Below are 57671 nucleotides of genomic sequence, written 5' to 3'. Positions count from 1 at the left end.
CCGCTTGAAGAGCGCCTCGTTCTGCGTGATTTCGTCCGAAAATGCCGCGAGCTTCGGCGCCATTTCTCGCTCGACCGCCTGAAATTCCGGGCCATTCATCGTCGACGCCCAAATGCCGTACAGCACCATGACCCGATCGAACGTTCGGCCCATGTCTTCCATGGCCGCAATCGTGTTGTCGAACGTGGGCGATGCCGGATTTTTCGCAAGCGCGTCGATCTCTCGACGTTGTTCGTCCATCGCCGCAAGGATCGCAGGTTGGAACAACTCGACCTTGACCTTGGCAAACGGCGGAACACCGCCAAACGGCCCGGTCCATTTCTCGAGCAAAGGATTGGTCGTTTCAGGTGCAGGAGCCGAGGTCATTGCAGTGGTCGTCGCGGTGGCGGATACAACGGGAAGTGCATTCGCAGAGGGCGCAGGTTCAGGGGCCGACGCGCACGCGGACGCGCCGGCAAGGGCAGTGGCTCCGAAAAACAAAACATGGTTACGCATCGGCGAAGACTCCTCTCGTGTGACTCGAACGTGCCATACCGCAATTGGACGACGCGCGCCACCTGTTGTGACGAACTTGGACGTCAGGCATATCGGGAATTAGCCGCCAAGCCTGTCGGCAAGGGTCGAGGCTAAACGCATGCCCTCGCGCCAAGCCTGTCGGCAAGGGTCGAGGCTAAACGCATCCCCTCGCGCGATGCCTGTCGGCAAGGTCGAGGCTATCTTGATGCCCTCGCCCGAGGCCTCGTTCTAGCCTCGGGGCTATGCACACCCCCTCGCGCGATGCCTGTCGGCAAGGGTCGAGGCTAAACGCATCCCCTCGCGCAATGCCTTGCGGGTAGGGTCGAGGCTAAACGCATGCCCTCGCCCGATGCCTCGTTTTAGGGTTGGCTTACGAAAAACTGGGCTCGTCGACTGCGATCCTAGCGTACGTTTGTTATCTCATACACTTTGGTTCCCTGCGGCGTGCTCACTTCCGCGTCGTCCCCTTCCGATAAACCCATCAATGCTTTTCCCAGGGGGCTCGTCGGAGTGACCACCTGCACGTCCGTTTCACCCGCGCGAATGCGTTGCCCGCCGGCAACGGGCAAAATGAAGCAAACGAGCTTCGATGTGCCTTGTGATAACTCCACGAGCGCCGTGGCAGCGATCTTGTCGCCCGAGGAAAACGTTCGAACCGGAATGGAGCTGAGCAACGCAAGGGATCGTTCGAGCTCCCGAGCTCGTTCGGCTTGCCCTCGAGCGAGGTAGGACGCCTCCGTCGAACGCATGTCCTTGTCGTTTTCGGGCTTGTTGTCTTCGTGCGTCACCGCGGCAGCCGCTTCGAGCGCAATCCGCGCCATCGCAGCTCGTTCTTCTTCGAGACGTGAGCGGAGTGCATCGAGGAGAGCTCGTTTGTCCATGGTGCTTTCGTCATCGTGGCAAATTGCGGATCGAACGCAAGCGGCTGAAATCAGACGGGCAAGCTGTGCATCGAGCCGACGTCATCCGTGATTGCGGTATGAACGACGGCGCACGAGTATTATGCCAATGCCAGCGGCCAAGAGTGCAAGCATGTTTGCATCGGGCGCGTGATCGATTGCGTGAATGCTGCACATGCCGCTCCCGCGACGATTGTCGGGTGTTGGGCCCACTGGAGGCGGCGTAGGTGTTGCAGATACGGCGGGAATCGCAGATGCGGCGGTCGAGGAGGGGGTCGGCTCGGGTGATGTCGCCGAAGGTGCTGCGGACGAAGGCGGCGCAGCGCTCGAATTCGATGGAGCAGGTCCTTTGCACCAAACGGCGACGTAGCTACCCGCGCCGCCTTCCTCGCAGCGCCGAGTGTACCCGTCTTTTTGCAGAGCTTCTTGACAGGGGTCCGGATTCTGGTAGCCCCGGCATTGTTTGCAGAGCGCGCCGCTTTTCTGTTCTTTTTCAATCGAACATGACGGCTCCCAGCCCGGAGGACGCGGAAGATCCGCGCGCGCCAAGCTCGGCGCTCCGAGCTGCGACAATGCAATCAACGTGATCGAGATGAAGCGGGTAATGAAGGTGGATTGGAGTTGGGTCATGGCGGTTTGCGAGCTCGATGGGTGCGAGAGCGACTCGCATGCTCATCCTCCACGCCTGTCGGCAAAAGTCAATGTCTAGCTGCACGAATGCACGCGGCTGAGGTTCGGTGCTCGCGTACGCTCTTGTCGCTTGACACGGCACGCTCGAGGCGCGCATCATCGCTTGTATGAAATCATCGAACGTAATGCGCGGACCCGTTTGTCTTTTAGGCTTTGCGGCGCTGATCACGGCTTTGCCATTGGCATGTTCGCCCGACGCCAGCACCACGGTAGGTTCGAGCGCATCGAGCTCGAGCGGCAGCGGCCAAGGTGGTGCGGGACAAGGCGGCGCCAATCAAGGAGGCGGGGAAGTCGGTGGCATGGGACAAGGTGGCGATGGGGGCGTCATTTTCCCCGCGGGCGTAGGCGGAGCGGGCGGGGGCGGAGGCGGCCCGAATTGCAATACGATTCTCAAGGCAATCGTGCGCGACTTTGCCGTGAGCCATCCTGATTTCGAGTACGTGGTCGGCAATGATTTGGGCATCGTGCAATCGATGCTCGGTCCGGATGCGAAACCCGTTTATGCCGGCAATCCGACGACGCCGACGACGACCGGCAAAGAAAACTTCGATCAATGGTACAACGACGTTCCAGGCGTCAACATCGCGATACCGATCGAAATTCCGCTGATGGATGCCGGCAATGGGACATACACGTTCGCCAGCAATGCGTTTTTCCCGATTGATGACCAAGGCTTTGGCAACGAGGGGAACATTCACAATTATCACTTCACGCTCGAGATGCGTACGCAATTCGAGTACAAAGGCGGTGAGGTGTTCACGTTCACGGGAGACGACGATCTGTTTACGTACATCAATGGCAGGCTCGCCATCAACCTCGGTGGCGTGCACGGCGCTCAGAGCAGCTCCGTGGACCTCGACGCCCGCGCTGCAGAACTAGGGATCGTGCCCGGCAACAAGTATTCGCTCGACTTCTTCTTCGCCGAGCGGCACACGAGCGAATCGAACTTCCGCATCGATACGACGATCGGCTGCTTTTCAGAGCCGCCCGTGCCGAATTGAAGCTCCTTCTTGACGACCGTCGGGGGCGGCCGTCAAGCTCCCCGCGCTTTTCGTGCCCCACATTGCGCTCGAGCGGGATCTGTCCTGATCGCGAGCGGTGCGACACCCCACCAAAATCAACGCCGACGTTGGATCACTCAAAAGCTGGGAACCTTGGGTCCTTGTTGCTGTCTTGGGCTCGCATGGAAACGACCTCTCCGAAATGCCGCGAAGATGGGCACTTCGGTCGAGGTTTTGGCGAGGGCGAATACGCTTTCGCCGATCGATTCGAAAAATTTTGGACAACGAGCCCTTCGACATGTTCGCGGGGCATTTCCCCGCGTTGACGCGGGACGGCACGAGAAAGGCTGGCGGACCATGCAAGGCAAGCAAAAAGTCGCATTGACGTTTGCGCTTTATCAGAATGACGCATTGGTGCGTCGAGAAACCGTAACCCAGGATATCGTCAAGGTTGGAAAAGATCCGAAGAGCCATTTGCGCGTCGACGACGAGCTTGCGTCGCGTATGCATGCGGTCATCGAAGTTGCTTCGCTCGAGGACATTACGCTGATTGATTTGGGCAACGAGCCTGGGACGCTGGTCAATGGCGCGCGGGTGAACAAGGTCAAGATTCACGTGAATGACCAGGTTCAGATTGGCGGGACGAAGCTGGTGCTGGAAAAGGCCGAGCCGGTTGCCGTGGCTGCAGGTGCCGCTCCTGCTGCGGGAAATCCGTTTGCCGCTCCCGCTGCGGGCAATCCGTTCGGCGCGCCGGCCAATCCGTTTGCCGGAGCCAATCCGTTTGGCGCGGCGAGCGCTACGCCTGCGTTCGGTGCCGATCCGTTTGGCGGGAACAACCCGTTTGCTCAGCCGAAGGCGCCTGCGCACGACGAGGTTCCGCACGACGCACCGGAAGGTTCGTACACGTACCAGCTCGTCAAGAGCGGCCCGGACGTCCCGAATGAAGAGGTCGAGACGTCGACGGCGTCGGTGGAAGTGATGATTCTTTGGGATCAAACGATCCTGCACGTCGCGCACTTGACTCCGCCGCGTTCGTATTACGTGGGCGAAGAGAAGAGCAAGACGTCGCAATGCGACTATTACGTGCCGCAAGAAAAATTGGCGCAGCGCGGGTTCCCGTGGTGCTCGCGGATCGTGGTGGTTCGATTTCCGTCGTCCTTTTGCCTCGAGCAAAAGGTTCGATCGAGCTTGCTGGGCAGCCGAAGATGACCGTGCAGCAAGCGATCGATAGTGGGAAAACGCAACCTTGCGCCGAGCTTTCGGGCGCGATGCAAATTGCATTGCCCGCAGGTTCCAAGGCGAAGATCGACATCGATGGTTTGATTTTTCAGGTGTCGACGGTCAATGCTGGTCGTGCGGTCGCGGGTCGCTTCAACGTCGACGCGCAAGGGTTCATGTACCATGGTTTGTCGGCGGCCGTGCACCTTGGACTTTTGGCGGCAATGGCGTTTTTCATGCCGCCGCTCGGAGCCACGGGTGAAGATGGCATTTCGGACGACCAGAAATTCATGATTCAGCAATACCTCAATGCGGCAGCCGAAAAGGAGCAAGAGGAGAAGCCGCCGGAGGAGACTGCGGAAAACAACGCGGACAACAAAGAAGGCGGCACGGGCACACGCGCCAAGGGTGAAGAGGGTTCCATGGGGAATCCCAATACCAAGGCGAGCGGAAATAAGTTTGGCGTGCAGGGTCCCAAGGACAATACCGACCCGCACATTGCTCGCCAAGCTGCTCTTCGTGACGCCGCTGAATTCGGCATGATCGGTCTGCTCAATGCGGGCGCCGGTGGTGATCCGAATGCTCCGACCGCTCCGTGGGGCCGCGACGATTCGCTCGGCAACGATCCATTGAGCGCTCGCGGCAACATGTGGGGCGACAACATCGGTGATTCGTTTGGCGCTGGTGGCCTTGGTTTGTCCGGTATTGGCGAAGGTGGCGGCGGTCGCGGTGAAGGCATCGGCCTCGGTTCGATCGGTACGATTGGTCATGGCGCAGGCACGGGCACTGGCCAAGGGTTTGGCTCGGGACATGGACGTTTGTCCGGGTCGCACAGGACCAAGCCCCCGCAGGTGCGCATGGGCGCAACGAGCGTGAGCGGTCGTTTGCCCCCCGAGGTCATTCAGCGTATCGTTCGGCAAAACTTCGGTCGGTTCCGATTGTGCTACGAAAACGGATTGCGAAACAATCCGAACTTGCAGGGTCGCGTTTCGGTGCGTTTCGTCATCGGTCGTGACGGAGCCGTGTCGAACGTGGGTAATGGTGGATCGGACATGCCGGACGGCGGCGTCGTTTCGTGCGTCGTGCGAGCCTTCTATGGTTTGTCGTTCCCGCAACCCGAAGGCGGCATCGTGACGGTCGTTTACCCGATCATGTTCAGCCCTGGCGGTTGATGTGTTTCGGAGCCGGGACACGGCTTGCACGCTCGATTAGCGCGCGTGGGACGCGCGCTAATCGAGGCTAGTTTACGATGGGGGGGTCCGCGGCGAGGCGCGGACGCCCCCCATACCCCCCCAAAAGGACCATTTGCAGCGCTCATTACCACGCTTGCTACGCTGCCTTCTGCTCCATTCCCTCAGCATCCTTCATCGCATGATTCACCACCCATTGCCGAACGTAGGCCAAGTGCCGTTCTTCGGCGCGAATCGCATCGCGGAAATCGTCCGCCATGGCGTCGTGACCGAGCATCGTGGCAAGCTCGATCAATAACTCCCAACCCTCCGTGTCCGCCAGTTCCGCCACGAGAATCGCGTGCAGCGATTGCGCCAGCGTCGCGCGCGGATCCGTGATTACCTGCATGATTCCCATCGCTTCCACGCCCGCGATATTGGCCGATGGCGTCACCGCCGTCGGATCTGCGCCCAAACTCTCGAGAGCGCTCTTCATGACGTGGAAATGGCGTACCTCGTCATTGTGGAATTCCGCGAGCAGCTCACGCGACGGACCTCCATCGTAAGATCCCTGCGCGTCGTACTTGGCAAGCAGCGCTTCGTAGAGGCGTGCGCCCGTGCGTTCGAATGCCAGCCGTTCGCCGAGTTTGTCCAGAAATACGGCAGGATTCGCCGTCAATCCTTCGATGACCGTACGAACGACACCCTTGATGGTCGTGGGCGGAGGCATCGTGCCCATGACGGACGACGTGGAGATGTACGAAACGCGCAATTCGGCTATTTCGCTCTCGTCGCCAGGCGGACTCACCGTGCATTCTTCCGCTACTTTTGCCATGTCTTTCGAATCGATCGGGCTCACTCCAGCGCCCGTTCGATTCATGCCCATATCGGTCGGTTCTTTCACGTCGAAACTCCTTTCTGTCCCCGCTCAGGCAGCTTTCTTTGCCATTTCGGTTCCGGGAACCCAGTGGTACCCGGCAGCGACCGTTTGGCTGGGCGAACCTTCGGAATTGAGCTGATTCCGGTAGGCAATCGACGGCGAATTCGGCGGCACCTGACTCTCGGGTACGAACCGAGGTCCCACGGCGCGGAGATCCACTTCGTCCGCCAGCACCTTGCGCACGTAGTCTCGGTGGCTCATGTACCCGATTCGCTCGGGCAGCGATTCCGGAACGATTTCCATCGGATCGCGGTTTTCGATCCGTTGAAACAGATCCATCACGTAATGCAGGTGTCCGAGCTCGTGCGCGAGCGCGCGTTCCCAAATCGCCTTGATACGAGAATTGGTCTCCTGCTCCATGCAGCCCAAGTAATTCCAAACCTCGGTGAGCTCGTGGAGCACCCACTTTTCGAGCATCGTTTCGGTTGGATCTTGCATCGATTCGTATTGCGTGACGTGCTGCTCTTCGATATGCGCAATTTCGGCATAGAGCAGCCGGGCCATCGGGTCGGCAAAGAAGGGCCCGATATTCTGGTAATAATTCTGGGTTTGCTGCTCCCCCGACACGATCGTGAGCGCCGAGATCTTCGTGATCGGAGCCGCGCTCGTTCGATCGTACGGCAATCGCACGTCGTCGTCGGGGTGCCGGTGTTCGACCATCGTCGGTCGCCCCGGCAGAATATCCGTGTACGATTGCAAAATCGAGTTCGCGTCTTTTCCTTCCAGCCTATCGAGCAGCGCCGAATAGCGGTAGAGGTGATCGAAGTCTTCGAGCAGTCCGAAGCGGTGAATCTGCGCCATGTAGGGATCGGGCTCGAGCAGCGCGAGACTCGCCGTCACTTCGATGGCCACTTGCTCGTACGCAATGGTCGTTTCGATGGGTGATTGGTCTGCGGGCAAGAGCCAGTTGACGAGTACTTGCTGATGGGCCTCGATCCGACGCACGCGGGCGAGGTGCAGGCGCAAGTCTCGATTTTGCCTGGCAAAGAAATGCTGGAAACGATTCGCTTCCATTTCGATGCCGTTCATCAGAATGATTCGCAACCGCGTGAAGGCGTCGTCGTTCAACTTGCTGATGGGCTCGCGCACCAGGTCGCGCCACGTGAAATCTTCCTGGCGATCCAGAGGAATTCCCTTTTCATGTTTGATGTCGAGTGCCACGAGGTCCCTCCTTGTTCAGCTTCCCCGCATTGCCAAATGAATGGCATGGCCGAGCCACGACTCGGCAGAGCAGGAGCCCCTTTGCAAAAAGTCGACTCGATTCACATGCCCCGGGCAGCGAGCAGTCGGGTGCCGCTGTGAGCGATTTCCGCCCGCCCTGGGCTTACGCCGTGTGCCCAGACTCCCCATGCTCCGCGTCGAACCACCGTTGCAGGATGCTCGGGAGGACAAACCATGGATACAGCCAAAGTAGTGGAGAAACTCAACGACCTCATCAAACTCGATGTCGACGCGATACACGCCTACGATCAGGCCATTTCGGCGTGCACCATGGACGAATTGAAGCGCAACCTCACCGAATTTCGCGCCGATCACGATAGGCACGTCCGCGATTTGAGCGAATGCGTGCGAGCGCTCGGTGGACAACCCGATGTCCGACGCGATTGGAAAGGGTTCTTCATCTCCGGCTTCACGGGGATCGTGAGCCAAGGAGATCACAGCGCGCTCGTGGCCATGCAGACGAACGAAGAGCTGACCAACTCGACGTATCACAAGGCGCTCGACCTCGAGAATTTGTCGCCCGACGTTCGCTCGCTACTCGAGAAAAACTACTCGGACGAACAGCGCCACCTTCAGTGGATCAAGGCTCAATTGTCGGCGCGCGTGTGGGAGCGCAAGGCGGCCTGAGCCCTTCGGGCGACATCACGACAAAGAACATATCCCGTGCGGCACGGATTCGTTGTATAGTCCGTGCCCATGGAGCCGAAGACGCAGGTCGAGATTCAACTTGGCCACATGTGCAACAACCGTTGCGTCTTCTGCGTGAGCGGCCAGGAGACGGCGCTTGGCCGAGCACGGCCGCTCGATCGCGAACCCATTCTTGCTGAAATTCGTGCAGCTTTCGCCGCTGGGCATCGCAAGATCACGTTGCTCGGCGGCGAGCCCACGCTTCAGCCGGCGTTCTTGGACGTCGTGCGTGAAACAGTGGCGCTCGGCTTCGAAGAAATCGTCCTATTCACCAATGGCGTGAAGACCGCGCGCGCTTCGTTCGTCGACGAAATCCTGGCAACGGGTGGGCGTTTTACGTTTCGTTTTTCACTGCAGGGAGCGACCGAAGAAGCGCACGAACGCACGACGCGCAAAGATGGCTCGTTCGCTCGTCTGCTTCAATCGATGCGTCACGTCCATGAGCGCGGCCAGAAGCTCACCGTGAACATGTGCGTCGTCAAGTCGAATTACGAATCGGTCGACGTTTTTCCCGAATTGCTCTTGCCGCTCGAAGCATCTCAGCTCCATTTGGACATGGTCCGTCCGCTCGATGCAGGCGTCCGAACGGAAGCCGAGTTTGCGGACATGATTCCGCGTTATTCTGATATGGTACCGGCGCTCGAACGCATGATTCGGGGTTTTCCCAAGGGATTCGACGTCAACATCGGCAATTTGCCATATTGCATTGCGCCTCATCTTGCGCCTTTCATCCACCACGATGGCGAAAAGACGATGACGATCGCCGTCGATGGCGACAAGAAACTCAGCAAACCCTGGGACAAGTACCTCGTCAAACGCCGGGACAAATCCAAGCCCGAAGGGTGTCGCACGTGCGTATTCGAGTCTCGATGCAGCGGCGTGTTCGAGAAATATCGCGAGCTGTATGGTGACGCCGAATTCGTTCCAGTTTCACTCGAAAAACTCGCGACGGTCGATCCCGAACGAGAATCGTTTGCGGTGCATGCCCGGGCGCTCGTGGGGCAAGCATTTCGAGATTTCGCTCCGCCGGCACCGTATTCGGCATTGGAGCTCGTGGAGCTTGGTGAAAAAGCGGTCTCCGTGCGGCTCGTGGGATCCGATGCGTTATGCATCGAGCTGCGGCCGCGAAGCGCCGGGCAGGGGATGGGTGCGTTCGATTGGTTTTCGGTGTGGCTGACGAAAGCACCGGCGGATTCGGCGGTTGCAATGATTGGATTGTGCGCGCTCCGAGAGCGTTTGGCTGCGGTCGTGAAGGTGGTGCATCCCATTGCGGAAGATGCGATCGTGCCGACGCTTCGAAGCGTGGCGGCGCGGCTCTTGGCATTGCGGCAAAAGGCACCTTTCGGCGCATTGAAGTGGACGGACGTGCGCGTGCAAGATGCGGGGCGGCGTGCGGAATTGCGCCTGGAAGGGCCGCGCGGCGAAGAGGCTTGGGTTTGGCTTGGCGAACGCGATGGGCGGCCCGTGGGGGGATATCGCGTGGCCGAGGGAGCGGTGACGGACGAGGTAAAAGAGGGGCTCAGGGCGGTGATGGCGGCGCTTGGCCCGCGCTGATGGTTGTATAAATACATCGATAATGATTTGGGCCTTCCTGTGTCATACTGTGCAAGTGTGCGCCATTACGGTGCTGAATTTATTCAAATTTCCGCACGAAATCCGCGGGCATGTCGTATGCTAGGTGGCGCGTTTGCCGGAGGTATTTCCCTATGAAGCTTGCTCATGCCCTGCTCTTGACCGTTCCTCTCGTTGCTGCTGCCGTTACGGCGTCGAACGAAGCCGCTGCATGCGGTGGTTGTGCCGCGCCCGTTGGGGAGGACACGCAGGTGACGGGTCACCGAATGCTTTTGTCGGTATCGAAGACGTCGACGACGCTTTGGGATCAAATCGAATATTCCGGTGCGCCGTCGTCGTTTGCCTGGGTTCTTCCCATCAAGGGTCAAGTCGAGATCGGTTTGTCCTCGGACGTGCTCTTCGCGCAGCTCAGCGATCTCACGAGAACGACGATTGCGCCTCCTCCGCTCAACTGTCCGCCGCCTCCGTCCTGCTGGGGCTGGAGTGAAGACGATTTGGCGGGCGGGACCGGAGGTTCCGGCGGAGCACCCAATGGCGGCGTGACCGTGATTTCTCAGCAAGTCGTCGGGCCGTACGACACGGTGCAGCTTTCTTCGCAGGATCCCGCTGCCCTCAAAAACTGGCTCATCATGAACGGCTACAACATCCCGCTCGATGTGGCGCCGGTCATCGACACCTACGTCAATGAGAAGTTCGATTTCCTTGCCCTGAAGCTCATTCCCGGCGCCGATGTCAATTCGATGCGGCCGGTGCGCATTACGTCGCAAGGGGCGGCCGCGTCGCTTCCTTTGCGTATGGTCGCGGTCGGCACGGGCGCCATTACGCCGATTACTTTGTGGATGATTGGCGAGGGCCGGTATGAACCGACGAACTTCCCGTGGTTCACCATTGGCCAGCCGGAAATCGTGTGGAACTGGGACACGTCCGAATCGAACTACGCAAAGTTGAAGGACGATGGCTTCACGATGGGCAACAATTCGAATTGGCTCGTCCAGCATGCTCGTCCGCTCTCGCAATGGTCCGTGCGCAGCGCGCTCGAGCAGGTCGTCAGCATCATCCCCGAACAAAGCGGCTACGGCGATCCGGCCGACGGATACGCCACGGCATTCGACGAGCTCGACGCGGACATGCAAAAGGCTTTCGGAGGGCTCAATGAAGGCTCGATTTGGCTCACGCGCATGAATGCCGAGCTTGCGCGCCAGGCGCTCGACAAGGACCTTGCGATTGGTGCTTCCGCTGCGCAGACGGAGATTTCGAGCTTCTTTCAGGCAACGAAAGCGATTGGCACGCCGCCGGCGTGCCCCGTCTACGATCCGTGCCCGCCGAGTGGCTCCAACAATCCTGGCGGCGTGGACACGGGCGGCGTTTGGTGGGGTGACTTCGGCGACGGCAAACCGAACAACGGCGGCGCGTCGTCGGCTGGTTGCGCCGTCAGCGGCGAATCGAATGGCGCGGCGGCGCTCGTGATCATGGGCGTTGGTCTCGGCTTGTCGATTTCGCGCCGTCGCCGCGCTGCGCGTTCCGACAATCGCTGATTTACCGTCAATCAGCTCGCGCGTGACAAATGTGCCGGCGGATTGAAGTCCGCCGGCATGTTTCCAAGACCCTCCCGGACGACTTTGTCCCAATATCGTGCACCTGTCGTCACCATGGCTCGATGCATGTCGGGCGCGTTTTTTCGTGCGATTTCCATCGCCCGCGTCGTCGTACGGAAGACGTGATAGGCGCCTATCAGCGGCGTTTTCGGCACGGCCAGCGCGTCGGCCATTTCGTCGCCCAACAGGGCGCGACAAAATCCTCGGCCCATTTCGCGACGAAAGAGCCCCATCCTTCGTTCTTCGGGCGTCTTCGCGTTCGTCAAGGCCGCATCGAAAAGTGCTTTCGTGAGCGCACGAGAATCCTCGTCCGGTTTGCCCTGCGTTGCCCTTATCAGCTCGGCAAGGTTTCGAGCTTCGAACTCGGACGTTGGCAAAATTTCCGTATCGACGCCCATCACGTGTCCGGCATATCGCCAAAGATGCATGAAGGCTTCCGATTCGTCGCGATTGGTTTCGATGCCCAGCCGGCGCACACCTTCGAGGAAAACCAGCGAAAATAGAAGCGTCGTCGCGGCCATGTCGTGCTGATTGATGGGATCGCCCCATGCATCGGTCCGCCAATACGGGGCACGTCGCAACATGTAGCGCACCTGCGCATGCATCAAACGCACGCGTACCGTAATGGCAAACGCATCACCACGACGGCGAAAGCCATCGACTTGCCCAACGGCTTGGACAAACCGGCTCGTTTCGGCGAGCCGTCTCGCTGCTCGCTCCGTCAGCCGCCCGGAAAAAATGAGCGGCTTGTTGCCTCCTGGATCCGCGTAACCGAGCACGAGCGACGCAGCCGCGAGCACGATGCCTCCCAAGACACCCGACCGCAGAAGGAACTCGTTACCCCGGCGCATCGCATCCCAATCCACCCATGCAGGGATGTAATCGAGGTGTTCGAACAGCGCGCGCATTGCAGGCGGAAGCTGCGCATACGACCCTGCCGGCTGCGCGAGCGCTTGGTTCACGAGCGCAAAACCTCGACCGCCCGGCATTTCGCGCATCTCCTCGATCACCGCATCCGCGAGCGGATCACCGCGCAGCAAAAACGGCGCGAGCCGATCCACTCGATCTCCAAAACGAGTGCGAGCCGTGGCGAGGTTTTGATATCGCGTCGGAATCACAGCCGCATTATAGGGCAATATGGCTGCCAGACGAGTCCCACTGCATGCTTTTCGTTCATTCGTGACATTTCATCGAGCTGACCTCGGGTCGTCCCGGATTGTGCCGGAAGGAAGGTCGCCGGGTCGTCGCGCCGAACCTGAAGGACCGTGAATCTTGCTCGCCCTGAGCTCGCGAGATCGCTGCTAGCATCCGAGCTCTCATGATCCCTACGCGATCAAAGTGTTTGTCCTGCTCGAACCCTGACCTCGACGTACGCGGAGGCGTGCCGTGACAAACCCGAGCCCCGACGTCGCCGCGCCCGTGGAAGACGCGCAGCCCAAGTTTCGCTTTCTTCCTCCGATCGGATCGAAGCGCTACCACGTTCTCTTGTCGCTGGTGGCCATCCTGATCCTCGGACCGCTCGGCGGCATCGCGTCGGCGTACATGAACTTCAGCCTCGGATTTTTCGTCGGAGGCCAGGTTCTCGCCGGGATCTTGGGCAGCGCCGTGACGTACGGCTACGGCGCCGAGGGCAAACACGGCGCCAACTACATGCAGACGATGGCCGCCAGCGTCGCAGGCATGTGCGCGATGGGCGTGCTCATCCAAGCCATGACGTGGCTCGACATGCCCTTGCCTCCCGCACCGCAGCTCATGCTGTTTTTCATGTGCGTCGGCATGTTTGGCGTCGGCCTCGGCATGGTGTACACGCCGCTGCTCGTCGATCGTTTGAAGCTCGATTACCCGTCCGGGCTTGCCGTTGCGAACATCCTTCGAGCGCTCACGGACAAACGCTTGTTGAAGCGTTCCATCGGGCAACTCGGCGGAGGCGCAGGGGCAGGATTTGGTTTTGCCTGGCTTTCGCACAAGCTCCCTTTCATCGCTGCGTCGCACATCTCGGCATCGACGATCGGCGCGGGCATGATCGTAGGCGCTCGCATCGTCGTTCCAGGCCTGCTCATGGGGCTCATCGGACACGCGCTCCGGCCTTATCTCGTGTCGATCGGATGGCTCGAACAGGGCGCGAGCTTCCGCGTGATCGGCTTTCTCATCGGTCTCGCGATGATCCTTGGAGCTGCGATCGTCGACATGAGTCTCATCGGCGTGGAAGCTCTGCGTCGCATCCGAGAGCAAGCCGGCAAGAAGCTCGACCAGAACGCCGAAGAAGCGTGGAAACAGGTCAATCCCAGGCGTCTCATCGCCTGGGTCGTCTTCTGGGGCATCGCACTCACCATCGTCGCCACGCAGGTTCTTGGTCAACCCATCGAGTTCATCCTGCTCGGGATCGTGCTCGCGTCGGTGTTTGTCCTGATAAACGGCATCTCGATGGGCATCTCGGATTCGAACCCCATCTCGAGCGCGTTCGTCATCTCGGTGCTGCTCATGTCTGGGCTTGGTTTGAGGGATCCACGCGTCGGCATGATGGCGGCGAGCATCCTCTTGATTTCGTGTTCGGTCGGCGGCGACATGCAGCAGGATCGATCGACCGGGTGGCGTCTTGGGACAAACCGCACCGTTCAGTTTCGCTACCAAACGATCGGCATCGTCATGGGTTCGATCCTCTGCGTGGTGCTTGCACAAACGTTCATGCAGGCCTACCCCGTGCTGAAGATCAACTCGTTCGTGCATCGCGACGTGGACGTGGGTCAGTGGCAGAGCGCGATGACGTTCAAGTTTGTCGGGGTACTTCAAGATCTCGACAAGCTGCCGGCGTACAAGATCAAGGCGCTCGTGCTCGGGTTGGCGATCGGGATCGTGACGTCCGTCTTGCGCAAAGTCGTCAATGGTAACCAGCGCTATCGCGCGTATGTCAAGGGGTCGCGCAAGGGATTCGTCGTGGGCTTCTGCGTCGACACCTTCTTGCTTCCGACGCCTTATGCGACGTCGTTCGGCGGGTTTGTCGAACTGATGACGACCGTTTGGTTTGCGTTCGGTGGCGTGATGTCGTCGCTTTACAACACGCTTCAGGCTCGAAAGGCTGCGCAAGCGAAAGACGAGAAGAAAGACGACGTTCCGGAGGACATGAGCACCACGTCGCTCGTCGGCGGAGGGCTCATTGCGGGCGAGGCGTTATTTGCGCTTTTCGTGGGAGTCGTGGGACTCGTGCAAAATGTCCTTTTGAAGCCGGCGGCTCCGCAAGTGCCGCCATCCAAGTGATCGCCACCTTGCGATTACGGGGGCGCTGCTTTGGCTAACGCGATGACTCCTTCGAGCAAAAGCGAATCGGTCGAGCCTTCGCGAGCTCCGGCGCGCGAGATCTTTGGCTGGGCGATGTTCGACTTTGCCAATTCGAGCTACACGACGGTGATCATCACGGTGGTTTTCAGCGTGATTTTTCCGAAGATCATCGTCGGAGACGGGCCCGAATATCGGCAGGGTAATTTGCTCTGGAGCATTGCGCTCAGCACGAGTTACGGGATCGTGGTCGTCACCGCGCCGCTCCTTGGCGCGGTGATGGATTATCGAGCTGCGAAGAAGCGATTTCTCTTTGCGAGTTACCTGCTCACGGTGGTTGCGACGGCGGCGCTTTATTTGGCGACGCCGGGGCGCGTGGGATTGGCCATGGCGATGCTCATTGCATCGAATTATGGGTTTGCCGTGGGAGAATCGTTTGCGGCTGCGTTTTTGCCGGACCTCGGGCCGAAGCAAGACCTGGGGCGCATATCCGGTTATGCGTGGGGCATTGGCTACGTTGGGGGCCTCATCAGCACGGCGCTCGTCGTGTTTACCGTCGGTGAGCAGACCGTAGAGAACCTCGAGCGCCTGCGGTGGGTCGGCCCGATGACGGCTGCATTTTTCTTTTTGGCCGCGATTCCGACGTTTTTGTTTTTGCGCGAACGGGGCAAGCCGCGCGAGCTACCTGCTGGCGAGACGCTTGCGCACGTGGGGCTTTCGCGGCTTCGGCGCACGGCGGGCGAATTGCGGGATTTTCGGGATCTCGTGTGGTTTTTGGGAGGATTGTTTTTCGCGACAGCGGGGTTGTCCATCGTCATCAGTTTTGCATTCATTTATGGCGATCAGGTCATTCATTGGAAGCCGAAGACGCAGCTCTTGATGTTCGTCCTCACGAACCTTTCGGCGGCGGCCGGAGCGGTGGCATTTGGTGCGCTGCAGGATCGCTGGGGCAATTTGCGGACGTATCGATTGACGCTCGTCGTGTGGGTGTTGGCGGTGCTCAGCATTTACCAGACGCCGGCGATTGCGGCTTTTCTTGGCAGCGTGACGGGCAAGCCGTGGGCATCCGAGGAAGTGTATTTGTTCGTGGGAACGCTTGCGGGGCTGTGCCTTGGAGCGACGCAATCGGCGGGACGAACCATTGTGGCGATTTTTGCGCCGGAGTCCAAGGCTGGCGAGATTTTTGGATTTTGGGGCGTGACGGGGAAGCTCGCATCGATTTTCGGGCTTTTGGCGCTCGGTTTGCTGCAGAGCGCGCTGGGACTTCAGCGAGCGATATTGGTATGCGCGGTGTTTTTCCTGGCCGCATGGGCATTTAGTTTGAACGTGAACGAATCGCGTGGCGCCGCAGCAGCGAAGGCGCACGAAGGCGAGTAGACGGGTTTGCCCGAGGACGCTTGGTGTGACTTTTCGCGTTGCACCGGCGTTACAGGTTGTGGTATCCTAGGTGCATGGTTGCAGCACCGGATACGCTCCTGCCCGCGCGGATGACCATCGAAGAGTGGGCCAACATGGACGAAGACGAGCCTGGCGAGTTCGTCGATGGGTACCTCGTGGAGGAAGAAGTGCCGATTTGTGCCCACGAAGCTATCGTTTCATGGTTCATTGGCGAACTTCGCAAGTGGGGTAAGCCGAAGCAGGCTTTCGTCTTCTCATCCGATCACAAGTTCGCGCTTTCACCCGTGCGTGGGCGCAAGCCGGATGTCTCCATGTTTGCCCCACGCGAGCGTTTGCCTTACAATCGAGCGCTTACGCGAACGCCTCCGCGGCTCATGGTCGAAGTGTTGTCCGCGACCCCACGCGACGTGAAGCGCGATCGCGTTGAAAAGATGTCAGAATACGCACGGTTTGGTGTACAATCATACTGGATCGTCGATCCGCCGAATCGCTCGATAGAATGTTACGAGCTTGGCGTTGATGGGCGATATTCCCGCGCTGCCATGGCGTCGCAAGGGCAGCTCGTTGCTCCCGGCTTTGATAACCTCGTTCTCGATCTCGATGACCTTTGGGGCGAAGTCGACCTCCTTTCCCAGGATGAAGACGAACCCTCCGAAACCTGACGCTTTGTTGATTTGCATACATGGTTGCAGCCCGTTGAATTATCGTCGCGAGCGCCCGAAAGCTAGGGCGACTGAGCGAGGAATACTTCAGTATTTCGAGCGATGTCGACCGACGATTTCGGGTGTGAGCAGATAAATCAACGGGCTGCCAAACCTTTGCTCTTGCCCGGGACAAAATCGAGTAAGCTCGCCGCGCGATGACTGAAGCGGCCGTCCCGAAGAAGCTCCGAAAAACCAAGCGAATCAAGCGCGAAGAACCGGTAGAAGCGCCGCTCGAGGCTCCCGAGGGGCAGATCGAACGCACGGCCGATGTCTCGGCCTTGACGCAGCATGGGTGGGTCGCGGGCGTGATCGGTTCGGTGGCGGTGCTGGCCCTGGGCTACATCGGGTCGCGGATCAACGTGCTCGACAAGGGTTGGGGCCTGCCGATCGATGTGACGCCGAACAAGAGCACGTCGGCCATCTTTGCGCTGGTCGTCGTCGCGGCGATCATGTTCGTCGTCGAGCTCACCGTGCGGCTGCGGGTCGAAAAGGGAAAGGTCCTCTCGATACCCGATGAAATCCGCGAGAAACGTTATGCGGATTTCGCCTTTCGTTGCGTAAAGATCTTGTAGCTGACTTGATCATCATTTCGCTTTTTTGGGCAGCTTACAAAAGTGCCGGCGAATATGGATTCAAGCGCACTTCTGGAGCTGGGTATTACCAGCCGTGGTTCACGATGTTGGATCCCATTTTCTGGACCTACGCCGTGGGCGGCTTGCCGTATATTCTGCTCACGCGTGCACTCCAGCATGATCCAAAGGCCGATCGCAAGCTGCCTGCATTTACGCTTTTCAAAGCGCTGAAGCATATCGAGGCGCGGCTCGGATTTTCCAAAAAAGGCGATGCCGCGCCGGAACCATTCAACGAATTCGATCGCACGGCGGTGCTGGGGCTCTTCGTCAAAGCGTTTTTCGTCCCGCTCATGACGGTATTTTTTGCCGATCAGTTCACGAACCTCGTAAAAAACTACAGCTTTGCCATTGGACTCCTCACGAGTGGCGCGCGAAAGTTCACGGTTCGCGAGAGTTACGATTGCGCGTTGTCGGTGATTTTTGCGGTCGACGTGGGTTTGGCATGGGCTGGATACGTGCTCTCGTCGCGCTGGATCAAAAATGGTATGGTTTCCGTCGAGCCCACCGTCCTCGGCTGGCTCGTGGCGCTACTATGTTATCCGCCGTTCAATCGCGTGCCTGGTGGATATTTCTCGAATCCTGGCGAACACGCGTTTCTCGCATTGACGTCGAAGCCGGCAGTGATTTTGCTCGCGAGCTGTTCGATTGCGAGTTTCGCGGTGTACACGGCATCGACGGTCGTTTTCGGGCTGCACTTCTCGAACTTGACGCATCGAGGAATCATCACGACGGGGCCGTATTCGGTGGTGCGGCATCCTGCGTATGCTTCGAAGAACTTTTCGTGGTGGTGCGTCATGTTTCCGTTCGCGATTTACGATGCGATTACGAAGCAGAACGTGGGAACGCTCATCACGCACTTCGTCGGGCTCTTGTCGTTGAGCGGGCTGTATTATTTGCGGGCGATCACGGAAGAGCGGCACTTGTCGAAGGATCCAGAGTACCAGGATTACATGAAGCGCGTGCCGTATAGGTTCATTCCTGGGGTGCTCTAGATTGGTGAAGTGATCAAGGCCCCTTTTGCGTCAACCTGCTGCGCACGATGCGCGGCGCGTCTTGCGATACATCGACGCGCGAAATGGTCACGCCTTGAAGAGCCGGCGTAGCTGCGCGGTTTTTCACGAGCTTTTCCAATAAGTCGTCAAGCGACATGTCCGCGCGGCTCGTCGTAATCGATTGCCAACCATCGACGACCGCTTTGGCGCACGGCTCTTTGGTTTGTGCACCGTCAGGCTTACACACGAGCACGATGCAATGCGCCAAGTGGCCAATGCAGGCTTGGTGAACGATCGAGTCGTCCGTCGTATCACCATTCGGCAAAACGAGTGGAATCGGGTTTTTCTTGCCGGTCGCATCCGTCGTGTAAAAAACCATGGCAATGGGATTGTGCGCCAATCTGCCCTTCAGCCACCGCAATGGATCCATGACCGTTTCACCATTGTCGGGTATCGGCCGAAGCGATACGTAGGCGCGCCCTTCATCCAGTTTGTCCGTGCGGCCGAGTATGGCTTTGAATGCTTTGCTCGATTTGGGCATTACGGGCAAAAGCGCCGGTTGCGAGACGCGAGTGCGGTTCTTCAAGAGCGTCATCGTATCGAACTTCGGCGCATTTCCCGCTCCGACGAAGGCGTCGGGCGAATGGGCGGGACCGCTGTCGTCTTCGGGCGGTTCGGCGTTCGAGATGACCTCGAGCGACACGTCGACACCGAATTCCGCGACGTCTCCCGCATGAGATTCGGCCTTCGCGCCCGTGGCGGCTTCTTCGATGAGGCCCCCTCCGTGCGGTTCGCCGTGCGGAGGCACGCGCACGCCATTTCGCATACCATCATCCGCGAGCGGCCCATACTTGCCGGCGCGCATTCCGTCATCGGTCAGCGATCCGAGCTTGCTGCCTCGCATGCCGTCGTCGGCGAGCGATCCTACGCGGCCGGCACCTCGAAAGGCGTCGTCGCTGACGGCGGCGCCGCCCTTCAGTGCAACGCGACCACAATCGTCGGCCGTGCGCGCAAATAACGCTCCAATTCCGGCAAGTCCCAGTGCAATGTGGCCGCCGAATGACTTCTTGCCTCCGCTGTCGTCGCTCATTCCTGTCGAACATTGCGCAATGAGCACGAGCACAGTGCCGGGTGGGGACGGTTCGTTGGGCGTGACGCAAACGGGGGCGAGCTTGCTACCGCCGCCGCCGCCGGCGTTCCGCCGGATCTCACGCGAGCGACCGCGCGTTACAAGCGTCACGCGTGGCTCGCGTGAATCGGATTGCTCGCGTTCGTCGCGCTTTACTTGTCGCTCACGGGTTGGTTCTTCTGGACCTGTTATCGCCTCTTCGTTTACGCCTTCAGCGGTGTCCGCGACGGATTCATGTACGGCATCGTCGCTGTGCTCTCAGGGCTGCTCGGCCTGTTTTTGCTCGGGGCGTTGTTCTTCATCAAGACAGGTGGCGAACCCAATAAGAACGAAATGCCGCCGCAGACGAACCAGAGCTATTCGCATTTCTGTATGCGCTCGCGGATCGCGTGGGTGCTCCGAGGCCCCCACCGCGTGTTTCTTTCGTCGCGAGTGAACGCCGGCGTATTTTATGATCTTTCGTTCATCAACTTGCTCGTTCCAACGCGCAAGAATTTGGAGATAGGGCTCGGCCTCGTCAATACGTTGACTTTGAGCGAATTCACGGTGGTGCTCGCGCACGAATTCGGGCATTTTGCGCAGCGCTCGATGGCCGTGGGGCGTTGGGTTTATACCGCGCAGCAGGTCGCGGGACAAGTGGTCGTGGCGCGCAGTTGGCTCGACAAACTGCTCGCGGGTTTGTCGCAAATCGATCTGCGGGTTGCTTGGATTGGCTGGATCATGCGCCTCATCGTGTGGTCCATTCGATCGCTGCTCGATACGGCGTTTCGCGCAGTTGTTTTGGCAGAACGCGCTCGGTCGGGAAATGGAGTTTCAAGCGGATTTGGTGAGTGTTTCCGTCACGGGTAGTGACGCGCTCGTGAACGCGCTGCATCGATTGGGGGCTGCCGACGGAGCTTGGAGCATTGCGCTCAGTGTGCTTGCGCGTGAAGCGGGTCGAGGCAAAGCGGTGCCCGATTTATTTACGATACAAACACGCGTCATCGAGCATATGGCGCGCATTCTGAACGAGCCCCGATCACGGCGCTTCGCCGCAAATACCCGCAGAAAATCCAGAGCAGCATCGCGTATTCGAGCAAGAATTGGCCGAACCTCCGCGCATGGGTCCACGCATCCACCGAATCAGGATCGCGAGCTCAATGCAAAGCGAGTGTATGTTCCGGCAACGCTCGATTCGCGATCCGCATTCTGCCTATTTCGCAATCCGAAGAAATTACGGAAACGCGTGACCGCGGAGATCCTCGCCGAAGCGAAGGAAAAACTCGTGCGCATTTCCGAAGAAAAAGCTCTGGCAGCCGTCGACAAGCGTTTCGACAAGCCGTATCTGAGCGAGCGTTATCGTGGCGTCTATTTGGGGCGACAGATTGGCCTCACGAAGAAAACGCCTGGGGAATTGTACGGGGGCAAGGTACCGGAGGACCAATCATCGAAACGATTGGCCGCGCTTTATCCGGAGGAATTGGCTTCCGATATTCGGGACTTGCGCGTTCGTAACGACGAACGGTCGAGCCTCGAGGCATTGCGCGATGGCTTTTGCATGCGCCGGGCGGCGTCATTCGTCACCGTGGTCGCGTCATTCCACGCCGCGCGCTCGCTCATTGCTGGAAGAAGTCACGACCGAGGTGGAAACGATTCGCGAGCGCGTCGAAGCGCACGATCGGGCGTGTCGATCGGCACATCGATGCGGCCGCAAAGGCGCTTGGGCAGGGCTGGGGGCCGTATTTGAAGGGCCTCGTCAAATTGCACCACTATGCAGCGCACGCGGAAGCGAATTGGCGGATGCGCGGGGTATTTGGCGAACGTATATGCGATTGTCACGGCGGATGGTCACGTGAGCTCCAGCGAACGGCAGCGGCTCATCGTTTCGAGCGTCGAGGTGCATTCCGGCGCTGGAGGAATTTTCGGTCATCGCACGGATGTATGGCTCCCGAGGAAGTATTCAAGCGGCTCGTCGATGCGCTGGGCATTCACGGCGCGGAAAAACCACCCAAAAATACGCCGACCTGTTTTCAAACGAATTCACGTTGCCGCCGGCCAACGAGCACAACATTGGTGAGTGGTTCCAAGTCATCGATGGTTGGATTGACGAACCATTGCGCATCGTCGGCGCGCTTGCTCGCGTGAGCTTGGAGGTGCTCGTGGAGGCGGAGGAGCATGTGCATCGTGCTTATGTCGACGGTACGGATCCTGGAGAAGCGCCCAAGCCTCCGGTCGTGCCGGAGCGATATCAAACGCTCACGCGCGATCAGGTTCGCGAGCGCCAGAAGCAATTGGATCTTTGGGATCGTTTTCAAATTGCCGATGGGTTTTTCCCGACGCTTGGAAGGCTCGTCGTAGCGGGCGGAATTCTGGCCGTTGTCATGGGATTTGCGCACGGCGCAAAACCTTCGTCGGAGTCGGAGGGACTGGCGGGAGGTGCATCGCCATTGCGACAGGAACGACGATGACCGCCGTCAATGGACTGGGCGTGCCCGTGGTCATTCACGTGCAGGGGCAAACGTTGCGTCTCGGATCGCAGGAGCATGCGACGCGCACGCTTTCCGATGAGAATGCCGTGGAAATTCGCACAGTTACAGACCGTGGTGAAAGAAATCGAGGTATTCGCGACGCCTGTGGCGCGTGACGCGAGATATGTGTACAACGTGGCTGGAGCTACGCCGCTGCTCGAGTGGCCAGCCGCATATGGCAATATGGTTGCCGCGCCTCCCAAGCAGCTTGGCGCGCCTCGGTGGTTCGCGCCGAATGCTCGATATCTTTTCGAGGAGTCGGCGCAACGACGCACGGTTTCGGCTGGGCGCGCGATGGGTGCGGAATTGGACATGCCACGCGAACGGACGCCGCAGACCATACTTGCCTTGGCAAGCGACGAAGACGAAAAGCGGCGCATCATTGCATTGCATGCGGAATGGGATTTGCCAAAAACGCGCCACATCGGAGAATGGCTTGGACGAGCGGCGGAGCAGCCTGGGATTGCGGCGTTGCTCGAGCGTCGGTTGCGGCGGTATCCGCGCGACATGACGGCATTGCGTGTCGAGCAGGACCAAGCGGAAGGAGAAGTGCGTAAAGCGCTCTGTGAAAAGACGCGCGCTCGGTCTACGAACAATCCCGAGGACCTCGACTGGCGCTATTTGGCGATTCGTTGTGAGAAAGACGATGCAAAGGGTGGTCGAGCGTTCGTGGACGAATATGGGAAGCACCCGTATCATCCATACATTGCGAATGCTGCGGGGTATGAATTGCTTCGCGTCAAGAAGTACGACGAAGCGATGACGGCGTTCGAGGTGGCTGCGGGTGAGTTGCCATTGAGTGACGGTGCCAATTTGCACATTGCGCGAATATTGCGGGTGATGGGCAAGGGCGACGATCGGGAGAAATTGCAGAAGCTGGCGGAGGAGTCCTCGTTTTTGAGCGTTTTGCTCGCGTTCGAGACGGGTGAGGGGATGAACGAGTCGGGGCGTGCGTATTCGCAGCTTGCGAAGGGCGAGCTTGTTCAGGCCATTGCAACCGCGCGATTGCATCCCAAGGCGCTGAGTATGATTTTGCCGCTTGCGGCAGCTTCCGATGGGGCGACGCGCGAAATGATTGAAGAGGCGCTGCGACCATCGGAGGAGCGCGAAGCATCGCACGCGATATGGTCGACCATTGCGCTGTCCGAGCGGGAGGGGCGCCCGCACGAGAGCCTCGACGCGGTCGCCCGAAAAATGGCGAAAGACGCGGATAAACTGTTTCCTTTTGCGAAGTTGGATTTTTTGAAGAAGGGGCGCGCGGTGGTCGAGCCGGCGATGGCGAAGCTGGGTGGCGATCAGCAAGCGCAGGCGTGCACGATGGCGATTGTGCGCAGCGCCGAGCATGCGCCGCCGTGGTGTCGAGAATACGCAAAAGCGTATCTGTTTGTTGGGGAGCGGCCGTATTTCAGGTGAGGGGTGGGCAGCGGCTCGGGGATGTCATTGGCAGGGTCAAAGGGGCGTGCGATCGAGCTTGGGTGGGCGTCGGCGCGTTCGAAGCGCGGTGGGTCATGGTGTGAAGACGTCTTCGAGCGAGCTGGCGAAGAGCAGCTTTTCCTCCAGAAGCTCGAGCGCATCAGCATCCGCGGCGCCGACGCGAGCGATCGCGTTTTGAGGCAAGTCCCCGAACTTTCGTCGCAGTTGATGCAGAACGGTTCTGCGTCGCCCGTTCAGTTCTCCACGAAGTTCTCCACGAAGTTCTCCTCGCCGCTCGATCATGTCGATGACTTCCTGCGTGTCCATCAAGAACTCCTTGTCTGCGGGTGAAACGGGGTCGGCCTCTGCTTCGATTCGGTATCGTATCAGAATTGGCAGGGCGATGCATTGCCAGCTTGGTCGGAGCGAGCGATCACGGGCTGGTATTAGCTCGAGCTTGGCGGTCTGTCAAGGAAATGGATTGCCCGGACGCACCTTTGTGGGGACGGCTCATTGCGCGGTGGAGGGAGGTTGAATGCACCGAAATGGCGAATCGCATGTTGGCCATTGGCCATAGCGGACAAGGAGCCTGCAATACAACGACGTCCCGAAGTCTGTAGCCCTGCTCCCAGCGGTCGTAATACGAAACGTTGAGTGCGTGGTCACTTGTTCTGATCCGGGTCTGCGGTCAACATCATCATCCGAGCGATCTTCTTGCCATCGCGGTCTTCGATGTTTTTCACATAAAATGGCTGCGAAACTCCTGAGCGCCGATCGGCCTCTTCCAGAGGTAAGTTGAAGCCTTCAGTTTCCGTCGTAGAACAATACAGATGCGGGGCTAGTGGGACGAATTGAGGATCTGTGGGCCGTAATTCAATCAATCTCACGTGAATGGGTTTCTTCTTCTTCAATCGATCACGTATGGTTTTGCGTGCGTCGCGAGCGTCGCCAATGTTCACGAAATCAACTTGAAAAACATCCGGCAACTTCGTTGGTAAGGACGGCAGTGCGGATTGTGATGCGTTATGACGTTTCACCGTGGCTGCGTGCGCACGATGTTCCTCTGCACGACGCTTTCTTATCAGTTCGATTCGCGTTCCGAATGCGCAAAGCAGCTCATTGTCGCGTTGACGATGAGGTTCTTGTGATTTGACTCGGTTATTTTCTCCTCGACGAGCATTTTCTTCGGTTATGACCGCCAGCCTTCGCAACCACCCGACCTCGAGTTCGAACCGGCGAACATCAACCGAAGGTTCCCTATACAGCCGCTCTTCCAAGCACTTGCCAACGTCATTGAGTGCGATTTTTGGGGTTCCACGTGTTGCGAAAGGAGAATCCCACATCGCGCGGAGAAGCTCGAGCGCTGCGATGGGATCCTTCGTTTCGCGAATGCATTGCAGCGCTTGCGCCAAGTAGCCATGATGGGTTTTGGTAGAAAAGCCTTTGGCCGCATTCTCCAATTTGGTGAAGGTGCCGGAATCGAGAGCCATGTCAACATGCTCCTTGATGAAGTGCCACCAGTTGGTTCTCGCCCTCTGCCCAGCGATCCGCTGACTTCGTAAACGCTTCGTATGCGGCGCGCGCGTCTTCCGTGAGCGGCTTGCCGGCGTGGTCTCGCCAGGTCAACTCGACGAGTTTGATGCGACCAAATGACGCATCGAAATCTGCCGCGTTCTTTCGCAAATTACCTTTGCCAGAGCCAATCTTCAATGCGCTTGCTGGGTGCCGTCCGAGCGCCACTAGCAAGCCACCAAGCTCTTCCCGAAGAATGTTCCGGAGCAGCACGGACCCACGAAGCAGCGTACCCTTGGGGATGGTTTCTACGAGCTGCCATTGCTTTTTCTCCGGAATGGGCCCGTGCCCCATCCCGAACTTTCGACCCCGGAGCTCGGAGATCTTGAATTTCTTTTCTCGCCCATCATCCTCGATTTCACAGCGGCCGAGATGGTGGTCATTCGGGCTGAATTGCTCGAGCATCGCTTCAAGCACGAAGGCCTTGTCGCCCTCGAAATCCAGCACTGTAATGCGGCTTCGTTTGGACATGAGGCCAAACAATGCGCACGCGGCGCACATGAGCTCGCGCGTGCACGGTACAAAGGCATCGTGGGACAGGACATCCTTCGTAAAAAAGCCTTTTGTTATGCCGGTGCTCGAACGTAATGACCGACTATTTTTCAGGGTGTGTCCCGTGCAGCTTCGCGTAATGGCCTCGTATCGACTCCGGAGGACACCTTTCATGGACGACCCAGGCACGCCGGGAACTCCACGTACCATCGCCCCGCAGCGCACGACGACATTGCCATCGAGGCCTTTGAAGCCCGAACCGATGTGCACCGGTTGCTCTGCTTCGTAGGTCAGATCCAATCGAACGGAAATCGAATCGGGCACTCGACGGTCGTGTCGCGCATATTCGCGTTCCACGCGGTGCACCTTGGCGGGAAGCTTCACGAAGCGGTAACCTTCGTTCATTGCAATGCTCCGAGTGCTTGGAGTCCTGCGGCGAGCCATGCTTGCGTATCGCTGGTTCCCTGGATAGTAAACCGTGTGGCGATACCTCGAGTTTCCGAGTGACGGCTTTCGGGCAATGCGGCATCGGAGAAGAGGCCATAATCGTCGTTTTCTTTTGCTGACGCAAGTTTTCCTACGCCAACGGCTGAGGACTCAGCTAATCCGCGCTGCTCGTGCACGAGGGACATCAATTCGATCGTCGCAACTCCCAATCCACGGCTCTTCGTAGACCCAAGCTGTGCGAAGCCAGTATTGACCTCATCGAATGCTTGCGCCAGAAGACCGAGCTGCCACACCTGATAATTCTCGAGCGCAATCTCGCCCCAAAAGGAAACTCCGGCAGGCACCATTTCCTGGTCGAATGGGCCGTGTTTTACCGAACCGAAAATCCGGTCGATCGATACGCCGTGGCGCATTTCCAGGTTGTTGGCTCGATAGCGATTTTGCTCGGAAATCGTCGCGTCCTTTTCGCCTGCATCCCAGGGAAAGAGGTCACGCACGGAAGCGCGACCCTTCATTGCTTCCGAGCCAAAAAGGCGACACGCGAGACAATGCTCCCGATGAACATGTGACGTCGGCTTCGGCGCATTGGCGCGCCGCGCGTCTTCCTGGAGTCGTCGACCGCAGCTTTGGCGCTCGTGTAATGGATCGCAAGCGCCGGCAATCCCTCGGAAATTCCTTTCGCGCATCATCGACTCTGCCGCCGAGCGCAGCACGCCCTTCAAGCTCGACCCCGGAATGTACACCGTGGATCCATATTGGGCATGTCGCGTCCGCACGCAGGTCAAACTCGCGGCAGTTGGATCCAGACCAACGTCACCCGCACGAATGAGAAGCGGCGTGACGGTTTCGATGCGAATATGCAAAACCGCGCGGTTGTAGGCCTTCTTGAACATCATCCATCTCCCTTCGCTGCCCGCGCCGCAAGCGCCTGTCGATACGTCTTGAATCGCTCCTCCAAAGCATCGCCCTGAAGCAACTCGCCCGGTTTGCCATCCAAAAGATCACGTGCACCGACAATGGTCATTTCCGACCACGTAAGGTTCACGCGCCCCAGTCCGCGCGAAGTAAATCCACCGAGAGCGGTATAGCCGTCAATCAACTGCTCAAAACCAATGAGCAGCAGCCCCATGAGCCAAGGCTTTGGATTTTCGACGAATACCTCGAAATTGAAACGCACGCCTGGTGAGACGACTTCGAAGTCGTATTTGCGCCCGCTTGCGGCAACGCGTAAATCACGATCGATCGCCACGCCGTCGCGAATTTCCACAGGAGGTCGACCCCGTCGTCGTTCGTCGGGCGCAACCATGAGGTCCGTGATCCGCACGTGGCTCGCGAGAACCTGGGAGCCAAAGAGCTGGCAAACAGCACAATGGTCTTCAACCCTGACATTACCACGCTCGCCTGGTTCGTGCCAACCGCATGCAATGTCCTCCATGCCTTTCTTGTCAGCAAGGGGGTTGCACGACCGAATTCCCGTTTCTGTTGCGCATCCAGCGCCGCGAACCAGCGCTTCGACGGTGGACCGCAACGAACCCTGAAACTACCACCTGGTATCAAAGGGTAACCCGTGGCATCGCGCAATACCGGGAGATCGACCCCATCCATGTCACCGCCGCCACCGCTGCCAATGCGCAAAGCGGTTCGCGTCACGAGCGTCCCGTTTATGCGGACGCGCTGTGAGAGCTTATGGAAATCGGCAATGGATTCGCTCATCGCGCTTTGTCTCGCTTTTCTTGATGGGCGGACGTTTGTCCATCTCGTTGGGTGTTGCGCTGCGCTTTGCGATAGGTAAACGCACGCGTGAGAAATACGGCATACAGGCGCCAAGCAGCGACGCGCTGCGCATCGTCGGTGATTTCGTGTTTCTTGAGTACCTCCTGCATTGGGACGATGACCTGATTGGCGGTCTCCTTGGGCCAAACATCGCGGGCTTCTTGATATCGCAGGTAATTTTCGATTTCCTGCGTGCATGTGGCTTCCCCGCACACTGCAATCAAATGATTCAACTGGGTCTTCTGCAAACGAGACGCAGCCAGCATTCCACTTGCACCCTCGGCCGCAATGACGAAGTCTTTTCGCTGCGGCCGCAAGTCCTCGACGACATTTCTCGATTCCATCGAAATCACCTCGTTTGGGTCTCTGTGAAACAGCGGATCGAAGGCCATGAGCTGTCCATAGCCTTGATGCCGTCTCGATCCGACGCCTTCCCGCTCCAACTGCTCAATTTTCGAGAGCGCTTCTCTCCAAGGGCGATCCAGCTCGAACACGAATACCCCCCCGGCACTGACACCCATCGTCGATTGCATTCCTGCTCCGCGCTGATCCCACCCTCCTTCGCGAGAAAACCGACGTGCCTTGAAAGGCAACGAACGGCGCTCAACGCACGACTCAACAGGCTTTCGCCGTCGCCCTCCGTTGATAAGAGCGGTGACATCAGCGTGATGGGGACCAGACGTTGACAAATGTCCGTTGCCAGTGTTGCACGCTCGAAACGCACGGTGAGCGCCTTCTCGAACTCGATTGCGCGCTGTGATAATGGCAACGCCGCCTGTGGTTCGAGCACCTCAATCGATACACGACCCCACCCTGCGGACCGACCACGCCCGAGCGACAAGTGCGATGCGAGCGCGCGCGCCAGATGCGCTCGTCCCCTATCCGGTACATCTCGTATGAGCCCCTCGAATGTCGTGCCCGTGTCGAGAAGAACCTGCGAGAAAAGGAATTCGTCGCGCGCAGACGTTCGCGTTCTATCGAGCGAAACGCGCGTGACCAATCGGTCCGGTACTGAATTCGTACGACGGCGCCAGCCCGAGAGCGCTCGTAGGGGTTGGCGACAGATCTTGCATTCCGATGCGATGTCACGCTCGACGCGCTCCATTTGCGTCGCATCGGTTACGACCGCTACGGTGAGGCGATCCAAGAGGGTATCTACAATCCCGTGCTGAAGCTTCTTCTCCTTGCAGGCCGCGGTGGTAATGGGAAGTGGGCCGGCAACGTCGGCCGTGGCATTATCCACAGGATATAGAAATCCGAAGCGAGCCCCGTCCTCGCTCACCAAAGCTTGAAATGCTTGGTCCTCATTGGGATTGTCGAGCATTGCAGCAAGCGCGAATCCGATGGCGCCCCTGAGCGCCGACCCGGGAATTTCATATCGCGTTTGTCGCAAATTGGGATGCACGACGGGTGCGCCGATGGAGGCAGGACTGAGCAGCGTGACGCGAATGCGCACATCACTCGAGGTTGGCAATCGTGCATTGTCTGATGAAAGCTCGCGCCAGTCGGGCGGCTCGATTTCGACACGCGCAAGACCGCGGCTACGACCAGCTCCGATATGGGTCGTCGACCGAACCGCTGCTTGAAATAGGTGCTCCATGGATGGATCGAGGAGGATTCCTTCTGCCTTGAAATAGGCATTCGGTGTCGAAGGCACGTGGTGCATGTAAAGGCGATTCTCTTCCGCGCTACGACGATTGCGCGAAATTGAGACTCCGGGTCGGGTCTGCGGACGCACATCGTGCTCGCCTTCCAACAGCGCATCCCCAAGAATCAGTGCGGAAAATGCGTGCTCATCTTGGTCAATGCTTCCCCGCCGACTACCAAAGAGCCGACAAGCTTTACAACGCTGACCATTGTCGAGGCTACATTCGACCGATGCGGGCGTGCCATTTGATGCTTCAGGGTCTATCCCGTCGCCACCGGAACATATGTGTTCCCCGACGCCACGAAGAATCCCTTCGAGCGCTTCGCGGAGCGCACCCCGAAGGGCCGTTGCCGGAATGAGGGGGCGCCGATGGCGATCGGTTGCGTGTGCGCCATGCACGTCGCGCGGTGTTGGGGAGTAGCCACCGACCATGACGCTGCCTACTGGAAATCGCAATCGAAGTTCGAAGGGTTTCATGCGTTTGGATCCTTCGGCCTGGGAAGCAGATCGAGCAAATCGAGGCGTGTTGCGACAATGTGCCTATGCAGTTCATCAGGGTCCGTCCAATCGACACGACAATGGCCAAACCACACCTGCCAGGCCTTCGAACGAGCGACTTGATATCGAATGAGATTGTCGTGCTCTTCGCGCGACGAAATCGTGAACCGCTCGCTCAACATGGCCCGCTGCGCGCTGGGGACGTTGCGCAAAGCTTGCCCTGCATCGATTGCCTTTCGCCAGACAGTCTGTTCCATCGACATGGGCATGACTTGCCGATTCTCATGTGCAGGATCTTCGGATTTCAAGATGGCAAAATCAAATGCCGATCGCGAACCATTGGCGTCACGACAGATTGCCTTCGCCCGACGCTCGAGCATATGAGCATGATTGAGTAACGCCGATGCCGGATAATGTGCCCACGCAATGGCGGCACCAATGCCAATGCCAATGTTTTTGAATGCCTCGACCTGGGCCCGTGACGACAGCACTCCATCGAGGTCGCCTGCCGTTCGTGCACCATCTTCGATACCGCGGGCGAGCGCCTCAACATAATCAAGCACCAACTCCGGCGCCATGAATGCGCGAATGTCGTCACCTCCGGTGACCGGTGCCAATATTTTCCTGTCATTGGCGCCCACCGCTTGCTCATGCGCCGATTCAAAGATCCGTGCCACGGCAACGCTCACCACTGCCATCTGTTCAAGCGTTCTGAGCATTCCAAACAGAGCCCCCATGTTGTTGCCATCTGCGGAAACGGCAGCAAGAGTTCCGTCTTCTTGATTGGCGTAATCGAGCAACGATTTCTTGAAAGCAGGGTCGTCCTTTCGTGCGTGCTTTATGAAATTGTCGCAGCGGGCACAAATGCGACGCAAGTCATCTCCCGCGTTGATCGTTCGCTCGGCGCGTAGTGTATGGCAATCTTCGCATTGCTCATCCTTGTTGGCAGGCAAAACACCGCCAGGCGGGCGAGCCGCGTCCTTTGCGTTGTCGAGCTTTCGACGTAGCCAGACGAGGCTTTCATGAGGGCGCGTGTAATCGTAAGGAACTGCGTCTGCGGCTAGGACGCCGCTTATCGTCAGCTCACGAAATTCGCGTTGAAGCTGTGCAATGCGATTCTGAGCTTCATCCTTGGATCTCGCCAACGTATACCCGCGACCACCGCCCGCAAAAATCGACAGCTCGTGTGCCGCCTGCTCGTTATCGAAACGTTGAATGGTGCGGCTCGCGCCGCGCATGGCGATCGGCCGATTGCTTGAAGTAACGAGTTGTTGGATACCATTGATGTCGTATGCAACCAACCAAGCCGCGCGCCCGGCCTGGGTGACAGCTCCGTTGACGCGCTCGACCGTGGACTTCAGATTGCTCATCTCGCTCCTAAAAATTGTTGCACCCTATCGTCCGGTACACCGCCGCCCACACCTCAACCCACTCCCCCCAAGATGCCGTCGCCCTTCGAATCCACCGCCGCGACGTTCTTTTTTTTGGACCCATGTCACCATCGTGACCACGGTCCCCGATGAAACTCCAACATTTACCCGGCGTCAATACAAACCCCACCCATCCGCGCCCTCCAAGTACGCTCACGCGCGTCGCGCCTAAGCCATTCGCGTCGGCCCGGTAAACCCTCGCTCGTCGTCCCCAAGCGTCACGTGGCGCGCGAGTACACCGGCGCTCGTCGTGCCCAAGCCATTCGCGTCGTCGCAGTATGCCCACGCGCGTCGCGCCCAAGGCTTGCGTGAAGCTCGAGTACGCTCGGGCGCGTCGCGCCAATGCCTGTTGAGGATTCCCAAGTGCCCAATGCTCGACGCGACCACGCGTCATGACGATTTCGATGCGTCAGGGGCCGAAGATCAAGGCGCCGAGGGAGCACACGTCGAGACCATGCTCGTATGCTCGTATCCCATTGAGTCGCGCAATTCGACGACGAACCAAGGTTCGCATCAATCACGAAATCCGAAGCCGCGTAACAACCATGAAAGGACATCACCGGCGCTTGCATGTGGTCCTCGATGGCCGCAATCAATTCCGGCGTTTCGCATCCACTATGAGGATCCATGTCGGGATATTCGTATCCGCAGCCCAAAAATACATGGGCCTGCGTGAAATCGAATGCCTCGACCGAAACTCCCGCCGGCGCATTCACCGTCACAGGCTCGTACGCATGCGCAACGACCGCAACGAGCTGCGTGGCAGGGCCCGTCGTCACGGTCCAGTCGGTCGCCGAATACGACGAAAATAGCTTCACCGGCCCAGGGCGCTCGATGTGCACATGCGCAGGACCTTCCGTATTCGATGCGATATCGTAGGAGTCGTAAATGCCCACGACATGCAATTCCGCACCAGCGCAATCAATGGGAGGTCGCTCGAGCGGCGTGGTGGGATCGGGACCCGGATCCGGCACGGGCAGCTCCTCGCCAGAACCCCCTTCGACAATGACCACAGGCCCGCAACCCGTGGTCGACAATGCGCAGAAGAACACGACCGAACCAAGTGTATGGAAAAGTCTTTGCATTCTCCCGGTTTACCATGCTTCTCGTCGTGATGGGAGGAGATTTCGTACGCGTCGCGGGACGAAGCGCCAACGCCCATGGACGATGCCGATGTGCACGACGCGACCGAGTCTCGTGAGGACCTCGTGGCACCATGGGCGCAAAAATTTTTTCAAAAGACATGAATGCACCTTGGCGCACCTGCATCAGAGGAATTGTTCGACGCGATTAAAAATGGCGGAACGATGGAGGCGGAGGGCGTCGAGCAGGAAGGAATGGGTCACATGAGACTTCTTGGAGCAGCCAGTAGCTTGGCGACATTTCGGTGGGATTTGATTTACTTATTGGCGCAGCTCACGACGGACGATCGCGCGGGCGTATCGAGTCTTGCGGGGCCGGTGGAAGCTGCCATCGGTGATTTGGATGGGCGTCGCACGGCGTTCGAGCAGGCACAAGCTGCGGCGGTGATTGCATCGGCCATGGTGGCAAAGCGTGACAAAGGGCGCGATCGATTGATTGTGGAAATGGGCGGGTTGACGCGCGCGACCGAGCGGGATGTGTACAAGCGGCTCTTTCCGAAGCTCAATCCGAGCAAAACGGCGAAGTTGGGGATCGACGCGGAGACGGTCGAGGTTACGCGCATACTGGGCGAAATGAAGGGGCTGGATGCGGCGCATCCGGTGCGGCAGGGATACGAAGCGAGCTTGAAGGACGCGCGGGGCGCTCGAGGTTGCGAAAACGAAGTCGGACGAAGCGGACGTGGCATTGGCGCTCGAGCGGTCGCAGGTGCAGCGTTTCAAGCTGGAGCTCGACAAGGTGCGGCTGGAGACGCACGGGAAGCTGCTCGCGCTGCTCGCGGACAAGAGCGAAGCGGAGGCGTTTTTCAGGCCGACGTCGAATGCGCCCGGAGAAAAGACGGAATCAGGAGCGGGAGGATGATGGGGTAGGGCGTCTTCGCTGAAATGCGCAATGAATGGACCCACGCCTGCGAAAGCGGGCGTGGGTTTTTTGCGTCGGCTTCGTGGATGAAGAAAGGCTCACGCTGCGAAGACATCTTCGAGCGATTCCGCGAAGAGCAGTTTCTCGGCGAACCGTTCGAGCGTATCGGAGTTGGCCTGCTGCACGCGGGTCGCGATGTTCTCGGGCAGCTCGCCGAACTTCAGTTGAAGCTGTCGGAGCACCATGTGCCGCTGACGCTCCAGGCCTCGAAGCTCGCCCCGCAGTTCGCCACGCAGCTCGCCGCGCAGCTCGCCGCGCAGCTCGCCGCGCAGCTCGCCACGCAGTTCGCCTCGAAGCTCACCCCGCCGTTCGATCATTTCTATGACTTCCTGCGTGTTCATCAGAAACTCCTTGTCCGCGGGTGAAACCGGTTCCGCCTCAGCTTCGATCCGGAAGCGTATCAGAACCGGCAGTGCAATGCATCGTTCGAAATCGTCGTCAGACAGTGCTTTCAATTCGGAAACGGCACGCTTGAGTGTTCGTCCGCGTCCCATCAGGCGCAAGATCAGTGTCGACCGCTCTTCCGGCAGCTCGCTCACCACGACGATGGTTGCTGCAAACATGGACGGAAGGTGATAGATGCCACGAGGCCAATTTCGGGCCACACGTCCGCCACTTTCATCGAGCCCGCGGAGGGTTTTCCGGACGAGATGATCCATTGCCTAGGTAGTTAGGCGGGTTCATGCTTGTGCCGGAGAACGTGTCGCATGTTGAGGTGCTTTCGGACACACTCACTGATTCTTGGGACGTCGGGTGCTTCCGAGAAGAGCTCGAACGCGCAGCGACGTTTCGTCATGCGTCCGAGCAACGTCGTGGCGACGGGCGACGAGCGGTCTGGGTCGGGTTCGAAGTAACCATCGGCGCTTTGAGGATCGGGACTCACCTCGAGCTCGGAAGTGAAGGTACCGCGAGCCTCGAGAACGGCGCGTAAGAGTTGCTTGCCTGCTTGATCCGAGCGAGCGATCACGGCCGGAGAATGAAGCGAAGCTGACGGTCTGTCAAGGAAATGGTTTACCTGGACGCACCGACGCGTGGACGAACCGGTTGCGATAATTAGGCTTTGCTATGTACACTTTTTCGTTTCAATGCCCTTTGAGCGGGCGAACCCGTTGCGGGTTGTAACAGATCCTCCCAAAACCTGCTCCGGCGTGTGTTTCATGTTTCAATGCCCTTTGAGCGGGCGAACCCGTTGCGGGCTTATTGTATGAACCCCCAGATTATCTGGGTGGCAATACAAAGTTTCAATGCCCTTTGAGCGGGCGAACCCGTTGCGGGGGCGCGCCCGTCGTCGATCCCAACGATGATATTTTGGCCTGTTTCAATGCCCTTTGAGCGGGCGAACCCGTTGCGGGGGGCAAAACCCCGCAACAGGCATGCACCATTACGAAGTTTCAATGCCCTTTGAGCGGGCGAACCCGTTGCGGGAGTTCGTGATCAAGAAGGGCGGTGCGACTGCGCCGATGCCGTTTCAATGCCCTTTGAGCGGGCGAACCCGTTGCGGGATAACACAAGGAGCCTTGACCATGAAACTCACCTTGTTTCAATGCCCTTTGAGCGGGCGAACCCGTTGCGGGCCGATACGGAAAGCCAACGGGCATGCGCGGAAAAATGCTGTTTCAATGCCCTTTGAGCGGGCGAACCCGTTGCGGGTCGTGGGTACCGGGGCTGCCCGCAAAAGCTCCCCGCCCCTGTTTCAATGCCCTTTGAGCGGGCGAACCCGTTGCGGGAAAGGCTGTGCAGCATGAGCTGCTAAAATTCCGCATTCTCGTTTCAATGCCCTTTGAGCGGGCGAACCCGTTGCGGGAGACCTCCCCGCAACCGGCTTGTTTTGTAGGCTCTGCAGCACCGGAATCGCTGACCTCACCCCAACAGCAAGCTCAGCGGCTCCGATCACGACCCCGCAACGGGGTGCGAATCGCGCCAATCTCCTGCGATTTCGCGGGGTTGGCACAAAGCGCTAACCCCCCCGGGTTTTGGGTACTGTACGAGGTTAGCGTTTCCAGCTTTCACAGACCAACTCGGCCGGCTTGGCACCGACCACCCACACTTTCTCCCAGAACTTCCCGCCTGTAAACAAAAATCGACCAACACGCTCAAATCACCCGAAACGATGCCCTCGCCAGCCCGCTGCCCGCTCGCCCCAGCAGCACCGCCTTCGCTTCACACGCCGCACAAAGCGGATGAACCCGTACGTCATCCTCCGCCACCGAAATCAACGGAGCCTGATGCCCACCACATCCCGAGGCGCTCCGTCGCGTACCAGAAAAACACTGTATTGCACGCGCCGACCCACCCGCAATAGCCCCTTCGCCACCAAACCTCGACGCCGATCGTCCGGAATGTCGTATGCCACGAGCAGTGCATTCATGTGCCGCCCTCGAAACCCTGCGCGTTTATCGTCAAATTCGTCTCGACCGTACTCTCTTTCGCGTGTCCCGCCATCACGGCCCGACGCAATGCCTCCACGCTTTGCCGAATACGTGCTCGCGGGCTATTTCCCTCGGCAGATGCTTCTCCCATCGCATGTTCGTACAGCGACAAATACCGCCGTAGCGCGTCTGGAGCAAGCCGAATGCCGTGCTCCCGTTTGTCCTCGAAATCGTCGACGCCGAGCATCCGCCGATTCAAAATCGACAACGTCAAGCGATCGATGACATCCGCCCGATGCGGCTCGATGACGTCGAGCGCCAAGCTCGACCTGCCACAACGCACCCCATGGTAATACCCTACCCGCGGGTCGAACCCGGCATGCTCGAGTTTTCCCGCAATTTCCCCCGTGAGCAACGTATAGCCCAAATTGAGCAGAGCATTGACCGAGTTGTGTGCCGGATGCTTCGAGCGGCGCTCGAATCGAAACGGCGGCTGCACCATCACGTCGAATGCTTGAAAATATCGCGCTGCCGCAGCTCCCTCGACGCCTCGCAGCGCATCCAATCCCTCACGCCATCCAGTGCATCCACGGAAGCCGCAAGAAACTGCGCACATTCGTCCATCACCTCGGCGGCCGCCGGATGGTTTCGCGCAAAACGGCGCACCAGCAGCCTGCCGGCCCCGATTTTCGATCGAATGAGCGCTCGCGACAGCTCCAGCCGGAACGCCGCGTCCATGTAGCGCGCATGCTGCGCCAAACGCACGAAGACATTGCCCGATTCCGGCGCCACCAATTGACCGCGGTACCGAGCCGACGTGGAAAAGAAACTCACGTGCACGCCATGTTTGAACAAGAGCGAAATCGCCTGCGTGCTCACCTGCACGTTGCCAAAAAGCAGCACTTGGTCGATTTCATTCGGGGCGAAGCGATCCAACAACGTCCGGTCGATGTACACCCCGAGCTGCCCGTCCACGCGTTGCAGCTTCGCGCCTTGACGCGTCACATAAATGGTTTTTCGCTCCATATGTTCAAGCCCATTCGTGAGGGGGCAAGCCCCTGAGCACGACTCCCTCGCCATTTTCCGTTGCTACACGGACTCCAACGTCCTGCTCCGTTTTCAAGGCGGCCTCCGCTTCGCGCCGTTCGCGAAGTACCCCTCGCCACTCGCGGCGAAATGCGCCTGCATGCAGCAGCGGCGTTGCGTATCCACCGCGATGTCGCAAATCGCCGAAATCGCACCGACACAAGGGCACCAATTCCGGCGTCGCGTGTTTCTCGCGAAGCCGCGTACAACTCACGGGCAACCCTCGAAGATTGGCGATTTGTCGCGACGTCTCGACCGCATCATAATTCCCGCACGGTCGAATGATGGCATGAATGGCCTGCGCGCCAGGCGCATCGAGGTGCCCGAGGCTATACAGCAAACTCAATCGCTCACCATGGTTCAGGTGACCCATGTCGCGCGCTTTTTCGGCAAGGTGTCGCAAGATCGCACACCCCGCCATGATTCGCTCCACGCCGCGCCCATACCGCGACCAATCCGGCAATGGTTCAGCCGCCGCATGCGATGGTTCTGGAGCTCGGGGCGAAAGGGTCGTCGCCTCTTTCAATCGCTCGGGCGCGGTCGCACGTGCGCGCGAAAGCTCGTTCAAATCGGAATCGACGTCCTCCCCATCGGGCAGATGTAGCCGACTCCGAACGCCGGTTTCGACATGCACACCGAGCGGCAAGGTCATCGTTTGTCCGTGCAAATCCGGAGCGTCCGTTCGTCCCGGAAGAATCTCGCAATGCACCCCTTCGGGAACGGGTCCGGCAATGTGCACCAGGGCTTCGAGCGCCGCGTGCACGACATCGGCTTTCATGCGGCTTTCTAGAGGCACCCATACATGCAATCCACGACCGCCCGTCGTTTCGAGCAAAGCGGTCCATTGCCATGCACGCGCTACGTGGCATATTCGGTACGCGAACGCTCGAGCTTCCGGACTCGGCGGAGCTTCTCGATCATCGATGTCAATCACCCCGAGCAAGCAGGATCCGTCCGGAAATCGTGGGCGCACCGCAATGCTGCCTCGTCCCATCAGATGCAGCCGGACGTCCGTGGCCCCTACGGGTCGCGACATGGGCGCGGCATTTCGGCGCCCAGCATCTCCGGCCGTCATGACGTCGAACGATTCTTGACCCGCACAAAAAGCCCAATGAAAACTTCGAGCCGCTCTTCGTCCCATACCGGCTCGACGGGCCCGGGCGCGTCGTTCATCGCTGCGGTGGTTTCGTCCAATCGCTGCGCAGCTTCCCATTTCTCCTGCGCAGCCTCGAATTGCCCCGCCGTAGCCAAACGATCGGCATCTCGCAAGAGCGCATCCGCCGAGGATGGCTCGACGTGTTCCGCTTCGCCGGCATTGCCGGACGTCTCCCACGACCACGGATCATCGTCCATCTCGAGATCCACCAAGGTATCGACGACCGAGCCGGCATCTTTCGGTGCTTCCGAAATCGCGACACCTCCGAGCGAGCTTTCGGCGATCAGCTCTCGAATCAATGCGTCGTGAGGCCCAAAATCGAATTCCGCTGGAATCGTCGCGTCGAAGTATTGCGTCCACCCTCGTACGATGGGGGTCAACCGCGCACGAAGCAATTGCCCCGGGATACCTTGCCCCGCTGCATTGGCACGCGACGCGAGTGCCTGGAGAGCCCCGTCGCTGACGCGCCTGCCTTTTGCCGCAAGCCAAAATCCCAGCCACAAAAAACCTTGCTCGACGGGCGTAGCCCGTGAAACCTCCACCTTGAGCGACAAACCGAGCTGCCCGGTTTCCCGATGCATGAGTGCGAGGGCCTTTTCCGCAAGCTCTTTCGACGCTGCCGGAACGCACAAATTGTCGCAATATCGCACGAGGTCGAAACCCGCCGTGTGCAGGTTTCGATCGAATGGCAACATGACGACGTTCGACAATAATGGCGACAATGATGAACCTTGTGCAAGGCCCCGACCTGGTTGCAACGCATGGCCGGCAAGAACCTTGTCGAGCAGTCGTACGAGCGCCGGATCGCACGGAAGATCCTCGAACGTTTCGAGAATCGGTCGAATGCGCACCGTATCGAAAAAATCCCTGACATCCGCGATCGCCACCCACGTCGCGCCGCGCTCGATGGCCTTCGCCACCGCATCGACCGCCGTATGCGCCGAACGGCCTGGTCGATAGGCAAATGCAGCCGGATGAAGCTTCGGCTCGATGATGGGTTCGAGCCCGGCGCGAAGCATTTCCACCACGATTCGATCCTCGACGGTGGGAATGGACAGCACGCGGATCCCGCCGCCGGGTTTGGCCCGCCGAAGTCGAAGAAGCCGCGTGGGAACCCAGGAGCCGTCGAGAACCTTTGCGCTCAGTCGCTCGATGCGCGCGTCGAGGTTTTGCGCATAGGCCTCGGGCGTGACTCCGTCGACGCCGGGAGCTCGGCTGCGTTTGCGTACGTCGGCGAAATAGGCGAGAAGCGGCGCTGGGCGCGCGAGATCAAAAAGACGTCGCATCAATCCTCCAGTTCGCCGTAACAATTCGTTTTCGGTACGCCCCGATGGGATTGCCTTTGCTCCACACGCATCGGCGCACGCGGCTGCACGGGCACGCGTGTGGGCTCTGGCGTGTGCACGCGCGTGTGCGTAGACTGCGGCGCGAGCCTTGGCGCGTGCGTCACTGGTGGCATCGACGCTTGCGTGGAAGCGCCGCGGTTCTCTACGTTTTGCACCGACCGCACGTGGGCGACGATTTTCCAGACGATGCCCAATACGACGATGATCCACAAGAGCGTTTCGCTATTCATGTGCGCCCTCCCGCTCGCGAGATCCACAACACGGACATTCTACGAATCGGCCTACTTCATACACGAGGCGATCGTAAGCGCCCTCGAAAATCCAGTGATCCGGGCGCATGGATAGAAACAGCACGTTTCCTTGTTGTTCGCCGTTTTTCATGAATGCTCGCCAATCTGCACCCGCGAGAAGCAACAGTGCAATGCGCGTGGCGATTGCGGTACCCAATGCAATGTCGACGGGGAGCGCTGGAACGGCGACGGGTTCGGGCAATGTGTCGGATGCGTAGGGCATGCGCGACCGTTTGGCGTTTTCGCCGAAAAGCATTCCTTCGGCGTACATGGAACACAAGTGACATGGTCCTCGGCGAGCGTTTTCCACGACTTCGATACGCACGCTCGAAGCGCCGTCCGATAGTGCCACGAAAAGCGCAGGAATATCGTAATGTGCTGCCATGGCATTGACCGTGCGGCGCGAATCCCGCGTGTCGGTCGCAGCGATGAGCAAATCAGGGCGCGCTTCGGCGAGCAAGCGATTGAATGCGGCGCCTTGGCGCACGACATCGATGGCATGCCCTTCGACGCGAGCGTTGGGCACCGTGCGTTGAAGCGTGCTTTGCCAAACAATCGCCTTACGTTTTCCCGCATCGTTTTCGATCGACGCCTGGAGCCCCCAACGAACGAGGTTTTCCACTGCGAGAATGTCGGGATCGCATCCGATGACTCGGACGCCGAGGCGCACGAGTTTGGCGCCGAGGTCGGAACCGACGGAACCAAGGCCCACGAGAGCCGCGGTTTTTTGTTCGAGCACCGAGGCGCCAGGCAAAGCCGCAATGCGGTCACGATAGCGGGACGGATCCATTACCGGAGCATCGGGTGCATGGTCATCGTGCGCTTTGGAGGGGAGAATCGTCACGGTCGTACCTCTTTTTTCTTCGGCGGAAGGGAGCGGTGATAGGTTTGGCGCGTTGGAACACCCATGAAGGTCAATGCGTCACTGATGAATTTTCCCAACATGGATGGCGGTTCGGGCGTGGGGCGAGGAGCCGGTGGTTGCAGCGCGACTTCCACGATGTCTGCCAGGCAATGCAAGCTGCTCCAACCATATCGCAATGGAATGGGGCGGAGCGGCCCACGCTCGAGCGATCCGGCGAAAACTTGCGGGGCTCCGAGCGGGTATTCGGGCGGAAACAAGACGAATGCTTCGCGTTTGCCCCGACGAATGACGGCTCCGAGCATGTCGCCCGAACCCCAGGGGCTGGTTTGTGCTCGAAGATCTTTCTGGACCATTTCGAGGTCCGCGTGAATTCGATTCGCTCCCCGGTGCTGGACGGGAGTATCGCCGGTTTTCACGTCTGCGAGGAGCTCCTCGAGCGGCGGCAATGGCCGACCCAATTGCGCAACGACGGCGTCGGAATCGCGCCTGACACGTTCGAGCGGTATTTCGTCCACCTGGAGGAAACCCGCATCGTCCATACGAACCATGAAGGCGAGCACGATCGGGGCAGCTTTGGCCTTCGCGGTCCCCAGGAGCAGGAGGAGATGATTGCGGGTTGCGCCGTCTTCACGCAAAATGCGTTCGGCGGTGGATTGATCCGTGCCCGACAGCGCGGGCAACCACATCGGGTGTACGTGCCAATCACCCACGTAGGTGAGTTGGGGCAGTCGTCCGCGAATGGCGGCGAGGGCGTGGTTTTGAAAGTCGGCATCGGTGCGCAAATGCCCGGGGCCTTGATCGGCTCGAGGCCCCGTTGGAACGGCATAAGCCACGAGCGTATGGTCCTTGTTTTCGAGCGCGACGATGGATCCGCCGAGTTCCATTCGGCGCCGTCTTCCTTCATCGACGGCGTCGGCAATGGCCTCGAAGGCCTCTTCCGTAATCAATATTTTTCACTTTCGGTACCTCACCAGGGATTGCCTGTATCGAGCCAATCTTCGTACAACACGAGCCATACGCTGACCCATGCGAGGAAGGTGACGAGCGTGGATTTGTTTGTGAATGCGCCTGAATGGTCCAAGCAAAGCGCTCCATCTTGGTATCGATGCGGGGCGCCTGCGCGCAATTCTGGTTCGAGCACATGGGCGATCGGCATGACGCCGTGACCATAGCCTGGAGGTAGAAGCAGTAGAATGTGGTATCGCCCTTTCAGGGACGGATTGGGTCCGATCCAGCCGTGAACGTAGGGAGTGCCGTCGTCGTCGACGTCCATTGTGAATCCGGGATATTGCGAGGCGAGCACCGCTTGCTCTTGCAATGCGCGTCGTTCGCCCTTGGCATCCGCGTAAAACTGTTCGTTCACGAATGGCCCCATTCGTGTGGTTTGACCTGAACACCTTGGCCAGCGGCGGGATTTTGGGCATTGGCCCCCGGAGCTGTCGGATCTGCCGGAGCGCCGTCGACGGTGACGACACCTTCGACCACGTTGACGCGGCGTCCTTCGCGCAGCTTCTTGCGAAACTCTTCGATGCGTTGGGGGTTCATCCTGGATACCTCCGAGTCGAGCCAGCCGTGATGCGCGCGGCATGCGGCACCGAGCGGGCAAGTGCGCTTTCCGATGCTGGGCCATGGATGTGGTTGCTTCTGAAAAATCGGCGATTTGGGCGAGCGAACGAAGGCGAGCAGGCGTGGACGATTTTTGTTTACAACCGGGATATTGTGGGGGATAGTTGGGATGGACGGTCTGCGACCGACCGAGTTGGTCTGTGAAAACTGGAAACGCTAACCTCGTACAGTACCCAAAACCCGGGGGGGTTAGCGCCTTGTGCCAACCTTGCGAAATTGCAGGGGATTGGCGCGAGAAGTACCCCGTTGCGGGGTCGTGATCGGAGCAGCTGAGCTTGCCGATGGGGTGAGGTCAGCGATTCCGGTGTTGCAGAGCCTACAAAACAAGCTGGTTGCGGGGGGTGCTCCCGCAACGGGTTCGCCCGCTCAAAGGGCATTGAAACTGTTGCCGCACGGTCGCCCGCTCAGGGCAAGCCCTTTCGACCCTGCCCGCAACGGGTTCGCCCGCTCAAAGGGCATTGAAACAGATTGGCGACCAGGGGCGCATTGAAACGCAGCCCTCCCCCCGCAACGGGTTCGCCCGCTCAAAGGGCATTGAAACAGCTTGCTTGGCGCCCCCCCAATCTGGCGCCCTCTGTTTCCCGCAACGGGTTCGCCCGCTCAAAGGGCATTGAAACAGCTCGAGTCCTCCTGCGGTCCGCCGCCGCAGGAGACCCGCAACGGGTTCGCCCGCTCAAAGGGCATTGAAACAGCGATTTCTCCCCAGTCTTCACCACCTTCTCCACCACCACCCCGCAACGGGTTCGCCCGCTCAAAGGGCATTGAAACAGTACCGCGTTTTGCAGGTTTCACGATCAGCCGAGCTCCGCAACGGGGCCCAAAGGGCTGAAACGTACAGGCCTCGCGCGTAACCTTTCCCGCAACGGGTTCGCCCGCTCAAAGGGCATTGAAACGCATCCGGTATCGATTGCGGCTCAACGTTGTCGTGCTCGTCGCGAATAGGGTCGTCCCGTGAAAACACTTTGCGTCCGTCGCAAAATCGTGGTACGGCGTCGCCATGCAGCCACCGCACGACACATCGGCAGAAGCACTGCAAGCACAGCTTGCCTTCTGGGAAAGGCTCGGCCCCGAAGGTCGTGTTTCACTCGCTGGACGCATCAGCTTGTCCGCCCGATATCTGGCACGCGATGGCATCCGCGCGCGGCACCCCGAATACTCCGACGAAGAACTTCATCGCGCATTGATGCGCTTGCTTTATGGCGATGCGCTCGTTAAAAAAATCTGGCCCCATGACGCATTGGTGGCTCCGTGAATGCGTTGACCGACGTAGATTACATCTTATCCAGTCCCGCAACCGGTTCGCCCGCTCAAAGGACACCGTAACGAACCGCGGTCCCGCCCCCCTTCTCATCAAACACAAATCCTGTTGACGTCGCCAAACGCCCCGGCTTTCATGCCTCGCCATGCAGCTCGTCTCCACCGAATTGCACGCCAGCTATCGAGTGGCCGAACCATTCCGATGGCCATTCCACGACGGCAGCATGCTCCGCGGCGTCCTCGGCAGAGCCCTCCGAAAAGCCGCCTGCGCACGCACCGCAGCCGCCTGCGCCAACGATTGCGAGCTCCCCGAGCAGTGCACCTATTCGCGCCTCTTCGACCCGCCCGTGCCCAATCCCGTGCCACATCGTTTTCTGCGAGGACTAACGCGCGCACCACAACCGATGATCCCCGTGTTTCCCGCTCCCGGTCGCATCGACGCCCAACATGGTGCGGTCTTCTCCATAACGCTCCGGCTGCTTGGACCACTAGAGCGCGGAGACCTCGCCGTCGTCCTGGAAGCGCTCGAAGGATTGACCGCTTTCGAATTCACCGCCGACCGAGGGCGCATTGCATTCGACCACGCAACGCTCGTCGGACAACGTGAAACGCCCATCGCCACGAACATCACGGCCGCACCCATGGAACGCATTGCGGTCGAGCTCGAAACGCCCGCATGGCTCGAACACCAGGGGCGCCTGATGGAGCAAATCCACTTTCAGCCCTTTTTCCGGGCCATCTATCGACGCTTGACGGTCTTATGTGCGCTCTATGGAGAATGGAGCGATATTGATGACGCGGCTTTCGAACCATTGGATGCACTGGCCGCGCAAATCGTCGTCGCCGAACAGCACGTCAAAAAACTCGAATTCCAAAGGCGTTCGGAAGCTCGAGGCCGCGAACACCCCATGCGCGGCCTTATCGGGCGCGTGGTTTTCGAAGGCCGGGGACTCGAAGCGTTCCTACCAGCGTTGCGCCTCGCAGAAAAGACGCATATCGGGAAAGCAACGAGCTTCGGAATGGGAAGGATGAGGGTCGAAGTATAACGCGCCGCTCGTCACCGCTTCGTCTTGGTCACCTTGCTCCGCGCTTTGGCGACCACCTTCTTCGCCGCTCTCCCAATCGACTCCCGCACCGTTTTCATCGCCGTCCGCTTTTTCTTCGGCGCAGGCGCTCCTTTGGGCAATACCATGACCCGCTTCCCGTCGAAACCAACCACCATTTGCTGTATCGTTTCCACTCCCGCCGCGCGCAAGTCCGCCGCGTAATCGTGCGCTTCCAATTGACGGAGCCCCTCCGCCATCGCTTGTTCCAATGTCTTCTCGCCTTTGCGCGCCGACTTCAGCTCCAGCACCACACCCGGCTTGCTCGCATGACGCGGCTTGATGAGCACATCCGGACGACCCTCGCCCGATTCTCGATTCGATCGTACTTCGTAATCAGGCTCGAGTGACGCGAGGAGCCCAATCATCAGCCCTTGGTAAAACCTTTCCGGCTCCACACCCGAGACGTCGTGATACGACGGCAAATAACCCGCAAATTTTTGCAGTTGCCCCTCAAAACGAGACACATGCCCCCCGAGAAGTGCATCGAGCAATTCACCAAGATCACCGCCTTGGCCTCTCAATCCCTTCTTCATCCACAAGTGAAACGTCGTGCGATACACTTCAGCGACTTCGCGATTGGGAATCGACAGTCGGAACGGCGGACGATCCGTTCCTGGAATGATCGGTCCGGGCCGAGACGCTTTCAGATACCCCGAAAACACCAGCAAGTTCCATAACGCGTTTTCGTTCTCTTTCAGCTCCGGAAAGACGACATTTTCGTCGATGTGCTTGTCGATCACGCCGCCTTCGAGCAACCGCTGAACATCGTTTTGCACCGAAAACGCGTGATGCTGGAGCAGCTCCTTGATCAGCGCGTTCGAGCTCGTGCTTACCCAATACGGCACGACGTTGCGATCGTTACGCGCCAAGAAGCTCAAGATGGACCATGGATTGTAAATGTCCACCCCGCCAAACTCGTAGCCATTGTAATACGATCGAATCGCCTCGTGCAGATCAGCCATCCCGGACTTTTCGAGCAATGTCCTCACTTCCGCGTCGGTAAATCCGAAGCATGTATTGAATTCCGAATCGATCAGCGAATACACACCCACGCTGTTCAATTCTGAGAAAATGCTCTCGCGGGATACGCGCAAGATCCCCGTCATCACGCCGCGTTCGAGGTGCTGGTTGTCCTTCAGACCGGCTTCGTAAAACGAACGGAAAAAATTTATCACCTTGTCGTAGTAGCCCGCCGCGTATCCGGCATGAATCGGCGCATCGTACTCGTCGATCAGCACGATCGGTCGTACGCTCGTCGCCCGATGCAACCATTCCGTGAGGTACGACAGCGCCAATTCGCATTGATACTCATTGGCTTCTGCATCGAGGAAGGCTTGAAAACGCGACCTTTCTGCCGGCGACAACTTGCCATGCAACGTCGGCACGTGCGGCCGCATCATTTCTTGCACGGCTCGTTTGAATTTTTCGAGGCAACCTGCAAACACATCCGCCTTAGCGCCTTTGAAGCTGATGTGCACCACCGGATACTTTTGAAAGTGCGCCCGGTACTTTTCCCCTGCCCGAGATACGTGCAACCCATCGAAAAGATGCCAGACGTTTTCCTCGCGCTTTTCGAAAAACCATTTCAATGTCGACAAATTGACAGACTTGCCAAATCGACGCGGCCGCGGCAACAGGATGACCTTGTAGTTGTTCCGATCGATGAATTCCGTAATCAGCTTCGTCTTGTCGACGTACTCGAAGCCTTGTTCCCGTAAGTGACGGAAGTCCTCGATGCTGGTCGGAATCTTCAGGGTCATGCTGCTCTCCGAAAAACCGCGCCGAGTTTCGCACGACCCCTCGGCAAGGTCAAGCACGTGCTCGACCTTGCCGCTCGGGCCAGCCGTTCGTCACGGCGAACCTGTCACCCCGGCGCGTGAAACGGCCCCGTCACCTCGTACGTAATGCCCCCGCTAGCATTGCCTCGCTGCGAGCTAAAGTAAAGCCTCGTCCCGCTCGGGTCGAACGCCGGCCCAGTCACCTCACTCTTGTCGTGACCCATGATCTGCATGATCGGCTTCAATTCACCATTCGGCAGGATCGCCACAATCTGCATGTCGTCACCATCTTCGGCCACGAGCACATCACCACAACACGATACCGTGAGGTTGTCGACCCCCTTCAAAATCGGATTCGCCGCCGTCTTCGCATCGTAAAGCACGGACAACGTCGACGCATTCACATCGTACGCCCAGACGCGCCCATCCCCCTTCGTCGAAAAGTACACGATTCCCTCGTGATACCAAATCCCTTCGCCCCCGTCGAACAACGTCGCCGCAGCGACCTGCTTGCGCGTCGCAATGCCCTTTTCGTAAATCGGATCCGGCAGCTCGTGCCAAGTCACCGCGCCATTGGCATCCACCGCGGCCACCTCGAGCTTCCCGCTCGATAGATCCGCATACCCATACGATGCAATCCTGTCCGGCGTAAATCGATAAAAACACCCGTCGTCCTCGTCTTCGGTCAAGTACACATGGTGCAGTTTCGGATCGACCGCTGCCGCTTCATGCTTGAAAATGCCCAGCGCCGGACGCTCGACCGCCTGAATTTCGCCGCGCGGATCACACTCGAATACCCGCCCTCGCGCAACCTCTTCGCACGATAACCACGCGCCCCACGGCGTCGGACCACCGGCACAATTGACACTCGAATTCGCGAGTATCGAATAGGCCGAAACGAGCGCCCCCGATGCATCGAATCGCAACGCTCCTACGCCGCCCGCAAGCGGAACTTCCGAATTCGATACGTAAATCCAACCTCCATCCTCGAGCGGGTACGTCGCTCCACCATCGGGCGCAATGTGCCACTTGAAATCCGATCCCGCCATCGGCGCCTCGTTCGTTCGAGCCACCACGCGCGCCGTAAATCCAGCGGGCACACGCACGCCATTTTCATCGGGCGTGTCCGACAGCGGGCCGATCTCAGCAATGCGCGAAACCAGCTTCGGACGCGCAACGGGCGGCTTCCACGGTAGCTCCGTCACGCCGCCCGAGCTCGTCGAGCCCGTCGAGCTCGTCGATTGCGTGCCTGTCGAGTCGCAGCCCACGAGCAGCGGCTTGCACATCAGCGCAGCAAGCCCTGCAAGACCGCCTTGAAGGAGAATTCGTCGCGAGGGTATCGAAGAGGGGGGATTTGCCATGCGGCCGATTATGGCACGGCTCGGACAAAAATCTCAACCAATCCGCCCCTCGACGCTCGGCAACGCCGTCGACGCGTACGTCTTGCCGACTTCCATGCCCTCCGCGCGCGCTCCGTCGAGCACCACGTCGAACGTGGCGACCTTGTTCTTGTCACCCTTGAACTCGTAATCCCACGTGCACGAAATGAAGGGCGTCCAGCCGAGGTTGTGTCGCGGCCAATGCGTGTAACTGAGCACCTCGGATGGCCAGGGCAAACCATCGGTCACGTGCAAACCTTCGATTCGATGCAGCACACGCAAAAGCGTCGTTTCGTACGGCTGCAAAGGAATCGGACCGGCTAAATATTCGATGCGCAGCTTCGCCATCGCGATGGGCCCCGCGCCGCAACGAAAATGCTCACCGAAATCGTCGCGATTACGCTTGCGATACCCAGCGCGTTCATGACCGACGTCGCAACCTTTTCCGTGATGTCGTCGATCGACGAACACGACTTCTCGATGAGCGCGATCTTCTCCGCCGACGAAAGCTCCTTGGCTTGCTTCGTCATGCCAAGCGCCCGAAGCACTTTGTCGCGTACTTCCTCCGGCCACGAAGAAATCATCGTCATACGCGTATCCGTCGCCGATCGATACTCCAAAGCTTCCACCGTCAATTCCGAACGTCGTGCGCGGAGGCGATGGCTTTGCAAGTCGCGCGAGAACAGCGTCCGTGTCCGGATGGTCGTCCGAATACGCCCACGTATGCGCAAATCCCCGCGCGATGAGTTTTTCGATCAATTCGGTGAACGAGCTCGTCAAGTACCGTACGAAGCCGTCGTTGTCCCAATGGTGAAATGTCGCCTTGTCTCCCTCGCCGATCATGATGATGCCCCAAGCGCCGTCATCGCCGAAGAAAAATAGCACCGGCGTTTCGGGATCCACGGCACCATCTTGGAAAAAATAATTCGGGTAACGCTTCGCGACTTGATGCGGAATTCGATAAATGTTGCGAAACGTGTCGATCGTCTTGCGACCTTCTTCGTCGAGCGCCACGAACTCGAGACCATGCCAATCATCCGGACTGTCCGCGAAGCTGTAATTAAACTTCAATCCGTTGATCGCCCGGTAGAATGCATACATGTCCGCCGGTAGCTTCGGTTGCCACTTGCCGATGCGACTGAGCACATTGCCTCGTGACACGCTCTGCTGCTGGACGATCACGTCGCTGCGCTCGGAAATCTGGCCGATTCGTACAAGAAGTCGTTGTGCAAGTGTGAGGTCGGACATGTGGGGTGGGCGGAGTGTATCACGGTTTCGAGCTGTCCAACTTTTTTCGTTCGGTGCTCGCGTGAACGACGAAACGTACGGGAAACGGCGAGGGATCAGCGCATGTTGATCTCGATGTTCATCGGTTGCCCACCACGGATGACTTTGACGTCGAGCTTGTCGGCATTCTGAAGCCGGCTGTACGCCTGAAGTGCGCTCTGCGGATCACTCATGTCGAAATTGTTGATGGTCATGAGCTGGTCGCCATTGTTGAGGCCAATCGATCCGAGCAACGAATCAGGCCGAATGCCGACCATTCTCAAGCTCGAACCATTCGGAGTTTGCGTAGGGATCACGCGCACCGACCGCAAAAACTCGCCCTGTCGTTCCATGACCGTGGTCAAGACGGAACGATCGACCTCGAATTGCGTATCCGAAATTTTCCGTATCTTTTCGGCAATTTCGGGAGGAAGCGCATAACGGGACCTGCCTGGTCGTGGAGGTGGCGGACTCATCGGCATGGGCATCGAAGGAGGTGCTGCCGACGCCAATCCTTGGTGGATGGGAATTTGACACCGCGAGCCGCCTTTGGTGAGCCATACGCGATCCCATGTCATTCCAGCGACGACGTGCCCTGCGACTTCGTCCCCGATCCGACGTAACGTCGCTTTGGAGTTTCCCGCTGCAATGGCTGCAAACGACCAGCTTGGATCGTCCGCCGTCGTGATGAGCATGACGCGCGCCGCGTCGCACACCGGATCGGAATACGGATCGGCATTGTTTGCGACGGGTGCTTCGGATGCAGTCGCCGAATCGCTCGGTGCCTTCAGTGGCCCTGTAATGGAATCAAAAGGATTCCGTGCCAAAATGGCGGATCCGTCGGTTGCTCGTTCGGGGAGTGTATCGGATTCGCTCGCCCGCGCCTGCAATGGTGGTGGCGCTGGCAAAGACGCAAGCTCGAGATGTGCCGCGACCAAGTGTCCGAGAGCCTTGGCCTGAAAATATGCGACGATGATGACAAAGGCGGCCAAAATGGCGGGAAAAAGCGACTTTATCCGAGCGTCGAGTCCCATGCGTCGAAAAGCAAGCGAGGAGCATGCCAAGACGCGTTTCGTACGGCTGTATTGCGAATGTCTTGGGAATGTTCGCAAACACGTCAGGATGACGCGGAAATGAATCGAGGACGGTCGAGCGATGCCAAAATGACTTGAACAAGCAAAGCAAATGTATAGGGATTCACATGAAGAGACTTGATCATGTTGGTAAAGTGTAAAGTGTTTTACAAGAGGGACATGGACAGGTCCCTCGGGTGTAAAGCGTTTACAAGTTGGGACATGGACAGGTCCCTCGGGTGTAAAACGTTTAACAAGAGGGGACATGGACAGGTCCCTCGGGTGTAAAACGTTTACAAGTTGGGACATGGACAGGTCCCTCGGGTGTAAAACGTTTAACAAGAGGGGACATGGACAGGTCCCTCGGGTGTAAAACGTTTAACAAGAGGGGACATGGACAGGTCCCTCGGGTGTAAAACGTTTACAAGAGGTATCATGAGGCAACCATGAGCGAGCTCGAAGCGAACCCTGAGCGTGACATCGACAGGCGATCGCCGAATACGATTGCAGCATCCTTGCGCGACGCCGTCATGGGCAAAACACTGCTCGTTGGCCCGGGCCAATTTTCTCCTCATTCAAAGCACGAACGAATTTTCATCATTGCCGTGGACGAAGAACCAACGATACTTTGGGATCGGTTTTATCCGGAAAAGGACATCGGCGCTCTTCGCAATGCCCTTCGGTCATATGCTCGGGTCGTTTTCGAGGGCGAACACGACGCCATGTACGCCACCGCTTGGTCGTTTGCGTGGACGTGTCCTCCTGCGCCGCTTCGCGTGTACGACAGATCGGGCATCATCGTTGCCGTCGACGACGATGTCTTGCGCCTAGGGCGATCCGATGGCCGCGTTGCCATTCCCGTCATCGACATTGCGTGTATCGAAGGCTGGCTGTCCGGCGATTGGGTCAAACGGCAGGTGCGGATTGTCACAACGCACGCCGAGTGGTTCGTCGTGGCGGAATGCACGGAATGGTTCGTCATGATCGACCCGACCTACGACGGGATCGATTTGATGTGCGATGCGTCATGGGTCGGGCAGCTTGGACACGCCATGGCCAAAGCGCTGGGCGTCCCTTACAACAGCGACGATTCTGCTCTGCAATGACGCCGCGCCGACCGTACGGCAGCGGCCCATGCGTCATCGTGGTGGTGAACATGATGGACGTCGTTTGGGGCATGTGTGAGTTGTTCTGACAGCAAAAATAAAATTTTACGATGCGTGAAATAATCATGGCGCCTCAATCGATGTAGCGGTGCCATGAAAAACATCATCTCCGCTCTGGTTTCCTTGTCGCTCCTCGGTTCGCTTTTGGTGGGCTGTGGAAACGCTGTCGAGCCTGCGTCCGCAAAGGCGCTTGCGTCGGAAGCGTGCGCGCGTGAAGACCGGGCAGGAGACCACGAATACGTGTTCTCCGCCGGTTCGGCGCAAGTTGCGCGTGTCGAGCGCCATGTGCGTGACGACGGATCCGAAGCTCTTTCGGGTGTTTCGACGTCGTCGCGCGGTAAGTTGACCGAATACGCCGAAATTGGCGCCGATGGGCGCCTGGTCTACGCTGACGCTTTGTTCGTCGGTAAAAATGGTGCTACGCGACGTGTGCTCGCCGATGCAGCGCGCGGTGCACTCTATGTGCAGGATGCCCAAGGTGCGGCGTGGCATCGAATGCCCACGGATGCGCCCTGGGTGCTCGCAGGTCTTTCGGACGAAGGTGACGCATTCATGCTCGACCGGACGCCGGTGAGTGCATGGATTGCAGCTCGAGCAGCAAGCGCATCGACGAAGCTTCGGGTCGTCGATGCGCAGTTGCGGCAAGGCGTCGTCGCGGCGGCGGATCAATTCGTCGTGGAGGGCGAGGCTGGCCAGCGGTTCATCGTGACCGAATCGTCTGCGGTTTCGGCCAATGGTGATTTCGTCACGAGCCTCGGTGACGATCCGGGAGCAAGCCCCGGGCGTCTTGCGATTGCATCGCTACGGCCTCGGCGAACGGCGCATCGTTAGGCTACGTGCCTGGGTTTGTACGCTCGCTTTGCGGGCGTCGGACGCTCATACCCCCGATTCGGTCGACTCCAAGACTGGATTCGGACTCTGATTCATCTACTCGTTGCAACCCTCGCCATTCCGTGCGACTCATCGCTCGAGCCCCTTCAGTCTCGCGAGGATACAATGACCGAATCGACCAAGTTCACGCTGCCCGAAGATCGCATTCCCAAGCGTTGGTACAACATTCAAGCCGACTTGCCGAAGCCGCTACCTCCGGTGCTTCATCCGGGTACGAAACAGCCGGTTGGTCCGGATGATCTCGCGCCGCTTTTTCCAATGGCGCTCATCATGCAAGAAGTCACGACGGAGCGGGACGTGGAAATTCCCGAGCCCGTGCGTGACGTGTATCGGCTGTGGCGTCCGGCTCCGCTTTTTCGAGCGCGACGCCTGGAAAAGGCGCTTGGAACACCGGCCAAGATTTTTTACAAATACGAGGGCGTAAGTCCCGCCGGATCACATAAGCCGAATACGGCGGTCGCGCAAGCGTTTTACAACAAAAACGAAGGCATTACGCGACTGTCGACCGAAACGGGGGCCGGTCAATGGGGGTCGTCGCTCGCTTTTGCCGGGTCGCTTTTCGGGCTGGAGGTGCTCGTTTTTCAAGTGCGCGTGTCGTACGACCAAAAGCCTTATCGGCGCGCATTGATGGAAACGTACGGTGCGCGCTGTGTGCCTTCGCCATCGCCCGAAACGTCGTATGGCCGGAGCGTGCTCGAAAAATCGCCCCACCATCCGGGGAGCTTGGGCATTGCCATTTCCGAAGCGGTGGAGGTGGCGGCGTCTCGTAACGACACGAAATATGCGCTGGGTTCGGTCTTGAATCACGTGCTCTTGCATCAAACCATCATTGGTCTGGAAGCGATGGAGCAGTTGCAATTGGCCGATGCTTGGCCGGACGTGGTCGTGGGATGCACGGGCGGCGGGTCGAACTTTGCGGGCATATCATTTCCGTTCATCGGTGATTCGCTTCGGGCGGGGCGCAAAATGCGAATCGTGGCGGTCGAGCCTTCGGCGTGTCCGTCGCTCACGCGGGGCCAATACGCGTACGATTTCGGGGATACGGGGCACATGACGCCGCTCACGAAAATGCATACGCTCGGGTCGACGTTCACGCCGCCTGGGTTTCACGCTGGAGGCTTGAGGTACCACGGAATGGCGCCGCTCGTGTCGCACCTGAAAGAGCTGGGGCTCATCGAGGCGGTGGCGTATCAGCAGAAGGAATGTTTTGCGGCGGGTGTGCTTTTTGCGCGAAACGAGGGAATCGTTCCGGCGCCGGAAGCGAATCACGCGGTCAAGGGTGCCATCGAGGAGGCTTTACGTTGCAAGCGGGAAGGGCGTAGCGAGACGATCCTGTTCAATTTGAGCGGGCATGGGCATTTCGACATGCAGGCGTACATCGATTATGCACATGGTTTGCTCGAGGATCGGCAATACGACGAGAAAGAGCTGGCGATGGCACTCGCGGGGTTGCCGAGTGTTTCTGAGCGGGCGTAATCAGTAGTAGCAGCGCACGTGCTGCGTGTACCCGTTGTCGTCGACCGTTCCCCACACGTGATTGAACCACGTCGCACGCGTCGTGGTGGCCGAGCATGTGTAATACGCCTCGATGTTCGGCGATCCCGTCAAGGATTGGCAGAATCCATGCGTATCCGAATAAGCTGAGTTCGCATTGCTCCAGAATGGGCCGCAATTGATGCCGTTCGGGAAGTAGCGCCCGCCTGCGAGCAGGTCGTTGCATTGCGTGTACGTAGCGGTGTTGACGACGCTCGAGCACGTCACGGTGAGGCCGTCGATGACCTGCGAGTTTGCAAAGGTGAATTGCGAAGGGACGCACGCGCCGTTGACGCACGCATTCCCGGCCGAGCACTGGTTGCCGCACATGCCGCAATTCGTCGCGCTATTCGTCGTGTTTGCTTCGCAGCCGTCGGCGGGGTTGTTGTTGCAATCAGCAAAGCCTGGATCGCACGACCCCATTCCGCACGCACTGCCGGTGCAGGTTGCCGATGCATTGGCGGGCACGGGACACGCATTGCCGCAGGCGCCGCAATGGGACGTATTCGATTGCGTATCGACCTCGCATCCGTCGGCCGCGTTCATGTTGCAATCGTCGTAGCCTGATTGGCACACGGCCGAGCACGTTCCGGCAGCGCAGACGGCGGAGCTGTTCGGAGCGCCCTGACAGACGTTGCCGCACATGCCGCAGTTGGCCGGATCGAACGACGTATTCGTGCACATGTTACCGCATTGCGTGGTGCCTCCGCTGCATTGAAGCGAGCACGCACCATTGACGCAGACTTGTCCTGCAAGACACGCGGTGCCGCAGCCGCCACAATTGGCCGGGTCGTGCATCGTGTCGACGCAGGTTTGTCCGCACTTGGTGCCGCCGCTGCATTGCACGCTGCACGCGCCCAGGGAACACACTTCGCCCGGAGCGCACGCGACGCCGCAGCCGCCACAATGGGCGGGATCGTTCATCGTATCGACACACGCATTGGCGCACTTGGTGGAACCACCATTGCATTGCAGAGCGCACGCTCCCATCGAACACACCGTGCCCGCGCCACACATCGTTCCGCATGCGCCGCAGTTGGCCGGATCGTTCATCGTATTGACGCACGAATTGCCGCACTTGGTCGTTCCGCCGCTGCACTGCAGGCCGCAGGCGCCGAGCGAGCAAACTTCACCCGGCGCGCAAACGGCGCCGCATGCGCCGCAGTTGAGCGGATCATTGGTCGTGTCGACGCAGGTTTGTCCGCACTTGGTCGTGCCGCCGCTACATTGCAAAGCACACGTTCCATTCGAACAAACGTTGTCTCCGGCGCAGACGTTTCCACACGCGCCGCAATTGGCCGAATCGTTTACGATGTCCACGCACGATTGACCGCATTGCGTGGTGCCGCCATTGCATTGAAAACTACACGTGCCCATCGAGCAGACTTCGCCCGCGTTACAGGTCGTCCCGCACGCGCCGCAGTTGTTGGGATCGCTGGCCGTATCGACGCACGATTGTCCGCATTGGGTGGTGCCGCCGTTGCATTGGAAACTGCATGTGCCCATCGAGCAGACTTCGCCCGCGCTACAGGTCGTCCCGCACGCGCCGCAGTTGTTGGGATCGCTGGCCGTATTGACGCACGATTGGCCGCACTGGGTCGTGCCGCCGTTGCATTGGAAACTGCACGTGCCCATCGAGCAGACTTCGCCCGGCGCGCAAGCGTTTCCGCACGAGCCGCAATTCGCGGGGTCGTGCATCGTATCGACGCAGGCCTCTCCGCAAAGCGTGACGCCGGGTCCGCAATCGGAGCCGCCGCCCATGCCGCCTGAACCTGCTGCGCCACCTTGACCGGCAAAGCCGCCCGTCCCGCCGCTCGTTTGCGTGACCGAATCCCCGCACGCGACGAGCGTGATTGGCGCAAGAGCCAAAAGAATACGAGCCACGTGAATCGTAGAAATGCGTGAAATGTTCATCGTCGCCCACGCATACCACGAAAATCCACGCTTGGGTGCTTTTTTTGCCGTGCGTTAGCGCATCCCGAACGTGACGACGATCATGACGATGATCGCAATGACCGCTACGACGATGACCCATCTCAAAGGCATTGATTGCGATATCGCTTCGTCAGGAGGACCGCCGACGACGGTTTGTGCCATCGTTTTGGAAGCATTGTCCACATGCGCTGCGGTTATCGTGGTTGCATCCATGCTCTCGCGCGAGGGCATCTTTGGGCGGTTTTCTTCAGGCACGCCGATCAGCATATCCTCGCTCAGCGTCGGTCCTTCCGGCAAGAGCGCAGAAAGCGCAGCGAGCATTGCAGCGGCATCCGGATAGCGCCCATCGAGGTCTTTCGTGCGCGCTTTGTCGACGATCGCCGCGAGATCCTCCGGGACCCACGGCGCTGCTTGCCGCACTGGAATCGTCGGTGCATTGGAAAGCGTATACAAGAGCTGCGCCACCGACTTGATGCCCATATGCGGTGGCGATCCCGCGAGCATTGCAAATAAAGTGACGCCCATCGAGTACACGTCGCTTCGTGCGTCGACGTATTTCGCTCCCGTGATTTGCTCGGGCGCCATGTACAGCGGCGTTCCAATGACTTGACCCGTTTTCGTCATGGGAGCAGCCGGCATGGTCATGCTCCCCGACGAGCCGCCCGTTGGTCGAATCTTCGCAATGCCGAAGTCGAGCACTTTGACGATGATTTTGCCGTCCACTTGCGCGAGAAAAAGATTGTCGGGCTTGACGTCTCGATGCACCACCCCGGCCGCGTGTGCCGCGGCAAGTCCTGCGCACGCTTGTGCACCAATTCGCAACGCCGCCTCGGGCGCAATGGGTCCAAGGCGAGTTATGAGGGCGCTCAGGCTTTCTCCTTCGAGCAGTTCCATCACGTGAAACGGCACGTCCGTTTCGGGATCCCGCTCGAGCTCGTACACGGTCACGACATGTTTCGAGTCGAGCTTTCCGGCGATACGTGCTTCTTGTGCGAACCGCAAAAAATCCGGATCATCGTCGGCAAATGGCTGCGAATGCATCCACTTCAGCGCGACGTGATGTCCGGACGGCAAATCGATTGCCTCGTACACCGAACCCATCCCGCCGTGCCCAATGAGCCGGACGACTTCGTACTTACCGAGAATCTGGCGACCTTCCAAGCGCATGGACTCTAGCGCCCGTGCTTGGTTTGGCAACACTTGCCGCACCTCGAACGAAGATTCCCGTGCCGTTTCGCTCGAAAGGGTGTATTGTCGCGACGCTTTTGCGAACGTGGAGGAAAACGGAGTGCCCCTCGAGGAGCCCGCACCGAAGGCAAGGATTTCACTGACATCCTCCGCGGATAGCGAACCGCCGTCGATCTCACGCCGCCGCGTGCCGGATGCACTGGTGAATCGTTATGAAAGCATACGATTCCTCGGCGAAGGCGGAATGGGGACCGTGTATCGCGCACGGGATCCACGTCTCGGACGCACGGTGGCCGTCAAGCTGCTCAAAGGAGACGATGCGGATCTTTGGCCTCGATTCATTGCCGAAGCTCGCGCGCAGGCAAACATTCAACACGAAAACGTTTGCCATGTGTACGATGCTGGGGACGTCGACGGGCAGCCGTTCATCGCGATGCAATTCATCGATGGTGAACCATTATCGAATTGGAAGGACAAACTGACGCTCGAGCAGAAGGTTCGCGTCCTGAAACAAGTCTCGATGGCCGTGCACGAAGCGAATCGGCTGGGGATCATTCATCGCGACATCAAGCCGGGCAACGTTCTTTGTGAAAAACTCGAAGACGGCACGATAAAGCCGTACATCATGGACTTTGGTCTCGCGCGGGAAGTGAACGAGCAGGGACGAACGCAGACGGGCGCCGTGATTGGAACGCCTGCGTACATGCCTCCCGAGCAAGCAAAAGGCGACGTGCGATCGATGGATCGCCGGTCGGATGTGTATTCGCTCGGAGCCACGCTGTACGACGTCATTGCGAATCGTCCGCCGTTTGTCTCGGAAAACGCGTGGTCGCTGCTCATGGCGGTCGCATACGAAGAACCCCCGGCGCTTGGAAAAGTCAGAA

The 57671-nt window shown here is 59.1% G+C and carries 55 protein-coding genes, 1 pseudogene and 2 CRISPR repeat arrays (2 of these 58 only partly in view); of the genes and pseudogenes, 22 read left to right on the top strand and 34 right to left on the bottom strand.

Annotated features, from left to right (window positions below):
* From IPM54_38520 to IPM54_38510, 3 genes are all read right to left on the bottom strand, one after another.
* On the bottom strand, window positions 1-495 hold the 5' portion of the coding sequence (locus IPM54_38520; GenBank protein MBK9265672.1) for a M3 family metallopeptidase. Its footprint begins 1716 nt before the window's first position; only the first 495 of its 2211 coding nucleotides appear in the window; the start codon lies at window positions 493-495; its stop codon lies off the left edge, out of view.
* A 422-nt stretch (window positions 496-917) separates the two neighbouring features.
* Window positions 918-1397: a GreA/GreB family elongation factor gene (locus IPM54_38515; protein ID MBK9265671.1), complete on the bottom strand. Its 480-nt coding sequence runs from the start codon at window positions 1395-1397 to the stop codon at window positions 918-920.
* Window positions 1398-1478: 81 nt separating this feature from the next.
* The gene (locus IPM54_38510; GenBank protein ID MBK9265670.1) at window positions 1479-2045 is read right to left on the bottom strand and encodes a hypothetical protein; all 567 of its coding nucleotides are present in this window, start codon (window positions 2043-2045) and stop codon (window positions 1479-1481) included.
* Window positions 2046-2230: 185 nt separating this feature from the next.
* On the opposite strand from IPM54_38510, the gene IPM54_38505 reads away from it, so the two are divergent.
* Both IPM54_38505 and IPM54_38500 read left to right on the top strand, forming a co-directional pair.
* On the top strand, window positions 2231-3106 hold the full coding sequence (locus IPM54_38505; GenBank protein MBK9265669.1) for a fibro-slime domain-containing protein: 876 nt from the start codon (window positions 2231-2233) through the stop codon (window positions 3104-3106).
* 357 nt (window positions 3107-3463) lie between these two features.
* Window positions 3464-5496: pseudogene (locus IPM54_38500) on the top strand (FHA domain-containing protein).
* Between the two features lie 157 nt (window positions 5497-5653).
* Here IPM54_38500 and IPM54_38495 read toward each other — a convergent pair.
* Both IPM54_38495 and IPM54_38490 read right to left on the bottom strand, forming a co-directional pair.
* Window positions 5654-6397 (bottom strand): ferritin-like domain-containing protein, encoded by a 744-nt coding sequence (locus tag IPM54_38495; GenBank protein ID MBK9265668.1) that lies wholly within the window; start codon window positions 6395-6397, stop codon window positions 5654-5656.
* A gap of 24 nt (window positions 6398-6421) precedes the next feature.
* The gene (locus IPM54_38490; protein MBK9265667.1) at window positions 6422-7594 is read right to left on the bottom strand and encodes a hypothetical protein; all 1173 of its coding nucleotides are present in this window, start codon (window positions 7592-7594) and stop codon (window positions 6422-6424) included.
* Between the two features lie 234 nt (window positions 7595-7828).
* On the opposite strand from IPM54_38490, the gene IPM54_38485 reads away from it, so the two are divergent.
* The 3 genes from IPM54_38485 (at window position 7829) to IPM54_38475 (ending at window position 11448) form a co-directional block, all read left to right on the top strand.
* Entirely contained in the window at window positions 7829-8281 is a 453-nt protein-coding gene (locus IPM54_38485; GenBank protein ID MBK9265666.1) for a ferritin-like domain-containing protein, read from the top strand.
* Between the two features lie 69 nt (window positions 8282-8350).
* Window positions 8351-9895, top strand: coding sequence for a radical SAM protein (locus tag IPM54_38480; GenBank protein ID MBK9265665.1), 1545 nt, complete (start codon window positions 8351-8353; stop codon window positions 9893-9895).
* A 152-nt stretch (window positions 9896-10047) separates the two neighbouring features.
* Window positions 10048-11448: a DUF2330 domain-containing protein gene (locus IPM54_38475; GenBank protein ID MBK9265664.1), complete on the top strand. Its 1401-nt coding sequence runs from the start codon at window positions 10048-10050 to the stop codon at window positions 11446-11448.
* Between the two features lie 11 nt (window positions 11449-11459).
* Here the strand turns inward: IPM54_38475 and IPM54_38470 are convergent, their stop codons facing one another.
* On the bottom strand, window positions 11460-12644 hold the full coding sequence (locus IPM54_38470; GenBank protein MBK9265663.1) for a DUF2236 domain-containing protein: 1185 nt from the start codon (window positions 12642-12644) through the stop codon (window positions 11460-11462).
* A 322-nt stretch (window positions 12645-12966) separates the two neighbouring features.
* Between IPM54_38470 and IPM54_38465 the strand changes: the two genes are divergently transcribed.
* The 5 genes from IPM54_38465 to IPM54_38445 all read left to right on the top strand — a co-directional run bounded on the left by IPM54_38465 (window position 12967) and on the right by IPM54_38445 (window position 18507).
* Window positions 12967-14763, top strand: a complete 1797-nt coding sequence (locus IPM54_38465; protein MBK9265662.1) for an OPT/YSL family transporter — start codon at window positions 12967-12969, stop codon at window positions 14761-14763.
* A gap of 42 nt (window positions 14764-14805) precedes the next feature.
* Window positions 14806-16158, top strand: a complete 1353-nt coding sequence (locus tag IPM54_38460) for an MFS transporter (GenBank protein MBK9265661.1) — start codon at window positions 14806-14808, stop codon at window positions 16156-16158.
* A gap of 110 nt (window positions 16159-16268) precedes the next feature.
* Window positions 16269-16841 carry a Uma2 family endonuclease gene (locus IPM54_38455; GenBank protein ID MBK9265660.1) on the top strand — a complete coding sequence of 191 codons (573 nt, stop codon included), beginning with the start codon at window positions 16269-16271 and terminating at the stop codon, window positions 16839-16841.
* A 197-nt stretch (window positions 16842-17038) separates the two neighbouring features.
* Window positions 17039-17455 carry a hypothetical protein gene (locus tag IPM54_38450; protein ID MBK9265659.1) on the top strand — a complete coding sequence of 139 codons (417 nt, stop codon included), beginning with the start codon at window positions 17039-17041 and terminating at the stop codon, window positions 17453-17455.
* Window positions 17437-18507, top strand: coding sequence for a DUF1295 domain-containing protein (locus IPM54_38445; protein MBK9265658.1), 1071 nt, complete (start codon window positions 17437-17439; stop codon window positions 18505-18507). Before IPM54_38450 ends, IPM54_38445 begins: the two co-directional genes overlap by 19 nt.
* Before the next feature lie 13 nt (window positions 18508-18520).
* On the opposite strand, the gene IPM54_38440 is transcribed toward IPM54_38445, so the two are convergent.
* Window positions 18521-19747, bottom strand: coding sequence for a hypothetical protein (locus IPM54_38440; protein ID MBK9265657.1), 1227 nt, complete (start codon window positions 19745-19747; stop codon window positions 18521-18523).
* A gap of 21 nt (window positions 19748-19768) precedes the next feature.
* Between IPM54_38440 and IPM54_38435 the strand changes: the two genes are divergently transcribed.
* The 5 genes from IPM54_38435 to IPM54_38415 all read left to right on the top strand — a co-directional run bounded on the left by IPM54_38435 (window position 19769) and on the right by IPM54_38415 (window position 23556).
* Entirely contained in the window at window positions 19769-20485 is a 717-nt protein-coding gene (locus tag IPM54_38435; protein ID MBK9265656.1) for a M48 family metallopeptidase, read from the top strand.
* Window positions 20442-21362: a hypothetical protein gene (locus IPM54_38430; GenBank protein MBK9265655.1), complete on the top strand. Its 921-nt coding sequence runs from the start codon at window positions 20442-20444 to the stop codon at window positions 21360-21362. The genes IPM54_38435 and IPM54_38430 overlap by 44 nt, the downstream gene beginning before the upstream one ends.
* A gap of 298 nt (window positions 21363-21660) precedes the next feature.
* A complete protein-coding gene (locus IPM54_38425; protein ID MBK9265654.1) occupies window positions 21661-22083 on the top strand; it encodes a hypothetical protein in 423 nt (140 codons plus the stop codon).
* A complete protein-coding gene (locus tag IPM54_38420; GenBank protein MBK9265653.1) occupies window positions 22080-22259 on the top strand; it encodes a hypothetical protein in 180 nt (59 codons plus the stop codon). The genes IPM54_38425 and IPM54_38420 overlap by 4 nt, the downstream gene beginning before the upstream one ends.
* On the top strand, window positions 22216-23556 hold the full coding sequence (locus tag IPM54_38415) for a hypothetical protein (GenBank protein MBK9265652.1): 1341 nt from the start codon (window positions 22216-22218) through the stop codon (window positions 23554-23556). The genes IPM54_38420 and IPM54_38415 overlap by 44 nt, the downstream gene beginning before the upstream one ends.
* 93 nt (window positions 23557-23649) lie before the next feature.
* On the opposite strand, the gene IPM54_38410 is transcribed toward IPM54_38415, so the two are convergent.
* The 9 genes from IPM54_38410 to IPM54_38370 form a co-directional block, all read right to left on the bottom strand.
* Entirely contained in the window at window positions 23650-23883 is a 234-nt protein-coding gene (locus IPM54_38410) for a DUF4351 domain-containing protein (protein ID MBK9265651.1), read from the bottom strand.
* A 335-nt stretch (window positions 23884-24218) separates the two neighbouring features.
* Window positions 24219-24899, bottom strand: coding sequence for a hypothetical protein (locus tag IPM54_38405; protein MBK9265650.1), 681 nt, complete (start codon window positions 24897-24899; stop codon window positions 24219-24221).
* 148 nt (window positions 24900-25047) lie between these two features.
* Window positions 25048-26025: a hypothetical protein gene (locus IPM54_38400; GenBank protein MBK9265649.1), complete on the bottom strand. Its 978-nt coding sequence runs from the start codon at window positions 26023-26025 to the stop codon at window positions 25048-25050.
* Window positions 26022-26963 carry a hypothetical protein gene (locus IPM54_38395; GenBank protein ID MBK9265648.1) on the bottom strand — a complete coding sequence of 314 codons (942 nt, stop codon included), beginning with the start codon at window positions 26961-26963 and terminating at the stop codon, window positions 26022-26024. The genes IPM54_38400 and IPM54_38395 overlap by 4 nt, the downstream gene beginning before the upstream one ends.
* Complete coding sequence (locus tag IPM54_38390) at window positions 26960-27595, bottom strand: CRISPR-associated RAMP protein (GenBank protein MBK9265647.1); 636 nt, start codon at window positions 27593-27595, stop codon at window positions 26960-26962. Before IPM54_38390 ends, IPM54_38395 begins: the two co-directional genes overlap by 4 nt.
* Before the next feature lie 181 nt (window positions 27596-27776).
* Window positions 27777-28184, bottom strand: a complete 408-nt coding sequence (locus IPM54_38385) for a hypothetical protein (GenBank protein MBK9265646.1) — start codon at window positions 28182-28184, stop codon at window positions 27777-27779.
* A 5-nt stretch (window positions 28185-28189) separates the two neighbouring features.
* A complete protein-coding gene (locus IPM54_38380; protein ID MBK9265645.1) occupies window positions 28190-29965 on the bottom strand; it encodes a hypothetical protein in 1776 nt (591 codons plus the stop codon).
* Entirely contained in the window at window positions 29962-31356 is a 1395-nt protein-coding gene (locus tag IPM54_38375; GenBank protein MBK9265644.1) for a hypothetical protein, read from the bottom strand. Before IPM54_38375 ends, IPM54_38380 begins: the two co-directional genes overlap by 4 nt.
* A 278-nt stretch (window positions 31357-31634) precedes the next feature.
* Window positions 31635-32501, bottom strand: a complete 867-nt coding sequence (locus tag IPM54_38370; protein MBK9265643.1) for a hypothetical protein — start codon at window positions 32499-32501, stop codon at window positions 31635-31637.
* Window positions 32502-32762: 261 nt separating this feature from the next.
* On the opposite strand from IPM54_38370, the gene IPM54_38365 reads away from it, so the two are divergent.
* Window positions 32763-33425, top strand: coding sequence for a hypothetical protein (locus IPM54_38365; protein ID MBK9265642.1), 663 nt, complete (start codon window positions 32763-32765; stop codon window positions 33423-33425).
* A 90-nt stretch (window positions 33426-33515) separates the two neighbouring features.
* Here the strand turns inward: IPM54_38365 and IPM54_38360 are convergent, their stop codons facing one another.
* From IPM54_38360 to IPM54_38310, 11 genes are all read right to left on the bottom strand, one after another.
* The gene (locus IPM54_38360; GenBank protein MBK9265641.1) at window positions 33516-34040 is read right to left on the bottom strand and encodes a DUF4351 domain-containing protein; all 525 of its coding nucleotides are present in this window, start codon (window positions 34038-34040) and stop codon (window positions 33516-33518) included.
* Window positions 34041-34556: 516 nt separating this feature from the next.
* Window positions 34557-35281: direct repeats of the CRISPR family, unit length 37 nt; unit sequence GTTTCAATGCCCTTTGAGCGGGCGAACCCGTTGCGGG.
* Between the two features lie 408 nt (window positions 35282-35689).
* On the bottom strand, window positions 35690-35845 hold the full coding sequence (gene cas2, locus IPM54_38355; GenBank protein ID MBK9265640.1) for a CRISPR-associated endonuclease Cas2: 156 nt from the start codon (window positions 35843-35845) through the stop codon (window positions 35690-35692).
* Window positions 35842-36411: a CRISPR-associated endonuclease Cas1 gene (gene cas1, locus IPM54_38350; GenBank protein ID MBK9265639.1), complete on the bottom strand. Its 570-nt coding sequence runs from the start codon at window positions 36409-36411 to the stop codon at window positions 35842-35844. Before cas1 (IPM54_38350) ends, cas2 begins: the two co-directional genes overlap by 4 nt.
* Complete coding sequence (gene cas1 / locus IPM54_38345; GenBank protein ID MBK9265638.1) at window positions 36348-36872, bottom strand: CRISPR-associated endonuclease Cas1; 525 nt, start codon at window positions 36870-36872, stop codon at window positions 36348-36350. The genes cas1 (IPM54_38350) and cas1 (IPM54_38345) overlap by 64 nt, the downstream gene beginning before the upstream one ends.
* A gap of 4 nt (window positions 36873-36876) precedes the next feature.
* Complete coding sequence (locus IPM54_38340; protein ID MBK9265637.1) at window positions 36877-37968, bottom strand: hypothetical protein; 1092 nt, start codon at window positions 37966-37968, stop codon at window positions 36877-36879.
* A 35-nt stretch (window positions 37969-38003) separates the two neighbouring features.
* Complete coding sequence (locus IPM54_38335) at window positions 38004-39374, bottom strand: hypothetical protein (protein ID MBK9265636.1); 1371 nt, start codon at window positions 39372-39374, stop codon at window positions 38004-38006.
* The gene (locus tag IPM54_38330) at window positions 39374-39664 is read right to left on the bottom strand and encodes a hypothetical protein (GenBank protein ID MBK9265635.1); all 291 of its coding nucleotides are present in this window, start codon (window positions 39662-39664) and stop codon (window positions 39374-39376) included. Before IPM54_38330 ends, IPM54_38335 begins: the two co-directional genes overlap by 1 nt.
* Complete coding sequence (locus tag IPM54_38325) at window positions 39657-40568, bottom strand: ThiF family adenylyltransferase (protein MBK9265634.1); 912 nt, start codon at window positions 40566-40568, stop codon at window positions 39657-39659. Before IPM54_38325 ends, IPM54_38330 begins: the two co-directional genes overlap by 8 nt.
* The gene (locus IPM54_38320) at window positions 40565-41536 is read right to left on the bottom strand and encodes a hypothetical protein (protein MBK9265633.1); all 972 of its coding nucleotides are present in this window, start codon (window positions 41534-41536) and stop codon (window positions 40565-40567) included. The genes IPM54_38325 and IPM54_38320 overlap by 4 nt, the downstream gene beginning before the upstream one ends.
* A gap of 20 nt (window positions 41537-41556) precedes the next feature.
* Window positions 41557-41952 carry a hypothetical protein gene (locus tag IPM54_38315; GenBank protein MBK9265632.1) on the bottom strand — a complete coding sequence of 132 codons (396 nt, stop codon included), beginning with the start codon at window positions 41950-41952 and terminating at the stop codon, window positions 41557-41559.
* Window positions 41949-42134 (bottom strand): hypothetical protein, encoded by a 186-nt coding sequence (locus IPM54_38310; protein ID MBK9265631.1) that lies wholly within the window; start codon window positions 42132-42134, stop codon window positions 41949-41951. The genes IPM54_38315 and IPM54_38310 overlap by 4 nt, the downstream gene beginning before the upstream one ends.
* 427 nt (window positions 42135-42561) lie before the next feature.
* A CRISPR array of direct repeats spans window positions 42562-43056; the repeat unit is 37 nt; unit sequence CCCGCAACGGGTTCGCCCGCTCAAAGGGCATTGAAAC.
* A 156-nt stretch (window positions 43057-43212) separates the two neighbouring features.
* Here IPM54_38310 and IPM54_38305 point away from each other — a divergent pair.
* A complete protein-coding gene (locus IPM54_38305) occupies window positions 43213-43467 on the top strand; it encodes a hypothetical protein (GenBank protein ID MBK9265630.1) in 255 nt (84 codons plus the stop codon).
* A 139-nt stretch (window positions 43468-43606) separates the two neighbouring features.
* Here the strand turns inward: IPM54_38305 and IPM54_38300 are convergent, their stop codons facing one another.
* On the bottom strand, window positions 43607-43840 hold the full coding sequence (locus tag IPM54_38300) for a hypothetical protein (protein ID MBK9265629.1): 234 nt from the start codon (window positions 43838-43840) through the stop codon (window positions 43607-43609).
* Window positions 43841-43885: 45 nt separating this feature from the next.
* Between IPM54_38300 and cas6 the strand changes: the two genes are divergently transcribed.
* Window positions 43886-44518 (top strand): CRISPR system precrRNA processing endoribonuclease RAMP protein Cas6, encoded by a 633-nt coding sequence (cas6, locus tag IPM54_38295; protein ID MBK9265628.1) that lies wholly within the window; start codon window positions 43886-43888, stop codon window positions 44516-44518.
* Window positions 44519-44529: 11 nt separating this feature from the next.
* On the opposite strand, the gene IPM54_38290 is transcribed toward cas6, so the two are convergent.
* From IPM54_38290 to IPM54_38275, 4 genes are all read right to left on the bottom strand, one after another.
* Window positions 44530-46338: an AAA family ATPase gene (locus tag IPM54_38290; GenBank protein MBK9265627.1), complete on the bottom strand. Its 1809-nt coding sequence runs from the start codon at window positions 46336-46338 to the stop codon at window positions 44530-44532.
* A gap of 104 nt (window positions 46339-46442) precedes the next feature.
* Window positions 46443-47642 carry a DUF839 domain-containing protein gene (locus IPM54_38285; protein ID MBK9265626.1) on the bottom strand — a complete coding sequence of 400 codons (1200 nt, stop codon included), beginning with the start codon at window positions 47640-47642 and terminating at the stop codon, window positions 46443-46445.
* 108 nt (window positions 47643-47750) lie between these two features.
* Window positions 47751-48983 (bottom strand): SMI1/KNR4 family protein, encoded by a 1233-nt coding sequence (locus IPM54_38280; GenBank protein MBK9265625.1) that lies wholly within the window; start codon window positions 48981-48983, stop codon window positions 47751-47753.
* Window positions 48984-49078: 95 nt separating this feature from the next.
* The gene (locus IPM54_38275; protein MBK9265624.1) at window positions 49079-50035 is read right to left on the bottom strand and encodes a general secretion pathway protein GspC; all 957 of its coding nucleotides are present in this window, start codon (window positions 50033-50035) and stop codon (window positions 49079-49081) included.
* Window positions 50036-50520: 485 nt separating this feature from the next.
* Here IPM54_38275 and IPM54_38270 point away from each other — a divergent pair, with 485 nt between their 5' ends.
* The 3 genes from IPM54_38270 (at window position 50521) to IPM54_38260 (ending at window position 53607) form a co-directional block, all read left to right on the top strand.
* Window positions 50521-51180, top strand: a complete 660-nt coding sequence (locus tag IPM54_38270) for a hypothetical protein (protein MBK9265623.1) — start codon at window positions 50521-50523, stop codon at window positions 51178-51180.
* Window positions 51181-51333: 153 nt separating this feature from the next.
* Window positions 51334-52071 carry a hypothetical protein gene (locus tag IPM54_38265; GenBank protein ID MBK9265622.1) on the top strand — a complete coding sequence of 246 codons (738 nt, stop codon included), beginning with the start codon at window positions 51334-51336 and terminating at the stop codon, window positions 52069-52071.
* 165 nt (window positions 52072-52236) lie between these two features.
* The gene (locus IPM54_38260; protein ID MBK9265621.1) at window positions 52237-53607 is read left to right on the top strand and encodes a TrpB-like pyridoxal phosphate-dependent enzyme; all 1371 of its coding nucleotides are present in this window, start codon (window positions 52237-52239) and stop codon (window positions 53605-53607) included.
* Here the strand turns inward: IPM54_38260 and IPM54_38255 are convergent, their stop codons facing one another.
* Window positions 53608-55578 (bottom strand): hypothetical protein, encoded by a 1971-nt coding sequence (locus IPM54_38255; protein MBK9265620.1) that lies wholly within the window; start codon window positions 55576-55578, stop codon window positions 53608-53610.
* A 54-nt stretch (window positions 55579-55632) separates the two neighbouring features.
* The gene (locus IPM54_38250; GenBank protein ID MBK9265619.1) at window positions 55633-56760 is read right to left on the bottom strand and encodes a serine/threonine protein kinase; all 1128 of its coding nucleotides are present in this window, start codon (window positions 56758-56760) and stop codon (window positions 55633-55635) included.
* A 127-nt stretch (window positions 56761-56887) separates the two neighbouring features.
* Between IPM54_38250 and IPM54_38245 the strand changes: the two genes are divergently transcribed.
* Window positions 56888-57671: the start of a protein kinase gene (locus IPM54_38245; GenBank protein MBK9265618.1), read on the top strand. It continues 2399 nt past the right edge of the window; the window shows 784 of its 3183 coding nt (coding positions 1-784); it begins with the start codon at window positions 56888-56890; the stop codon falls past the right edge of the window.

Source organism: Polyangiaceae bacterium (assembly GCA_016715885.1).
Taxonomy (GTDB): Bacteria; Myxococcota_A; Polyangia; order Polyangiales; family Polyangiaceae; genus Polyangium.
Note: the sequence above shows the minus strand (reverse complement) of the source record. Positions and strands in the feature narration are given on the sequence as shown.

Excerpts from the sequence above, each read along its gene's own strand:
- IPM54_38515 (MBK9265671.1), bottom strand. The coding sequence starts at position 1,397 with ATGGACAAACGAGCTCTCCTCGATGCACTCCGCTCACGTCTCGAAGAA.
- IPM54_38510 (MBK9265670.1), bottom strand. The coding sequence starts at position 2,045 with ATGACCCAACTCCAATCCACCTTCATTACCCGCTTCATCTCGATCACG.
- IPM54_38505 (MBK9265669.1), top strand. The coding sequence starts at position 2,231 with ATGCGCGGACCCGTTTGTCTTTTAGGCTTTGCGGCGCTGATCACGGCT.
- IPM54_38485 (MBK9265666.1), top strand. The coding sequence starts at position 7,829 with ATGGATACAGCCAAAGTAGTGGAGAAACTCAACGACCTCATCAAACTC.
- IPM54_38480 (MBK9265665.1), top strand. The coding sequence starts at position 8,351 with ATGGAGCCGAAGACGCAGGTCGAGATTCAACTTGGCCACATGTGCAAC.
- IPM54_38475 (MBK9265664.1), top strand. The coding sequence starts at position 10,048 with ATGAAGCTTGCTCATGCCCTGCTCTTGACCGTTCCTCTCGTTGCTGCT.
- IPM54_38460 (MBK9265661.1), top strand. The coding sequence starts at position 14,806 with ATGACTCCTTCGAGCAAAAGCGAATCGGTCGAGCCTTCGCGAGCTCCG.
- IPM54_38455 (MBK9265660.1), top strand. The coding sequence starts at position 16,269 with ATGACCATCGAAGAGTGGGCCAACATGGACGAAGACGAGCCTGGCGAG.
- IPM54_38450 (MBK9265659.1), top strand. The coding sequence starts at position 17,039 with ATGACTGAAGCGGCCGTCCCGAAGAAGCTCCGAAAAACCAAGCGAATC.
- IPM54_38430 (MBK9265655.1), top strand. The coding sequence starts at position 20,442 with ATGGAGTTTCAAGCGGATTTGGTGAGTGTTTCCGTCACGGGTAGTGAC.
- IPM54_38420 (MBK9265653.1), top strand. The coding sequence starts at position 22,080 with ATGACCGCCGTCAATGGACTGGGCGTGCCCGTGGTCATTCACGTGCAG.
- IPM54_38410 (MBK9265651.1), bottom strand. The coding sequence starts at position 23,883 with ATGGACACGCAGGAAGTCATCGACATGATCGAGCGGCGAGGAGAACTT.
- IPM54_38405 (MBK9265650.1), bottom strand. The coding sequence starts at position 24,899 with ATGTGGGATTCTCCTTTCGCAACACGTGGAACCCCAAAAATCGCACTC.
- IPM54_38400 (MBK9265649.1), bottom strand. The coding sequence starts at position 26,025 with ATGAACGAAGGTTACCGCTTCGTGAAGCTTCCCGCCAAGGTGCACCGC.
- IPM54_38395 (MBK9265648.1), bottom strand. The coding sequence starts at position 26,963 with ATGATGTTCAAGAAGGCCTACAACCGCGCGGTTTTGCATATTCGCATC.
- IPM54_38385 (MBK9265646.1), bottom strand. The coding sequence starts at position 28,184 with ATGGAATCGAGAAATGTCGTCGAGGACTTGCGGCCGCAGCGAAAAGAC.
- IPM54_38380 (MBK9265645.1), bottom strand. The coding sequence starts at position 29,965 with ATGAAACCCTTCGAACTTCGATTGCGATTTCCAGTAGGCAGCGTCATG.
- IPM54_38375 (MBK9265644.1), bottom strand. The coding sequence starts at position 31,356 with ATGAGCAATCTGAAGTCCACGGTCGAGCGCGTCAACGGAGCTGTCACC.
- IPM54_38370 (MBK9265643.1), bottom strand. The coding sequence starts at position 32,501 with ATGCAAAGACTTTTCCATACACTTGGTTCGGTCGTGTTCTTCTGCGCA.
- IPM54_38365 (MBK9265642.1), top strand. The coding sequence starts at position 32,763 with ATGAGACTTCTTGGAGCAGCCAGTAGCTTGGCGACATTTCGGTGGGAT.
- IPM54_38360 (MBK9265641.1), bottom strand. The coding sequence starts at position 34,040 with ATGTTTGCAGCAACCATCGTCGTGGTGAGCGAGCTGCCGGAAGAGCGG.
- cas2 (MBK9265640.1), bottom strand. The coding sequence starts at position 35,845 with ATGAATGCACTGCTCGTGGCATACGACATTCCGGACGATCGGCGTCGA.
- cas1 (MBK9265638.1), bottom strand. The coding sequence starts at position 36,872 with ATGGAGCGAAAAACCATTTATGTGACGCGTCAAGGCGCGAAGCTGCAA.
- IPM54_38340 (MBK9265637.1), bottom strand. The coding sequence starts at position 37,968 with ATGTCGCGACCCGTAGGGGCCACGGACGTCCGGCTGCATCTGATGGGA.
- IPM54_38335 (MBK9265636.1), bottom strand. The coding sequence starts at position 39,374 with ATGCGACGTCTTTTTGATCTCGCGCGCCCAGCGCCGCTTCTCGCCTAT.
- IPM54_38330 (MBK9265635.1), bottom strand. The coding sequence starts at position 39,664 with ATGAATAGCGAAACGCTCTTGTGGATCATCGTCGTATTGGGCATCGTC.
- IPM54_38310 (MBK9265631.1), bottom strand. The coding sequence starts at position 42,134 with ATGAACCCCCAACGCATCGAAGAGTTTCGCAAGAAGCTGCGCGAAGGA.
- IPM54_38305 (MBK9265630.1), top strand. The coding sequence starts at position 43,213 with ATGCAGCCACCGCACGACACATCGGCAGAAGCACTGCAAGCACAGCTT.
- IPM54_38300 (MBK9265629.1), bottom strand. The coding sequence starts at position 43,840 with ATGTGGCACGGGATTGGGCACGGGCGGGTCGAAGAGGCGCGAATAGGT.
- IPM54_38290 (MBK9265627.1), bottom strand. The coding sequence starts at position 46,338 with ATGACCCTGAAGATTCCGACCAGCATCGAGGACTTCCGTCACTTACGG.
- IPM54_38285 (MBK9265626.1), bottom strand. The coding sequence starts at position 47,642 with ATGTGCAAGCCGCTGCTCGTGGGCTGCGACTCGACAGGCACGCAATCG.
- IPM54_38280 (MBK9265625.1), bottom strand. The coding sequence starts at position 48,983 with ATGTCCGACCTCACACTTGCACAACGACTTCTTGTACGAATCGGCCAG.
- IPM54_38275 (MBK9265624.1), bottom strand. The coding sequence starts at position 50,035 with ATGGGACTCGACGCTCGGATAAAGTCGCTTTTTCCCGCCATTTTGGCC.
- IPM54_38270 (MBK9265623.1), top strand. The coding sequence starts at position 50,521 with ATGAGCGAGCTCGAAGCGAACCCTGAGCGTGACATCGACAGGCGATCG.
- IPM54_38265 (MBK9265622.1), top strand. The coding sequence starts at position 51,334 with ATGAAAAACATCATCTCCGCTCTGGTTTCCTTGTCGCTCCTCGGTTCG.
- IPM54_38260 (MBK9265621.1), top strand. The coding sequence starts at position 52,237 with ATGACCGAATCGACCAAGTTCACGCTGCCCGAAGATCGCATTCCCAAG.
- IPM54_38255 (MBK9265620.1), bottom strand. The coding sequence starts at position 55,578 with ATGAACATTTCACGCATTTCTACGATTCACGTGGCTCGTATTCTTTTG.